The sequence below is a fragment of the Chitinophaga sp. 22620 genome (genome assembly GCF_052044405.1).
Classification (GTDB): domain Bacteria; phylum Bacteroidota; class Bacteroidia; order Chitinophagales; family Chitinophagaceae; genus Chitinophaga.
Map to the genome: position 1 here is coordinate 1,556,356 of NZ_JBQEMV010000001.1, position 57,671 is coordinate 1,614,026.

32 protein-coding genes (2 of these 32 only partly in view) are annotated in these 57,671 nt (G+C 52.8%); 14 read left to right on the forward strand and 18 right to left on the reverse strand.

Annotation, left to right across the window (positions count from 1 at the left end; genetic code table 11):
- From ACTJIK_RS06610 to ACTJIK_RS06630, 5 genes are all read left to right on the forward strand, one after another.
- On the forward strand, positions 1-1,228 hold the 3' portion of the coding sequence (locus ACTJIK_RS06610) for a gluconokinase (RefSeq protein WP_440645566.1). It extends 281 nt beyond the left edge of the window; only the last 1,228 of its 1,509 coding nucleotides appear in the window; the start codon falls outside the window, past its left edge; the stop codon is at positions 1,226-1,228.
- A gap of 412 nt (positions 1,229-1,640) precedes the next feature.
- The gene (locus ACTJIK_RS06615) at positions 1,641-4,811 is read left to right on the forward strand and encodes a SusC/RagA family TonB-linked outer membrane protein (protein WP_440645567.1); all 3,171 of its coding nucleotides are present in this window, start codon (positions 1,641-1,643) and stop codon (positions 4,809-4,811) included.
- Between the two features lie 19 nt (positions 4,812-4,830).
- A complete protein-coding gene (locus ACTJIK_RS06620) occupies positions 4,831-6,615 on the forward strand; it encodes a RagB/SusD family nutrient uptake outer membrane protein (RefSeq protein WP_440645568.1) in 1,785 nt (594 codons plus the stop codon).
- Positions 6,616-6,633: 18 nt separating this feature from the next.
- Positions 6,634-8,355 (forward strand): IlvD/Edd family dehydratase, encoded by a 1,722-nt coding sequence (locus tag ACTJIK_RS06625; RefSeq protein ID WP_440645569.1) that lies wholly within the window; start codon positions 6,634-6,636, stop codon positions 8,353-8,355.
- 95 nt (positions 8,356-8,450) lie between these two features.
- Entirely contained in the window at positions 8,451-9,371 is a 921-nt protein-coding gene (locus ACTJIK_RS06630; RefSeq protein ID WP_440645570.1) for an alpha/beta hydrolase, read from the forward strand.
- Positions 9,372-9,455: 84 nt separating this feature from the next.
- Here the strand turns inward: ACTJIK_RS06630 and ACTJIK_RS06635 are convergent, their stop codons facing one another.
- The 5 genes from ACTJIK_RS06635 to ACTJIK_RS06655 all read right to left on the reverse strand — a co-directional run bounded on the left by ACTJIK_RS06635 (position 9,456) and on the right by ACTJIK_RS06655 (position 18,961).
- Positions 9,456-10,694, reverse strand: coding sequence for a sialidase family protein (locus ACTJIK_RS06635; protein ID WP_440645571.1), 1,239 nt, complete (start codon positions 10,692-10,694; stop codon positions 9,456-9,458).
- Between the two features lie 123 nt (positions 10,695-10,817).
- Positions 10,818-12,896, reverse strand: coding sequence for an FG-GAP repeat domain-containing protein (locus ACTJIK_RS06640; RefSeq protein ID WP_440645572.1), 2,079 nt, complete (start codon positions 12,894-12,896; stop codon positions 10,818-10,820).
- The gene (locus ACTJIK_RS06645) at positions 12,875-13,807 is read right to left on the reverse strand and encodes a DUF5017 domain-containing protein (protein WP_440645573.1); all 933 of its coding nucleotides are present in this window, start codon (positions 13,805-13,807) and stop codon (positions 12,875-12,877) included. The genes ACTJIK_RS06640 and ACTJIK_RS06645 overlap by 22 nt, the downstream gene beginning before the upstream one ends.
- A 35-nt stretch (positions 13,808-13,842) precedes the next feature.
- Positions 13,843-15,771 (reverse strand): RagB/SusD family nutrient uptake outer membrane protein, encoded by a 1,929-nt coding sequence (locus ACTJIK_RS06650; protein ID WP_440645574.1) that lies wholly within the window; start codon positions 15,769-15,771, stop codon positions 13,843-13,845.
- Positions 15,772-15,793: 22 nt separating this feature from the next.
- A complete protein-coding gene (locus ACTJIK_RS06655; protein ID WP_440645575.1) occupies positions 15,794-18,961 on the reverse strand; it encodes a SusC/RagA family TonB-linked outer membrane protein in 3,168 nt (1,055 codons plus the stop codon).
- Between the two features lie 700 nt (positions 18,962-19,661).
- Here ACTJIK_RS06655 and ACTJIK_RS06660 point away from each other — a divergent pair.
- The 4 genes from ACTJIK_RS06660 to ACTJIK_RS06675 all read left to right on the forward strand — a co-directional run bounded on the left by ACTJIK_RS06660 (position 19,662) and on the right by ACTJIK_RS06675 (position 28,512).
- The gene (locus ACTJIK_RS06660) at positions 19,662-22,238 is read left to right on the forward strand and encodes a GH116 family glycosyl hydrolase (RefSeq protein WP_440645576.1); all 2,577 of its coding nucleotides are present in this window, start codon (positions 19,662-19,664) and stop codon (positions 22,236-22,238) included.
- Between the two features lie 140 nt (positions 22,239-22,378).
- A complete protein-coding gene (locus ACTJIK_RS06665) occupies positions 22,379-25,519 on the forward strand; it encodes a SusC/RagA family TonB-linked outer membrane protein (protein WP_440645577.1) in 3,141 nt (1,046 codons plus the stop codon).
- Between the two features lie 38 nt (positions 25,520-25,557).
- Positions 25,558-27,426 (forward strand): RagB/SusD family nutrient uptake outer membrane protein, encoded by a 1,869-nt coding sequence (locus ACTJIK_RS06670; protein WP_440645578.1) that lies wholly within the window; start codon positions 25,558-25,560, stop codon positions 27,424-27,426.
- Between the two features lie 60 nt (positions 27,427-27,486).
- A complete protein-coding gene (locus ACTJIK_RS06675; protein WP_440645579.1) occupies positions 27,487-28,512 on the forward strand; it encodes a hypothetical protein in 1,026 nt (341 codons plus the stop codon).
- Here ACTJIK_RS06675 and fucP read toward each other — a convergent pair.
- From fucP to ACTJIK_RS06715, 8 genes are all read right to left on the reverse strand, one after another.
- Entirely contained in the window at positions 28,509-29,804 is a 1,296-nt protein-coding gene (gene fucP, locus ACTJIK_RS06680; protein WP_440645580.1) for an L-fucose:H+ symporter permease, read from the reverse strand. The two genes, ACTJIK_RS06675 and fucP, sit on opposite strands and share 4 nt — an antisense overlap.
- A gap of 9 nt (positions 29,805-29,813) precedes the next feature.
- Entirely contained in the window at positions 29,814-30,671 is an 858-nt protein-coding gene (locus ACTJIK_RS06685; RefSeq protein WP_440645581.1) for a fumarylacetoacetate hydrolase family protein, read from the reverse strand.
- 7 nt (positions 30,672-30,678) lie between these two features.
- Positions 30,679-31,902, reverse strand: a complete 1,224-nt coding sequence (locus ACTJIK_RS06690) for a DUF6786 family protein (RefSeq protein ID WP_440645582.1) — start codon at positions 31,900-31,902, stop codon at positions 30,679-30,681.
- Between the two features lie 36 nt (positions 31,903-31,938).
- On the reverse strand, positions 31,939-33,543 hold the full coding sequence (locus ACTJIK_RS06695) for a UxaA family hydrolase (RefSeq protein WP_440645583.1): 1,605 nt from the start codon (positions 33,541-33,543) through the stop codon (positions 31,939-31,941).
- A 19-nt stretch (positions 33,544-33,562) separates the two neighbouring features.
- Positions 33,563-34,345, reverse strand: a complete 783-nt coding sequence (locus tag ACTJIK_RS06700) for an SDR family oxidoreductase (RefSeq protein WP_440645584.1) — start codon at positions 34,343-34,345, stop codon at positions 33,563-33,565.
- 42 nt (positions 34,346-34,387) lie between these two features.
- Entirely contained in the window at positions 34,388-35,938 is a 1,551-nt protein-coding gene (locus ACTJIK_RS06705; protein ID WP_440645585.1) for an aldehyde dehydrogenase (NADP(+)), read from the reverse strand.
- Between the two features lie 36 nt (positions 35,939-35,974).
- Positions 35,975-37,111, reverse strand: a complete 1,137-nt coding sequence (locus ACTJIK_RS06710; RefSeq protein WP_440645586.1) for a glycoside hydrolase family 172 protein — start codon at positions 37,109-37,111, stop codon at positions 35,975-35,977.
- A gap of 129 nt (positions 37,112-37,240) precedes the next feature.
- A complete protein-coding gene (locus ACTJIK_RS06715; protein WP_440645587.1) occupies positions 37,241-38,254 on the reverse strand; it encodes a LacI family DNA-binding transcriptional regulator in 1,014 nt (337 codons plus the stop codon).
- Between the two features lie 223 nt (positions 38,255-38,477).
- Here ACTJIK_RS06715 and ACTJIK_RS06720 point away from each other — a divergent pair, with 223 nt between their 5' ends.
- On the forward strand, positions 38,478-40,082 hold the full coding sequence (locus tag ACTJIK_RS06720) for an alpha-amylase family glycosyl hydrolase (protein ID WP_440645588.1): 1,605 nt from the start codon (positions 38,478-38,480) through the stop codon (positions 40,080-40,082).
- Positions 40,083-40,155: 73 nt separating this feature from the next.
- Here the strand turns inward: ACTJIK_RS06720 and ACTJIK_RS06725 are convergent, their stop codons facing one another.
- The 5 genes from ACTJIK_RS06725 to ACTJIK_RS06745 all read right to left on the reverse strand — a co-directional run bounded on the left by ACTJIK_RS06725 (position 40,156) and on the right by ACTJIK_RS06745 (position 53,679).
- Entirely contained in the window at positions 40,156-41,745 is a 1,590-nt protein-coding gene (locus ACTJIK_RS06725; protein ID WP_440645589.1) for a RagB/SusD family nutrient uptake outer membrane protein, read from the reverse strand.
- A gap of 19 nt (positions 41,746-41,764) precedes the next feature.
- A complete protein-coding gene (locus ACTJIK_RS06730) occupies positions 41,765-44,911 on the reverse strand; it encodes a SusC/RagA family TonB-linked outer membrane protein (RefSeq protein WP_440645590.1) in 3,147 nt (1,048 codons plus the stop codon).
- A 145-nt stretch (positions 44,912-45,056) separates the two neighbouring features.
- Complete coding sequence (locus ACTJIK_RS06735) at positions 45,057-50,522, reverse strand: Ig-like domain-containing protein (RefSeq protein WP_440645591.1); 5,466 nt, start codon at positions 50,520-50,522, stop codon at positions 45,057-45,059.
- A gap of 106 nt (positions 50,523-50,628) precedes the next feature.
- Positions 50,629-51,825, reverse strand: coding sequence for a glycoside hydrolase family 130 protein (locus ACTJIK_RS06740; protein ID WP_440645592.1), 1,197 nt, complete (start codon positions 51,823-51,825; stop codon positions 50,629-50,631).
- A gap of 24 nt (positions 51,826-51,849) precedes the next feature.
- The gene (locus ACTJIK_RS06745) at positions 51,850-53,679 is read right to left on the reverse strand and encodes a sodium:solute symporter family protein (protein ID WP_440645593.1); all 1,830 of its coding nucleotides are present in this window, start codon (positions 53,677-53,679) and stop codon (positions 51,850-51,852) included.
- Positions 53,680-53,836: 157 nt separating this feature from the next.
- Here ACTJIK_RS06745 and ACTJIK_RS06750 point away from each other — a divergent pair, with 157 nt between their 5' ends.
- The 4 genes from ACTJIK_RS06750 to ACTJIK_RS06765 form a co-directional block, all read left to right on the forward strand.
- On the forward strand, positions 53,837-54,724 hold the full coding sequence (locus ACTJIK_RS06750) for a helix-turn-helix domain-containing protein (protein WP_440645594.1): 888 nt from the start codon (positions 53,837-53,839) through the stop codon (positions 54,722-54,724).
- A 106-nt stretch (positions 54,725-54,830) separates the two neighbouring features.
- Entirely contained in the window at positions 54,831-55,454 is a 624-nt protein-coding gene (locus tag ACTJIK_RS06755) for an RNA polymerase sigma factor (RefSeq protein WP_440645595.1), read from the forward strand.
- Between the two features lie 127 nt (positions 55,455-55,581).
- A complete protein-coding gene (locus tag ACTJIK_RS06760; protein ID WP_440645596.1) occupies positions 55,582-56,571 on the forward strand; it encodes a FecR family protein in 990 nt (329 codons plus the stop codon).
- A gap of 84 nt (positions 56,572-56,655) precedes the next feature.
- Positions 56,656-57,671: the 5' portion of a TonB-dependent receptor domain-containing protein gene (locus ACTJIK_RS06765; protein ID WP_440645597.1), read on the forward strand. Its footprint extends 2,296 nt past the window's final position; 1,016 of the gene's 3,312 nt are visible here — the first part of the coding sequence; its start codon is at positions 56,656-56,658; its stop codon lies beyond the right edge, outside the window.

Sequence of the window (57,671 nt, forward strand, 5' to 3'; positions counted from 1 at the left end):
CCTGAGCAATGTCATTACCTGGGCGGATAACCGGAGCAAAGAAGAAGCCCGTCAGCTGCGCGGCTCGGAGGTTGCCGGTGCTGTTTACGAAACGACGGGCACTCCCATCCATCCGATGTCGCCGCTGGTAAAGATCGCCTGGTTCAGGAATAATGAGCCGGAGATATTTAAAAAAGCCGCTAAATTCCTTTCTATCAAAAGCTATATTATTCATCAGCTGACCGGCGAGCTTATCACCGATCTGAGCCTTGCTTCCGCAACCGGCCTGCTGAATATTCATTCCCGGCAATGGGAACCGGTGGCGCTGGACTATGCGGGAATCTCCCAGGAGCAGCTTCCCGGGCTGGTGCCTATTTTCTATTCGGAATGTAAGCTGAAGAGCCAGTATCAGATATCTCTCGGCCTCGGGGCGGATACTAAAATTATTGCAGGCTCCAGCGATGGATGCTTTGCAACGCTCGGAGCCGGGGTAATGAACGGGAATATGGCTACCATCACTATCGAAGACAGCAGCGCCATGCGTGTGATCGGAACCCAGGTGTTGAAAGACGACTCCGGGCGGCTGTTCAATTATATCCTGGACGATCAGTATTATGTATCAGGCGGCCCTTCCAATAACGGCGGCATCGCTTTCGAGTGGTTCGCCAGCCAGTTCGGTGAATTGGAGAACGGGTATGATACGGAATCGTCTGTAAGAAACCTGTTCCTGCAGGCCGAAAGGGTCACAGCCGGCGCCGAAGGCCTGATCTTCCTTCCATATCTGCTTGGCGAACGTGCGCCCATCTGGAATGCGAACGCCCGTGGGGTCTATTTTGGCGTAAATATCAACCACGAACGCAAACACTTTATCCGGGCTACCGCGGAAGGCATCTTATATGAAATGTACAGCATCGCCCGGATGCTGATGGAACACCGTACTATAAAAATGGTGTCTGTAAATGGCAGTTTCGGAACAATTCCCCTGGTCACACAAATGCTTGCGGACGTGTTTAACAAACCGATGAGCGTTTCACCCAATGCAAGTGCGGTGAGCACAGGAGCCTTTTTACTGAGTGCCACGAAGCTGGGCATTTATAAAAACCTTGAAGAGGCTGCATTGTCTGTACATCTTCCCGACCCTTTTGTGCCCGACAGTAATAACCACGATCTATACCGGAAATATTTTCCCTTATTCGAACACCTGACGTCTACACTCGGCGGCGCATTCGATATCCTTTCGAATATCTGAGGCTTTTTACAAAAACGAACACCGTTGATATTTGTACTTTTTATCGGACGGAATTCCATTTCTTTACAATATTAAAGGAACTCAGCCATGCGGCGTCAGAGCGCATATGGCATTTCCGGCATGACAGGTACCAATATCTGATTCGTTGACCGTTTAACAGGCGAATGCCGTTAAACGGATGTTTTGTCGCCCGTTAATTAAGTGTCATGCTGACATTATATGTCATTGGAGAAGCCTGAAGCTGCATTGTAAACCACGTTATTGCCATGAAGAAACTACAACAGTGAACCTTGATCCACCGGGATTTTCCTGTGGAATAGCGCGATAGTATGGATGCCTTCTTATGAAATTCAATGCATGTAAAACGTGCATTGCAGCCCCCGTATTCCATAAACTGATATAAACCACGATTATGAAATTTTCAGGTACGCATAATTTGCAAAAAGCGTCAACCTTCTTCACGTCCCCGTTGGCGAGAATGATGCTTACTTTTCTGTTTATCCTGTTTACGGTCTCATTTGCCCGGGCTCAAAACATAACGGTCAGCGGGCGTATTACCGGCGACGACGGAAAGGGGATACCCGGCGTCAGCGTACAGGTAAAAGGGACCACGACGGGTGTGCTCACGAACAATGAAGGATTCTTCCGGCTTGCTGCTCCCGCCACGGGCACGCTGCAGGTTTCTTCTGTGGGATTTGTATCCCGGGAAATACCCATTAACCGGCAAACCACTGTTAATGTCACCTTGCAGTATTCAGTCAGCGACCTGGAGCAGGTGGTGGTGATAGGATACGGCACGGCAAAAAAGAAGGATGTGACGGGGGCAACGGTTTCTGTTAAAGGAGAAACGCTGAGGGAAATAGGGGCGCCGAATGTATATAATCAATTGCAGGGGAGAGCTGCCGGAATTGATATTGTAAACAATGGCTCCAGCATAGGCACCGGCGGGGAGATCAGGATCAGGGGCAACCGTTCCCTTGCATCGGGCTCATCTGCCAATAACGCCCAGAACGGCCCGTTGCTGGTAGTGGATGGCATACCGCTTTCAGGCGGCAGCATCAACGATATCAATCCCAATGATATCGCAAATATCGATGTGCTGAAAGATGCATCTGCTACCGCGATATACGGCTCGCGCGGGGCGGGCGGCGTTATCATCATTACCACAAAAAGGGGCAGGCTGGGTAAGCCCGTTACGAGCTACGACGGGTATATAGGAATGTCGCAGGCAATGGATACCTACGACCTTTTTAACGGGCAGGAATATGCCGCATTCAAGGACGCTGCCAAACAGGGACAACCGAATCCCGGCAACCCTCATCCCAATGCGCTTACACCGGTTGAACAGGAAAACCTGGCCAATGGCGTCAGTACAGACTGGCAGAAGCTTTTATTGAGAACAGCGATGCGGACCGACCATAACCTGAGTGTTTCCGGCGGTAATGAAGCAACTTTGTACAGCTTTGGATTCGGCGTTTTCCGTGAAACGGGCATCATACCGGACCAGCGCTTCGACCGCGCTTCCATTCATATCGCCCTCGACCACAAAGTAAGCGAACGTATAAAGGTCGGGCTCACCACCACGAATATAATGAGCTGGGCCAACCGGGTGAATACAAACGCCTTCGGCTCGGCCACCAGGCTAAGCCCGCTGTATCTTCCCTATAATGAAGACGGCAGCATCAACTTCCAGCCCGCCAGCCAGCAATCCAATGACGCCAACCAGATCAGCCCGCTTACTTCCATCGGCAATGATGATAAGATCAAAGCACGTACCCGCAGGTTCAGAACGTTAACGAACGTGTATGGCGAGATTGAGATCACGAAGGGGCTGAAATTAAGGACCAGCCTGGCGCTTGACTGGATACAAACGATGAACAATAACTATACCGGCCCGGGAACCGTTTTTAACACCAATCTTACCACGGCAGGCGCCACGCTCAGCCAGTCCAACGATGAAACATGGAGCTATACTATAAACAACTCGCTTACTTATGAGAAGACATTCGCGGAAAAACATAAGGTACAGGCGACCGCTTTGCATGAAGTGGTGAAAAATTTCAACCAGAGCCAGCAGTTCAACGGGCAGGGGGTACCGGCGGACTATATCCAGGATTACAATTTCCAGTTGGCGAATTCGTTGACGGCCAATCCGTCAGGCTACAGCGAGCGGGGGCTGCTATCTTATATGGGACGCGTGTTTTATGCTTATGACGACCGGTATATGCTGACGGCGACCATCAGGACAGACGGCGCTTCCGTGCTGGCTCCCGGCAACCAGTGGTTTACCTACCCGGCGCTCTCCGCAGGATGGAACCTGAGCGAAGAAAAATTTATGCGTAATATCAAATGGGTAGACAACCTGAAGCTGAGGATCGGCTGGGGGGTAAGCTCCAACCAGACCATTGCGCCCTATACAACTATCGGAAGCCTTTCTTCCAATTTCTATAACTATGGTTCCGGCACCTCTCCCAATGTGAATTATATGTCTGGCTACCTGATCAACACTTTACCAAATCCCGGGCTTACCTGGGAATCTACGAGGGGGTATAACATCGGGGTAGACTTTGGATTCTTTGGTAACCGTTTGAGCGGAGCCATTGAGTATTATAATGTCAATACCAGGGACATCCTGCTTAGCAAGGAGCTGCCGCGAAGCAGGGGAGCTAACTCCGTACTCGTCAACCAGGGCAAAACCGCCGGTCATGGCATCGAAGTAACGCTCAGCAGCCTGAACATAAAAAGCCCCGGCGGATTTGCCTGGAACACGGACCTGAATTTTTCCATGGCCAGGGAAAAGATCGTTGCCCTCCAGCCCGGGCTGACGCAAGACATCGGCAACGGCTGGTATGTAGGGCAGCCGCTGACGGTAATTTATGATGTGAAAAAGACCGGTATATGGCAGCTGGGTGAAAAGGGAGAAGCCAACAGGTACGGGGCCGAACCGGGAGATATCAAAATAGAGGATGTTGACGGCAACGGAACCATAGGCGCTGAAGACCGCCAGGTGATCGGCAATTTCCAGCCGGACTTTGTATTTGGGTTCAACAACCGTTTTGCCTATAAGAATTTTGATCTGAATATCGTGACGTTCGGACGTATCGGGCAAACGGTGGTGGTAACCTACCTGACCGCCGACGGCGGCGCGGCCGGTCATCCTTTCTTTATGAACAGCCGCGTGAATCAATATAAAGTGGATTACTGGACACCGGATAATCCCACGAATGAATTCCCGCAGCCTGATGCAAGCCGGGATGCTTTGCAGTATACATCCACCTTGTCGTACCGCGACGGTTCTTTTATCAAGATAAGGTCCATTAACCTGGGATATAACTTTCCTTCGAAGATCACGAACAGGATAGGCATCAGCTCGCTGCGGGTATACCTGTCCGCCCAGAACCCGTTCATTCTTTGGGCGCCTCTTGTGCGAGACGGGCTTGGCATTGACCCGGAAGGAAACGGCAACGGCAATGCCGTTGGATCTACGGCAGGAGGAACGCCTGTTGTGGCCAGGGCCATTACCGTGGGAATGGGCGTGCCTCCCACCCGCCAGTATATGTTCGGCGTTAACGTTAAATTTTAATCCTCAAACTTTACCCGATATGAAACTACATATAAAGATGGTACAGCTGCTGGCAGTTGTATTACTGACAGCCGGAGCGGGTTGCATGAAAGTGCTGGAAGAGCAGCCCCGCGCAACGATTGATCCTGAATATTTCAAAACGGCAGAGGGGTTAGAGGGAGGAATTGCCGGCATATACTCGTCCTTCCGCGGTCACTGGGGCACACAGATCTTTACGCAGCTTTTCAATGGCGGTACAGACGAGATGATCAGGGGCGGCGCGGCCGATGTGCAGCATAATTTCACCTACTCATCCCTGATGAAAAGCAACACCAATGACTACGCCGGCTTTTGGAATTCCATGTACATCAACATCAACACAGCAAACGGCATTCTTCAATTTGGCCCCGGCGCCCAAATGGATGAGGGTAAAAAAGCGCAACTGCTGGCCCAGGCCAAATTTCTCCGGGCGTTTTGTTATTTCTACCTGGTAACAACCTATGGCGACGTTCCTTTGCATCTTACTTTCAGTACCGCCGTTGAGGCTTCAGACGCCCGGGCGCCGATCGCCGAAGTATACGATGCGATCATAAAGGACCTCCAGGATGTTGCTGCTGTGCTGCCCGACCAGCCTGCAGCCGGGTTAGGCAAACCTGCGTATAAGGCCACGGCCCTTTACCTGCTGGCAAAGACCTATTTGTGGCGTGGATGGTCTGCCGCGGCCACCGCAAGCGACTTCACCAACGCCTTTAATACAGCCAAAAACATTATTGACAATAAAGGTACTTACGGCCTCGGCCTTTGGCCCATTTTTGCCCAGGGTTTCCTGGAAGGCAATGAATATGGAATCGAGACCATCATGGTTGTAGACCACACGAAAGACCTGAAGTTCGGGGAAAATTCCCAAACCGGTACAGGCGCTTCCAACCTGAAGGAAAACAAATCCAACTTCTTTTTCCGTCCGAATTATCCTACCGTAAACGCCAATTATCCCGCCGCAGGGGGGGCTTATGTTTGTGTGAGGGATGTTCAGAATGGCCGCCCCTGGCAAAGAGTAAGACCGAATATGCGGTACCTGCTGGATGTGGCTTTTGCCAACAGGGCTACTGATTCCCGGTACGACGGCACCTTCCAGACGATCTGGCTGTCCAACAGCGTGCCCGGTTCTGTAAAGGGCACCACGGGCGCGGCTACGCCGAGGGGCACCCTTATCAATGGAGTGGATACGGCTATCAGGATGGCGGACAGGGTGGTGACGCCGGCCGAAAGGGCTGCTTTCAAGGGAATTATCTTTGAGCCGGAACACCTCGCCGGCGCCACCGTGCCTTATACCAGCCTGCTTTATCCCTCTTTGCGTAAATGGGACGATTCCACAAGAGCCGATATGAACGATTATTCCGACAGGCCGTATATCCTGTTCCGGTTTTCGGAAGTGTACCTGATAGCCGCCGAAGCGGCGCTGAAAGGAGGCGGAACGCTGCAACAGGCCGCCGATATGTTGAATGCACTAAGAATAAGGGCCGCGATGAAACCCGGGCAAACGCCCGGTGAATATGCCGCCGCAGTGGCCGCACAGACCATTACGCCCGCGCAGGTGACGCTGGACTTTATTCTCGACGAGCGTACCAGGGAACTATATGGCGAATCCTGCAGGTGGTACGATCTCTCCCGTACGAAGACGCTTGTGGACAGGGTTAAGAAGTACAACACGGAGGCTGCCGCCGGCGTCGCGCCGGGGCATATGCTGAGGCCCATTCCCCAGCAACAGATAGACCTGGTGACCGAAGGTCCCGCATTTCCACAGAATCCCTGGTATGGCAACTGATCAGAAATAAATTATCTTATGGTGGAGAATGGAAAAACGAGAAGTTTTGACTGGTTTGGGAAAAATGATAAGATGGGGTTTGTTCACCGGTCATGGTTGCGAAACCAGGGTTACCCGGATGATTACTTCAGGGGGAAACCTGTGATCGGTATTTGCAACACCTGGAGCGAGCTGACGCCCTGTAACGGGCACCTGCGTGATTTCGCGGAGATTGTCAAGCGCGGGGTGATCGAAGCGGGAGGTTTTCCCCTTGAATTCCCGGTAACATCGCTGGGTGAAACGATCATGCGCCCGACTACCATGCTTTTCCGGAACCTGGCCAGCATGGACACGGAAGAAAGCATACGGGCAAATCCCCTGGACGGTGTTGTGCTGTTGACGGGCTGCGACAAAACCACGCCTTCAACCATAATGGGAGCATGCAGCGTAGACCTTCCTACCCTGGTAGTTCCCGGTGGCCCGATGCTCAACGGGCGGTTCAGGGGCGAATGCATCGGAAGCGGCTCCTTCAACTGGATGGTAAAGGAGAAAATACTGTCTGAAAATTATACCGAAGCTGATATATTAGAGGCTGAGATAGGCGCAGCCCGCAGCCAGGGGCATTGTATGACGATGGGCACGGCCTCAACGATGGCCTGCATGGCGGAAGCGCTGGGGCTGACGCTTCCCGGCGCCGCAGCTATACCCGCCGTTGACTCCCGCAAGAAAGTACTTGCACAGCTTTCCGGGAGGCGGATCGTAGAGATGGTCAGAGAGGATCTCAAATTATCGGCGATCCTCACCAGGGAAGCCTTTGAAAATGCCATCGTTGTGAACTCCGCTATCGGCGGCTCTACCAACTTCGTCATTCATCTGATAGCGATCGCCGGGCGTATTGGCATCAACCTTACGCTGGACGATTTTGACCGGATCGGCAGCAACATACCGATGTTGGTCAATCTTAAACCATCCGGCGACTATTTAATGGAGGATTTTTATTATGCGGGCGGACTGCCTGTAGTGATCCGGGAATTGAAGCAGTTTCTCCACAACGATGCAATTACGGTTAACGGGAAAAAGATCGGCGAGAACAATAGCCAGTCCGTTTGTTACAACCAGGATGTTATCAGTGCGGTTGATAAGCCGTTTAAAGAAAATGCGGGAATCGCCGTGCTGAGAGGGAACCTGTGTGTGGACGGAGCAATTATAAAGCCTTCAGCGGCAACGGAGCCCCTGATGAAACACCGCGGGCGGGCGGTAGTGTTCGAAACGATCGAAGACTATCATGCCCGCATTGATGACGAACAATTGGATATCGATGAACGTAGTATAATTGTGCTGAAAGGAGCCGGTCCTGTCGGCTATCCCGGCATGCCGGAGGTGGGGAATGTAGACCTGCCGGAAAAGCTTTTGAAAAAAGGAGTAAGAGATATGATCCGGATATCGGATGGCAGGATGAGCGGCACGGCGGGAGGAACGGTGATCCTGCATGTATCGCCGGAATCGTCGGTGGGCGGGCTGCTTGCATTGGTGCAAGACGGGGATATGATCGAGCTGGACGTTGGAAACCGCAGGCTGCACCTGGATATATCAGCTGAAGAAGAGGCCAGGCGGCGCGCTCTCTGGAAAGCGCCCGAACCAATGGCGGACAGGGGTTATGTAAAATTTTACATCGATTATGTACAGCAGGCGCATCTGGGTGCTGACCTTAGCATTCTCCGTGGAGGATCCGGCAGCAAGGTCACCAGGGATCTGCACTGATGCCATGGAAAATTTTCCCGGCATTTGAAATGCGGAACATTCACCGGGCCCATTAACGGAACAAATTTGAACGAAGTAAAAATCAATTATTACGGATGAAACAATTACTGTTTGCCTCATTTTTTCTCTGGTCATTTACCGCTCCCGCTTTTTCGCAAAACGTTGTAAAGCAGGCGCCGGATGGTTTTGATATCCTGCGTGCGGACATCCCTCACGGTAAGATCGATACGGTCAGCTATGCATCTGCAACAGTTGGCACGCAAAGAAAAGCGTTGATCTATACACCCCCGGGATTTTCCGGAAAGAAGAAATACCCGGTTCTATACCTTCTTCATGGAATTGGGGGCGATGAAAAGGAATGGCTGAACGGGGGCCGGCCGCAGCTGATCCTGGACAACCTGTACGCGGAAGGTAAAATAACGCCCATGATCGTCGTATTGCCCAATGGAAGGGCGATGAAAGATGACCGGGCCGGCGGCGATATCATGGCCCCGGATAAGGTACAGGCATTCGCAACGTTCGAGAAAGACCTTTTGAACGATCTGATACCTTTCATTGAGAAGAAATATCCTGTGCTGACAGACAGGGAGCACAGGGCAATAGCCGGACTGTCCATGGGAGGCGGGCAGGCCCTGAATTTCGGATTAGGTAACCTGGATAAATTTTCCTGGGTGGGAGGCTTTTCTTCCGCGCCCAACACCAAAAGACCGGAAGAGCTGCTGCCCGATCCGGAGGCCGCAAAAAATAAGCTCAAATTGCTCTGGATATCCTGCGGGGAAAGCGACCGGTTGATAACTTTCAGCAAGCGCACGCATGATTACCTGGCGGAAAAGAATGTTCCGCATATTTATTACATCGAACCAGGAGGGCATGATTTTAAGGTCTGGAAGAACGGTTTGTATATGTTTTCACAGTTGCTCTTCAAACCCGTCGATATTTCAAGTTTCCAAAAATATGTTTATACGGAAAATGGAACGCCGGCTGCCACTGATACTGGCAGTTCGAAGCAGCCGTAATAATGCCTGGTATAGGGTAACATGGAACAGGCGTGAAGATCTTCACGCCTGTTCCTTTTAAGTATGAATTCTTTCACCGGCAGATCATTCGTTGATCCAGGCCAGGTTAAATTTATGGAAATAGATGCTGCGGTGGCTATTGTCGCTGTCTGATGTGTTTTCATTGAATTCGATCAGTGCGCCGATCAGGTTATCCGCCGTTTTTACCAGGCTGCTATAGCCTCCCAGCTTTGCATTTCCCGTACCATTCTGGGGAATGGCCTTGCTGGTTGGCCAGGTAACACCTTCATCATTGGATATCCTTATTCTCATCGCGGTTCTCGTGGTTTGGCTTGCTGAATTCATGAAAAGTATCCTGCTGGGGGAATCAGTATACCTTAAGATAGAACCCTGGCAATGCGGGTCCGGCAAAGCGGTAACTTTTTCAAAGTCATCCCAGCCGGTGCCGATCCCGCCAACGGATTTGTAGCGGTATAATTCAGTGGAGCCAACGCCACGGTCGTTCCTCATCAGCACGCCACTCAGCCGTTCTACTATGGTGCCTTCGGATGTGCCGCCCGACAGGGAGCTATATTGCCATGTGTTTCCATCGTCGTCGCTATATATATTCCGGTTGATGGCCGGGATGATCAGCCGGCCTGCCGTGCTCCCGAACCTTTTCTGGATGCCAATTCCCGGGCCAACCGCATCCCATACCATGTTTGCGGGTTTAACGATGCTGGTAATGTCAACAGGATTGGACCATGCGGTTCCATCCTGGTTATAGGTGCTGTAACAAACGAAAGTCTTTCGCTGACCAGGCTGGGTGATCTTCGTTGTTCCATTTTCACCGGTCTGGCTCAAACCGGCGTCGTTATAGGACATGAACAACCATATCTTCCCGTCGCTTTGATTGACAACCGCGGTAGGATTGCCCCAGGTACCGCCGCTGCTTTTTACCAGGATCTCCGGACCCCAGCCACTGCCATTGGTTTCCGATCTTCTGCAGATCAGGTTGATGTTTCCATAGTCCCGGTTGTTGTTCACCCGACCTTCGCAAAACGCGATCAAAGTACCTTTTTTTGTCCTGATGATCGATGGGATGCGATAGGAGTGATAAACGCCGCTGCCTCCGTCAAATAATTTTATCGGCTCATTGAAGGCCATTATGGAAAAGTCGCCTGTAGCGGATGCCAGGGATTCCGCCCTTTCCTTCGACGTAGACGCGTCTTGCGGCAGGCTTGTTTTTTTGCAGGCTGCCGCAGTTAACAAGATGAATGAAAACACCAGTGCAACCTTATTGCGCAGAGATGTTTCCATGCTGAGAAAATTGGTTTTTTTCATATCGGGGAGGTTTATAAATGATTATCCTTGATTTTGTTCTTACTGTTTTCAAGGCCGCACTTTTATCCGGGATGTCTTGTAAACGTTTTCTTCTTCAGTCTTCCTGCCTGCATTACCCTTAGATCACCGCGATATCTTCACCGTCATAGTTCCTGATCGGCGAACGGCGGGTGGCACAGGCAGCTCTTTCCCGGAAAGCAGGAAGAGCTTGCCCCTTGGTACAGCGGATTTGCCGAGGTGGCCGCCGTCACCACCGGTGAATATATCCAGGTATCCGTCGCCATCCCAATCAGACAGGGCGATACCGCCATTATGGAAAGAGAGCAGTTTTGATAGTTTCACAGGCTTTTCAAATTGCATCGGTTTGTCTGATGCCCTGTAATAGAAGATCCCGCCGCGTTTGCGGTCAAAGGCATAATATACCAGGAGATCGGGCTTGCCATCCAGGTCCCAGTCGGCCATTGTAAAAGAACTGCGGCCATGACCGATATCAAGAATGCGGGTTTTGATCTGAAGAGGTTTTCCGTCATGTCCGAGAAATGCCTGTGGCTGGCCCAGTTCATCTGTTCCTTTACCCGGCCAGCTTTTAAGTATATTTTGATCATCCAGCGCGATCAGGTCAGGGTGTCCGTCTGCATTGAGGTCCAGCACCGCCGGTTGCACCCGCTGACCGGCGGCCAGCGGCTTTCCTTCCACTTTAAATGCTGCCGGCTTTTCAAAACGAAGCTCTCCTTTGATCATCCGCCCTTTCAGGAACAATTGCCTTAAGCCCATAGAGCCCGTCAGCATATCCCGGATACCGTCTCCGTCCCAGTCTGCCAACCGGGGGAGCACGCGCTCCATATACCATTCCATTGGGCCCCATACTGAACCAAGCCCGTAGTCGATACTATAATATTCCAGCTTGCTGCCGTCTGTAAATTTCAAAGGTTCTGGCACTTCCCAAACCGGCTTTGCATTGCTCCCTTTATTGATGATCACTTTTGGCGCAGCCGGTTCGGAACCAACCACCAGGTCTGTGTCGCCATCTCCATCCCAGTCGATAGGTTCTATCGTTCCAATGCCTTGCGGCATCAGCGGGGTATTGCTGTCGCTGGCCATCATCAATGGTCCCTGCTCTGCCCAGCCGCCATTCTTTGGTTTAAACTGAAGTATATTATCCACGCAGCCGAAATAGGTGCTTGCAAACAGCTCCTGGCGGCCGTCTCCATCGAGGTCCGCAAAGCGCGGGTGGATCGCCAGGATGCTTGATACAGGTTTTTTATGCTCATCAGCAATCAGCCCGGCATAGGTGAACCTGGGCTGTGTTTTTGTTCCCGCATTCCGGAAATACATCAGGCCAGGTTTATGCTGGCCTACCACCAGGTCCGTCAACCCGTCTTTATCCTTATCAAATGCAATGGGGTAGGGGAAGCCCAATGCTGAAACCGGCGAGCCGTCAGCCTCTATCAGAAGCGGGCTGCCGAAGATGAGACTGTCTGGGGTGGACCTGTTGTACATGATATAGAGACGGCTGGCATAAGGGTTCCACGATTCCTGCGGGTTGTTATAACCGGCGGCAAATTTTAATGAAGGCTGGGCTGCCCGGGGATGTGAGCTGCCAACAATGAGATCTTCCTTACCGTCGCCGTTCAGATCGGCTATATCTATCGTCGGGCTCACCCAGCAATCCAGGAAGTCCTGGACAGGCTTGCCATTTTGGTCATATGCCTGCATCACCTTCCATATTGTTTTGCCTTGTTGCCGTACAGGAATAAACATATGAAGCGTGAGCTGTTTTTTTCCTGAATCGCTCACCTGGTTATGGCGTTCGAATGCAATAAAAGACGGCCAGCCTTGCTGAGCCTTTACGCCTGAATACCTGATCAGGGAAAAGAACCTGCCTACGCGCGCATCCTTAAGCACGGCCTGGTTATGTATAAATACGTTGTTGAACCTCGGTTTCTTTTTGCTGCCGATATTTTCAATAAGCTTGATGGAGCCGCCGCTTGTGGTCATCATATCGTTGTCGCCGTCGCCATCCCAATCCATAAAAAGAAAATCGGAGGCGCCTATTACGGAGGCCGCCAGAGGAACATCCCTGTTGTGCCCGAACACAAATGGTTTGGGAGCTGCATTCTGGGCCTGGATATTCACAGCAGCAGCCAATGCTATGGTGAAAATAAGATGCGCCCTGGCGATCATTGTTCTACTGTAACCCATACTTCTTTAATTACTTCTTTTTGTACGTCTTTATCTGCATTTAGTGCTATAAAGGTTGCTTTATAAGTGCCGGGAGTTGAATATAGCCAGGAGAAAGTTGAAGGTGTGCCGCCTGTGATGGATTTCACATTCACCGCGTTCTTTTTATGCCCGAAGGTTTGAAACACCTGGAATCCCCGGCTGATAACCCAATCGTCGTCAGCCTCCGTATTGATGGCGTTGGCTGTATGGATCAGCCTGTGAGAGGAAGCCGTTCCTGTGTTGATGGTCCATTTATTGTCCGCGCCCTGGAATTCAACCACCTGGAATAATCCCTTTTCGATGGTGGAGGTAATTTCAAAATCACCATTACCGGGGACTTTATTGACCAGGAACATCCGGCCCATATTCCAATACCGTTGTGCGGTACCCGCAGCGTCTTCTGAAACATACCTGAAAGCCACGTACATCGGCCTGTCCTTCACTTTCAGATCATCCAGGTTGATCTCTCCCGACACTACATCGGCGTTGGATGCGGTATTGGCAGGCATTACCGCCCTGCCGGTGATGTCCGTCCATTTGGCGGCCTTTACATCCTGTTCGTTGTATTCACCGTTGAAATCAGTGGAGATCAATACAGAGATATTCCTGGGTAATGTTGCGCCCGCGCGGGTCTGACTGTTAAATTGCAAGGTCAGCGTGCCTTCGTCAGACGAGAAGAAATCCCGTTTATCATACTCATGCCCCGGCTCACCGGAATAGAAGGTAATGTTGTCCGGCGCTCCCGATAAGTTAAACTGAACGCTGTCTCCCAGTTTGTATTTTGTTGTTGTTACAGCCACCTCGAAATCATCTGGCGCCTGTATCTCTTTCTCCGAACAAGCTGCGAGAAATAAGCCTGAAACGGATAATACAAATATTATTTTTTTCATAACGTCGTCATTAAATTTCATCAATGAATATCCGGTTAATAACCTGAGTTCTGTTTAGCCTGGTCGTTATACAACAGTTCCTTTTGCGGGATGGCCAGCCTGTAATCTTTGTCTGAAATATTGTTTGCGGGATTGGTATAGTGGGTTACGGTTACATTTGAAGGTGCGAATGGCGTTTTGGCCGCAGGCACAACCGGCGTGCCGTCCGGCTTCAGGTCGCTGCTGCCGGCTGCCACCTCGGTGCCCATTTGTTTGATGGTCGATTGCAGGATTCCCCAGCGCTTCAGATCCTGCTTCCGTAAAAATTCACCATTCAGTTCCATCAGGCGCTCATCCTGGATGGCCTTTAAGAATGCTTCCTTACTGGCGGTTTGTTCAGCGCCCAGCGCTCCGTCTCCATTTAAAATTACCCTTGCTGATGCCCCGCCTGCGCCGGCAATGGTTACCGTTGTACTGGCGGGGTATCCCTTGCCGGGATTCGTTACCCTGATACCGGTCACGCTCCCGCCTGAAATTACAGCAAGGGCCGTTGCTCCCGTGCCGCCTTCGCCTGTAATGGTCACCGCTGGCGCTGTGGCATACCCCGTTCCCTGGTTGGTCACTTCTATACCGGTAATTATCCTGCTTCCGTTAAGCTTTCCGTAAGTCCTGCCCCTTACCTGGTTAACCAGGTCGATGGCTTCAGGCGTGGGGTGACCGTTCAGTTCATTTTCTGCTTCGGCCAGCATCAGCAATACGTCTGCATAACGGACGATAGGGTAGTTGGTCGGACTTTGGGTTGCAATGCGCGGCTCGTTTTCTTCACTTCTTCTCCATTTTCCGGGATAGCGCGTGTAATACAGGTTATAAGCAACAGCGTTCTCTGCAGGCGGTGTCGTTGCGTCTCCCCCGGAATATTTGAAAGGGGCAACACACCAGTCACGCCGCTGGTCGGGCGAGGCATCTGAGGCCGCATTGGTGGCCGTGGTAAAGGCAAAAGATTCGTAGGTACGGTACAGGCGCGGGTAAACAAAGAGCCTGCCGTCATTTTTGCCGGCAACATCGCTGGACGTGGGTATGCCAACGCGTACCTGGCCGGGAGAGCTTTGTTCAGGCGTGGCCGAATTCACATTGAACCCCACTTCCCATATACTTTCTTTATAGGCGGCGTCATACAGGTCTTTACATTGCAGCTTGAACACCTGCGCATAATCCGGGTTCAGTTGATGCAACCCTGAATTGATGACCTCACGGGCCCATTTTGCGGCATCCGCGTATCGCCTGCTGTCGTTTACCGGCTCGCCGGCGGCATACAGGCATACCCGCGCCAACACTGCCTGAACGGCTGTCTGCGTCACTCTTTCTGTATAATCGAATGCAGTCGCTTTCTGATCATGGAGCAAACCCTCGGCAGTGATCATTTCATCGATCACCCAATCGTACACCGCTTTTGAAGCGGTAAAAGGCGTATTGGTCTCGCCGGGTGACTGGGTGGCCTGGATCCTCAAAGGCACGTCTCCATACCATTGCGTAAGCATGAAGTAATAATAAGCTCTCAGGAATATAGCTTCTCCTTCGATATGTCTTTTTTCCGCCTCTGTAATGCCTGCCGGTGAATTCAGATGAGCCAGTACCACGTTCGCCCGGTCGATGCCGGTGTAGAGCGTGGCCCATACACTTGCCACCTGCGCATCGGCCGAGGTGGCATTATACCAGGGTATTTTTGGCACATTGCCGGAAGTGGCATAGACCAGTTCGTCGGTGGTAGCCGTTATCAGGTGCTGGTAGTTGTCTCCATACAGCGCGTTGTTTTTAAGTATGCTGTATACCCCGTTCAGGGCAGCTTTTAAATTTTCCTTGCTGGAAAAGAATTTATCCGGGCTTATAAAATCTGTTGGTTCCGTTTCCAGGAGATTTTTACAGGAAGGGAGCGATGAAACCGATGCAGCGGCAACTATTGTCAGGATCAGGAATTTTTTAATCATAGCAGTATGCTTTTGTTCACCATTAAAAGGAGAGATTTAAACCAAAAACAATCGTTTGGGCGATGGGATACGCCGAGAAATCAAGACCGGGCGACAAGCCGAACCCTTTGGTGGACACCTCGGGATCCGGGCCTGAATAATTGGTCCAGGTATGCAGATTTTGCGCGGAAACATAGACCCTGGCGGATCCCAGCCCCCTGATGAGGTCTTTTCTGAAGTTATATCCCAGCGATATGGTTTTTAGCCGGAGGAACGAAGCATCTTCAATATAACGGGTGGATAGAACGCCGGAAATACCGCTGGACCCGCTTCGGGGAATAGTGGTGTTCTGATTTTCGGGAGTCCACCGGTTTACATAGGTTGCTTTGACGTTCCTGCCTAGTATGGCCCCGTTCAATCCTTCCAGGAAAATATTATTGGCATTCAATACTTCATTGCCGTAAGACCATTGAAAGAACACGTTCAGGTCGAAATTCTTATAGGTAAAATTATTATTGAACCCGCCTGTATGTTTAGGATAAGGATTCCCGATCAGCGTTTGATCGGCATCATCCACGATGCCGTCATTGTTCAGGTCTTTATACTTCGCATCTCCGGGCTGCCTTGCGTTCGTGCCCAGCAGGCCCGCTGTTGCAGGCAGTTCGTTTTTTAATTCATACCCCCCGGGTATCTTGTTAAAATCGTCATACTGATATACACCGTCGTACACAAAGCCATAATAATGCACCAGCTGGTTGCCTACACGGCTGATCCAGGCCGGGCTTGGGAAGTTGGTGGAGAAATCAGGGATGGAGGTCATCCTCAGGTCTTCGCCCGCGCTCAATGCAACTAACCTGTTTTGGTTAAAGGAAATATTGATATTGGAGTTCCAGCTAAAGTTCCTGGTGGTGATGTTCCTGGAATTTAAAGTGAATTCAAATCCCCTGTTCCGGGTTTCGCCGATATTTACGGTGGCTGAGCCATAACCGGTGCTGGAGGCGATCTGGGAGCTTAGTAACAGATCATAGGTATGCTTATAGTAATAATCCATTTCCAGTTCCAGCCTGTTCCTTAAAAAGCCCAGCTCTATACCGGCGTCAAACTGCCTCGTGCTCTCCCATTTTAGTTTTTCATTCCCCAGGCGGCCCTGGTAATAGGCGGGCGACGATGCAGATCCAAAAGGATAATAAGTACCTAATATAATATCCGGCAGATAACCAAAGTCAGATACCCTGTTGTTGCCGGTTACGCCGAAACTGGTCCTTAGCTTGGCATTGGATATAAATGAGATGCCTTTCATAAACGGCTCGTCGCTCAGCCGCCATGCAAAGGCCCCGGAAGGAAAGTAGCCCCATTTGCTGTCTGCGGGGAACTTCGACGATCCGTCTGCCCTGAACGTTGCAGTAAACAGGTATTTCTGAAACAGGTTGTAGTTGACCCTGCTGGTAAAAGAAACCAGTCCCCATTTGGTGCTGGTAGACTCTTTATCAAATATAACACCCTCATCCAGGCCGTTTATACCCAGCGCTTCGTTAGGTACCAGGTTGGCCCTGTAGCCGAATCTGTTGGCTTCCCTGGTTTGCACGGAAAATACGCCCACAGCAGTCAGCTGGTGATTTTTGTTGAATTTCCTGGTATAGGTAAGGCTGTTCTCATTCGACAGATTCACCACATCGTCCTGCCACAAACCCCCGTTAACGCCGTTCGTTCTGCCCACGCCGGTCAGCGGGCTGCCACTCCGCGTATTCGAGTTATTAAACAGCTCCGATCTTGTTGCGGAGAGGTCTGCGCTGCCTGTAAACCGCAGCTTAAGGCTTTTGGACAGGTCATATTCCAGGTAACCGTTTATCGTGGTGTTCCGGATCTTATCAACATCATATTCATTCTGTGCGGATTTCAACGGGTTGAACAGGAATGTTTCCGCCGCGGGGTCTACACCTTCATCCTCGAGGTCCGTTTCACGGCCGGAAATGGGCCGGTAGGTCCAGAGGTTATAAAACAAATTCTGCACATTGGAATTGCCGGAGCCCACCGCTTTCGAGGTTTGTTCCCTCGGTTTTATGCCGCTCACCTTTGAAGTTGCAAAGTTTACATTAAGGCCGATCTTGAATTTGCTGCCAACCGCCTGATCGATGTTGAACCGGCCCTGTAAACGGTCGAAACCACTTCGCATCACCACTCCATCCTGGTTCAGGTAGGATAGGGACAAAGCGTATTTCGTTTTGACCGTGCCTCCGCTTACGCCTACGCTGTGGTTTTGAAAAGCGCCGGTGCCAACGATCCGGTCGAACCAGTCGATGCCTTTTGCATCCCTGTAATCTTCCAGCGCCAGATCGGGGGTAGCGGGGTCGCTGTCCCTGAAATATAATGCTGCCGTCCTCTGCGGATCGATCTCCTGTTGCAGCTTAATAAAGTCATAAGGGCCTAATACATCGAGGTTGGCCTTGCCCACATTGGAATAACCGGCACTACCGGTGTAGGTTACGCGGGCATCGCCTGTTTTGCCTTTTTTAGTGGTGATCATCACCACGCCATTGGCGCCCCTGGCTCCATAAATGGCCGTTGCCGATGCGTCTTTCAGGATATCGATAGATTCAATTTCTGCTATATTCAGTGAATTGCTATTAAAGTCCTCCATGGGGAAGCCATCTATCACATAAAGCGGAGCGTTGCTGCCTGTTAAAGAGTTGTTGCCCCGGATGACGATATTCAAACCCTCTCCCGGCTGCCCGTCGATAGACGACACCTGCACGCCCGCAACGCGCCCTGCAAGGGCTTGCTGGAAGGAGGCAACCGGCGCTTTGCTAAGGTCAGAGAGGTTTACCGACGCAACCGAACCCGTCAGGTCTTTTTTCGCGACAGCTCCATAGCCTACGATGATTACCTCATTCATGGATGAGGACTCCTGTTCCAGCACAACATCGATCCTGGTGCGTCCGTTAAGATTGATCTCCCTGGTCCTGTACCCGATATAAGAGATAACCAGTATGGCGTCGGGGGAGGAAACTGCGATCTGGAAATTGCCGCTGGTATCGGATTTGACGGCGTTGCCCTTGCCTTTTTCGAGTATGCTTGCATAGGGCAGCTTTTCCGCGTTTGCTGAAGTACTTATACTGCCGGAAACAATCGTTTTTTTCTCTTGCGCATGCAGAAACAGGTTGAGGGATAGGACAAGAAATCCTGTAAGCAAATAGCAATGCTTATTTTTCATACGGTGGAGTTTGTTTTAATAGTGGTTGAGTTATGCTGGAAAATCCTATTTGTCCATTATGTACTACATATTAAGCAAATTGAATTATAATTTTCCTATTTTCCTAATTTTTCGGGAAAAAAAATTTCGGTATATTATAAGTAATCGACGAGCCCAAAAGAGCTATTAGATGATTATTATATAGGCCAGTATTGGATTGGCCATGTGTTGGCCATGCAGATCGGAATGGAAATCGGAACGACGGGAATGGATATTGAATCGTATCAGATCTATTGATTGTTGTTATGTGCTACAAAACGCATAAATCCTTTAATATTTCGTATCCGGATCAATATTGAAAGTAGAGCCCAGGTACATAACTGCAACGACATCATCATCTGCTGAACAGACTGGGAAATCAAAAGATAAGCAGGGCATTCCCTGCACCGGGCAAATTCCATCAACCCGCCTGCGGCAAAAAAAATTTGGAGTTTATTTTTTTATATTCTACTTTCAATCCCGAAGCGAAAGCTCCTTTTTTTATATCCACTTGCTTAAACGATTAAGCGTTATGAAAAGAGCCGGACCCGCCAAGGGCCGGAAGGAGGGTATTTTTGCCGCAGCGCAAAGACAACAGGACATTCCACGGGCGATATAACTATGAAAAGACAGGAGGATAATGCCCGCTCCGCATTCACCAAATACGAACTATTGGTACTTTATGATGAAGTCAAGTAAAAACCGCCGTCATTTTCTGAAGAATTTCGCATTGGGCTGTATTGGCGCCACAGCGCTGCCCGCCGTTGTTACCGCAAAAAGCACGGAAGCCGGAAGCGAGGCGGATGGAACAGCCGCTGCCGGCAAAGCCCCCGGTGGCCGTGGTTTTAACGAGAGTTACAAGGGCAGATATATCGACCGTGTGGCTTTCCCGATCGGCGGCATCGGCGCGGGAATGTTCTGTATCGAAGGTACCGGCGCCATTTCCCACATGTCTGTCCGCCATAACCCCGAGATGTTCTTTGAACCGGCCATGTTTGCGGCCATCAGTATAAAAGGGATGCCTGACGGTGCAAGGGTGCTGGAGCAGCAGATCCCCGGATGGAAGAAGTTCGGGCAGCGCGATGCGGGCCTGGGCGGCACAGGCGGCGCTACCTGGGGACTGCCGCGGTTTGCGGAAGCAGCGTTCAAAGCGCGTTTCCCATTCGCGGATATTTCACTCAAAGACCCGGCCATGCCGCTGGCCGTGAACATAAAAGGATGGAGCCCGTTTGTGCCAACGGATGAAGATAATTCCAGCCTGCCCGTGGGCGCGCTGGAGTACCAGTTCACCAACACCGGTAAATCCCCGCAGGAATTCGTGTTCTCCTACAATACCCGCAACTTTATGCGGCAGGGAGACGCAGGCAACCATATCAGCTCATTGAAAAACGGTTTTATCTTATCGCAGGAAACTATCGCCACCGCCCCTGAAAAACAAGGCCACTTTGCGATCTTCACCACGGACGATGCCACGGTGACGGACCATTGCTGGTTCAGGGGCGGTTGGTTTGATTCTTTGTCCATGATATGGAACACCGTTAAAGCAGCGGAAGTAAAAAACAACCCGCCTGTTGAAAAGGATGCGCCGGGCGCATCGCTCTTTGTGCCCTTCCGCCTAAAGCCGGGGGAGAAAAAAACGATCCGTTTGCTGATGGCCTGGTATGTGCCGGATTCAAAACTGCGCATCGGCGACGATGCGAGCGGCGATCACCCCGGGCAGCCGCGGTTTCACCGTCCCTGGTACAGCAGCCGGTTTAAGGACATTAACGAAGTGGCGGATTATTGGAAAACCAATTACGATACCCTTCAGCAAAAAACATCGCTCTTTACCAACGCGTTCTACAAAAGCACCTTACCCCCGGAAGTAACGGAGGCCGTTGCCGCCAATCTTACCATCCTCAAATCCGCCACCGTGATGCGCCAGTACGACGGCCGCTTCTGGTGCTGGGAAGGCAGCGGCGACAACTGGGGCAGCTGCCACGGTTCCTGCACGCATGTATGGAATTATGCGCAGGCGGTACCGCACTTGTTCCCCGCGCTGGAAAGAAGCCTGCGCAATACAGAGTTCCGCGAAAACCAGAATGCGGACGGGCACCAGGGTTTCCGCGCCAATATTCCTATTTCCCCGCTGGTGCACAACTTCCATGCGGCGGCAGACGGGCAGCTGGGCGGTATCATGAAAGTATACCGCGACTGGCGCATCAGCGGCGATAACGACTGGTTAAAAACCATCTACCCCGCCGTCAAAACCAGCATGGACTATTGCATCCGCACCTGGGACCCGCGCCGGAAAGGAGTGGTGGAAGAGCCGCACCATAACACGTACGACATTGAGTTCTGGGGCCCCACCGGCATGTGTACCAGCTTCTATCTCGGCGCGCTGAAAGCCTTCACGCTCATGGGTAAGCACCTTGGCAACGATGTGGCAGACTACGCAGCCTTGTATGAAAACGGGAAAAAATTCCTCGAAACAACACTCTTCAACGGTGAATATTTCATTCAAAAAATACAATGGACGGGATTGAACGCTCCCGATCCGGCCAAAGCACAATCGTTCCACACCCACTATTCAGAAGAAGCGCAACGCCTGCTCCAGGCCGAAGGCCCCAAGTACCAGTATGGCGAGGGTTGTTTGTCTGACGGGATACTCGGCTCCTGGATTGCCCGCGTTTGCGGTATGGATGAACCGGTGGATGCCGCCAAAACAAAAAGCCACCTGCTCGCGGTGCATAAATACAATCTTAAAAAAGACCTGAGCGCGCACGCCAACCCGCAACGCCCCACCTTTGCGCTGGGCAATGAAGGCGGGCTGCTGCTTTGCTCATGGCCGAAAGGCGGCATGCTGTCGCTGCCGTTTGTGTACAGCAACGAAGTGTGGACGGGCATCGAATACCAGGTTGCTTCCCACCTGATGTTCATGGGCGAAGTGGAAAAGGGCCTTGAGATCGTACGCGCCTGCCGCAGCCGCTACGACGGCTCCGTGCGCAACCCGTTCAACGAATACGAATGCGGCCACTGGTATGCCAGGGCCATGAGCAGCTATGGAATGCTGCAGGGCCTTACCGGCGTACGTTATGATGCGGTGGACGGCACTCTTTTTATTGACTCTAAAGTGGGTGACTTCACCAGCTTTATTTCCACGGACAAAGGTTTTGGCACTGTCAGCCTGCGCAACGGCAAACCCTCGCTGCAGGTGGCATACGGCGCCATTCCCGTAAAGCAGGCCGTAGTAGCCGGAAAAACAATGCAACTAGGATAATCAGCCAGGATCACAAGACAATAGCAAGCCACGTTTTTTTAAGTTCAGTTAGCTTAAACGATTAAGCTATTGTGCCTATACATTTGATAAACATTCACTTCAACTCCATTTTTCTTTTTACCAAACCTAAAACCAATATCATGATCAAACGATGCTTACCAAAAACAGGAAAATTCCGGTTGGTTTTTTTCCTGTTGCTGTTCTGTTTGGTAGCCGCCGAATCAGGAGCACAGGTGGCAGATACCAGGAACAACGGCGCACAGGCACGCCAGTCGGGAATCAAGATCGTGGGAGTAATATCGAGCCAGCGGGGAGAACGGCTTCCGGGCGTTACCGTAAATGAAACGGGCACAAAAAATTTCGCACTGTCCGGCGAAACCGGCGAATTTGCCATACATGTGCTGAACCGCAACGCCCAGCTGACCTTCACTTTCATAGGATATAAATCCATCACCGTCCCTGTTGGAAAAAAAGATATTGTGGACGCCGTTTTGCAGGACAGCGTTACAGCCATGAATGAAGTGATCGTAGTGGGCTTTGGCACGCAAAAGAAAGCGTCCGTTGTAGGTGCGATCAGCACAGTGAAACCTTCGCAGCTCCAGCTAACGCCCAACCGGTCCATCAGCAACAACCTCGCGGGCATGGTGCCAGGTATTATCGCGGTACAGCGCAGCGGCGACCCCTGGTCCAGCAACTCCGATTTCTGGATCCGCGGCATCAGCACATTCGGAGGGAACTCCAGGCCGCTGGTGCTGGTAGATGGTGTGGAACGGAGCCTGAACGATATCGACCCGGAAGAAATAGAATCCTTTTCCGTACTGAAAGATGCGGCTGCCAGCGCCGTTTATGGCGTGCGCGGCGCCAACGGGGTGATCATGATCAACACCAAGCGCGGCAAAATGGGACCGCCGCAGGTCAGCGTGCGCTTTGAAAGGGCCACCACCTCGCTGACGCAGATCCCGGAGTATATCGGGGCGGTGAAGTACATAGAACTGATGAATGAGATCTACCAGGATGCGGGCAGGCCGGCTTTTAAACCGGATGATATCCTGCAGAAATACCGGGATCAGTCGGATCCCGAGCTGTACCCTGATGTGAACTGGTGGAAAACAGTGGCGAAAGAGAATGCCAGTAATATGCGGGCTAACCTGAACCTGAACGGCGGCAATAATTTTTTGCGGTACGCGCTGGAAATGGGCTACTTTAAGGAAGACGGCCTCATTCGCAGGGATACCAAACAGGCATGGGATTCTGAACTGAAAGTAGATCGTTACAACGTACGCTCCAACGTGGACCTGAACGTAACGCCCACCACAGTATTAAGGGTGAACCTGGGCGGTTACCTGCAAACCCGCAACGGCCCCCCCGGCGATGCCAATGAAACCAATTTCGGCATCTTCTACCAGGCCTCGCGCATTCCGCCATACGTGCACCCCGCCCAATACTCCAACGGGGCTTTGCCTCGTGTGGACTTCCGGGAAAACCCCTGGGCATGGGCCACACAAAGAGGGTATGAGCGCTGGAACATCTACCAGCTGCAATCCACCACAGCCATAGAACAGGATCTGAAAGGAATCACGCCCGGGTTAAAAGCCAAGCTGACCTTCGCCTTCGATAAGTTTTCCGGGAATTCGGTGAGAAGAAGCAAGGATCCGGATTATTACAAGCCCGCTACCGGGAGGAACCCCGATGGCAGCCTCGCTCTTGAAATACAGAGCCATGGCCAGCAGTACCTGGGTTTTGAAAGGAACAGCCAGTGGGGCGATCAGGCGGTTTACCTGGAAGGAATGGTGTCTTACGCCAAAGTGCTGAACGAGAAACATGATATCAATACCATGATGTTGTACAACCAAAGGAATTACGACCGGGGAGATAACCTGCCGTACAGGAACCAGGGCATTGCCGCGCGTTTTTCCTACACATACGGCAGGCGGTATATTGCCGAGTTTAATTTCGGTTACAACGGGTCTGAAAATTTTGAGCGCGGAAAACGGTTCGGGTTCTTCCCGGCGGCGGCTGTTGGCTGGGTGGTGTCTCAGGAAAAATTCATGCAGCCCATCAGGGATATCGTATCCAATTTAAAATTCAGGGGCTCCTGGGGTAAAGCGGGGAACAGTGTTTTAGGTCAGAATATGTGGGACAGGAGGTTTGCCTACATTTCTACCATTGCGGATTTTGGTTATTACCGCTGGGGGGTAGACAATGATATTTACCGCCTGGGAAGGGCGGAAGGCGACGTAGGCGTGCCGGGCTTAACCTGGGAAACGGTGACCAAACGGGACCTGGGGATGGAGCTTGGGCTTTTTAAAGGGGCCGTTAATTTGAATGTGGACCTCTTCTGGGAGAGCCGTAAGGACATCTTCATGCAGCGGAATAATATCCCCGGGTCCGCGGGCTTCCTGAGGCCGGTTTGGGCAAATTTTGGAAAGGTGGAAAACCAGGGCGTGGAACTCTCGCTGAACGTGGAGAAGAACTTTTCAAAAGACTGGTCGGTAACGGCGATGGCGAACTATACTTACGCACATAACAAAAGAACGGAGATCGACGAACCGCTGGCTGTGTTGGGCACCTACCGGTCCGCAACAGGCACGCCGGTTGGGCAGCTCTTCGGCCTGGTATCCCAGGGCCTGTTTTCCGAAGGAGATTTTGACGCAAACGGCCAGTTAAAACCGGGAATACCCAACCAGACGTTCAGCCAGGTGTTAAGGCCGGGCGACATCAGGTACCGCGACCTGAATGGAGACGGTGTCATCAATGAGCTGGACAAGACCGCCATAGGCGGCACGCGCATGCCGCAGGTCATTTACGGCTTCGGGGCAACCATCCGTTACAAACTCCTGGATATCGGGTTCTTTTTCCAGGGGGCGGGCAAAACCTGGCAGCTGCTGGGCGGAGAAAACTGGATGCCCGGAACGGCACTGGGCGCCACCGGCAATATTTACAGCAACATCGACGACCGCTGGACACCGAAAAACCCCAGCCAGGACGTGTTCTGGCCCAGGCTTACTTACGGGGTAAATTCCAATAACGAACAGGCTTCCACTTGGTGGCTGAAAGACATGAGCTTCCTGCGGCTGAAGAACCTGGAGGCGGGCTTTACAGTTCCGGAGAATTGGAGCAGGCGGATATCGATCAGCAACTTCAGGGTTTTCGCAAGGGCCACCAATATCCTGACGCTGGCGGACTTCAAATTATGGGATCCGGAACTGGAAACAACAGACGGGCTAAAATACCCGCTCACGAAATCTGTTTCCTTCGGTATCAATGTCAATTTTAAATGAGCCCTTCAATGCTGCGAAAATCTTCAATTAAATCATTCATGATGAAAAAGAATAAGATAGTGATCATGATAACAGCGCTGTTGCTGGTAACAACAGCCGGCTGTAAAAAATTCCTCGATAAAATGCCGGATGATCAGTTGACCATGGATGCGATCTTTAACGACAAGATCCGTACGGAAGACTGGCTGGCCGGCGTATATTCCGGCGTGCCCAGCCCGATATGGGGTTATTTCAAAGACCAGGGATTTAATATCATGGGCGATGATATGACCATTCCCGCCGAGTGGGCCCCTTTCGGTTGGAGGAATGTATATGCTTTTACCGTGGGCGACTGGAATCCCAGCTCAGCCTGGAACCCGTATTATTGGGTGGAGCTGCCCAAACGTATCCGTTCCGCGCTCATTTTCCAGCAGCAGGTGAAAGTACTTCCGGGAACGAGCGAAGCAGACGTGGAAAACATGAAGGCGCAAGCCCGCTTCCTGATCGCATATTATTATGCTTTGATGATCGAGCTGTACGGCCCAATTCCTTTTAAACCGGGTGTTATAGAGAGCGTGGATGCGCCGGCTTCTGAACTGATGATCACCCAGTCGCCTTACAGTGAGGTAGTGGATTGGGTTGACAAAGAACTAAAGGAGGTGGCGGGAAAATTACCTGCGGAATATGCCCCTGCTATCTACGGAAGCGCACACGACTGGGGAAAGGCCACTTCTATTATGTGCCTTGCCATCAGGGCAAGAACGCTGCTGTTTGCGGCAAGCCCGTTATTCAACGGCAACCCTGACCTGAAAGACTGGAAGAATAAAAACGGGGAAAGCATGTTTAACCCCACATACGACGCCAGTAAATGGAAACGCGCGGCAGATGCATGTAAAGAACTGATCGATGCCGCTGAGGCCGCGGGCTACAGGCTATATACAGAAAATAACGGTGATGGAACAATAGATCCTTTCATGTCGTATTACAATATGTCACTCAAAAAGTTTTCCGAAGGGAACAGGGAAATTATTTTCGGAAGGCCCGATAACCCGGATATGAATGGCTGGGAAGCGCATCACCTGCCCATCGGCATAGGCGGGAATGGCGGCCTCGGCGTTACCCAGGAACTTGTGGACGCATTTTATATGAAAAACGGCCTGCCGATAACAGATCCGGCCTCGGGTTATACGGAAAAGGGATTTGCGGCAACGGAAGAAAAAAGAAATACAAGATGGCCGGGTGGCGGTCCGGAAATAGGAACGGTCACACTGCCGGGCACTTTCAACATGTACTGCAACCGAGAGCCGCGGTTTTATGTATCGGTGATCTTTGACGGGGCATGGCTGGGTGTGGACAGGCGCAAAGCAGAGTTCGTCCAGGGCGGAAGGGATACAAGATTTTCGTTTGACGCACCACAAAACGGGTATAATGTACGGAAAAGGATCAGCCTCGATGTATTTCCCAGGGAGGGGAGGTTCAATTATCAACCCGGCATCCTGTACCGGCTGGCAGAGGCCTATCTCAGCTATGCCGAAGCGCTCAATGAATCAACGCCGGGCGATCCGGATGTGCTGAAATACCTGAATAAGGTCCGGGAAAGAGCCGGCATTCCGCCGGTCGCAGCCGGCCTGTCGCAGGATGAGATGCGTAAAATCATCAGGACAGAACGGAGGATCGAGTTTAATTGTGAAGGGCTGCGCTTTCATGACATCCGCCGCTGGAAAGCAGGAGAAGAATTTTTAAACAGAGGGCTTTATGGCATGAATTTCAGCGGCAACGAAAGAAGCGATGACCCCGCTAACGCCAAAGCTTTTTTTAAACGGACGTTCTATAAGAATAAGATATTTGTTAAGAAGATGTACCTGTGGCCGGTGCCCCAGGCGCAAATGGACATCAATCCCAACCTGGTGCAGGCGCCGGGGTATTGATGCCGGCTGCGGGCCAATGCGGGGAATCGTTGACCTGGGAAAAAGTATAAACCGGAAATTATGAACAACAACAAACGCGCACGGATGGCAACATCCGTGCGCAGGTATTTTCTGACAGCCGCACTGGCCGTCATGCAACTAAGCACCTTTGCGCAGACCAACGGCTGGATCCGCCGCGACAGTACGGTATGGGGCGCACGCAACGGCATGGTGGTAGGCTTATGGCCGGCCGCTATCGAAAACCTGAAAACAGGCGCCAATGGCGGGCCACGGGGATTGTTCCGGATCGGTTACGAATATATGGGCCTCGTTTACCACATCAACTACATAGCAGTAGAGCCGGTGGTGAACGGGAAGATCGAGTTCAGTGAAATTTCGCCTTCCGCCTCAGACGGGAAGTGGGGAAAGCTGATGTGGGTCAGCGATACGTTCAACACCGCCGATGCGGTGGGCATGTACGTGCAGATCGAAAAATTCGCCAACGGCGCGCATCCATACCTGAAGCTGAGCATTTTCAGGGACAGGCCGGAGGAGCTGTGCATCGAGGTGTTCCATCACCCGGACAGCGCGCCGATGGAACGCTGCGGCATTACGGCCACCATGGGCAATTATTCCCGGCTCAGGAAACTATACCTGAAAGATTCCGTCATTAACTCAAGGGTATTGTACGCGGGGTACGACGGAATAGATTTTATCGAAAAAGCGCCTTATGCCGCCGGCAGCATGCGCACCGGCAGGAGCGGCGATTTCATCGTAGCCGCCACGCCGGACGAATCATTTGCTGAGCTGGCTGCATGGCCGCAGCAGCCGGCGTACCTGTCGCGATGGAACTGGCGGTACCGGCCTTTTTATATGCTCACGCAATATTGGCGGAAAGAAAAGAGCGGCGCGGACGCCTCGTTGCAGGTGCGGGTGAATGGGCGGGCGAGGTATTGGAACGGTGGAGGCAGAGACCCTCAGCAGTATATCGCGATACCGGGCGGCCCTTCGTTCGAGAATTTTGAACTGCGCGAAAAGTATGTGCCTGGCCAGCGTTTTTATTTCGGACTAACCCGCAAAACAGCCGGAGAGCTGCTTTCCCTTTAGCGGGAAGGCAGCTCTGCTGCCGGCGCCGGCAGCGAATGCCGCCAGGCGTAATATAATACGACCGCAAAACATACCAGCGGCACCGCATAGGCCAGCTGCACATCGTAATAATATGCCATGGCGCCCAATCCCAGCGGCACCAGCGCGCCGCCTACAATAGACATGACGAGGAATGCCGAGGCGGTCTTTGTTTCGTTGCCCAGGTCCTTTATCGCCATCGAAAAGATAGTAGGGAACATGATAGACATAAAGAACTCCACCGCCAGCAGGAAATATACACCCGTTTTACCGCCCTGCAGTACGCAATATGCCAGTAACAGCACACAGGCGCCGCTGTAGATCATCAGCAGCAGGCGGGGAGATATTTTCCGCATCAGCAGCGTGCCCGCATAACGGCCCACCATAAAACAAAGCAGCAACATACCCAGGAAGGTAGTAGCCTCCGTTTCTGGCATGCCGGCGCTGAACCCCGCATACCGGATAAAAAAGCTTGAAATACATACCTGCGCCCCTACGTAAGCAAACTGCGCAATTACGCCCCAGCGGAAATGTATGTGGCGGAATACACGCAGGTTCAGGCTGAGGCTGCTGCCATGCTCTTCCTGCACTTTCGGGAAATGGGCCAGCCGGAAAATGAGGGCCACCACCAGCAGCGTGCCGGCGATCACGAGGTACGGCGCCTGCACAGACCTCGCTTCGCTCAGCAGGTAGTTATTCAGTGCTTCCGGGCTCATGGCGTTCAATTGGTCCGCGCTGTATTCTTTGCCGGAGAGGATCACTTTGCTCAGGAAAAACGCCGCCACAAAGGCGCCCAGCCCGTTGAAGGCCTGCGCAAAGTTGAGGCGCTGCACGGAAGTTTCTTTCGGCCCGATCACTGTAATGTAGGGATTGGCAGCTGTTTCAAGAAAGGTCATACCTGCCGCCACCAGGAATAACGCGAACAGGAACAGCCCGAAAGAGCGCAGCTCCGCAGCGGGAAAGAACAGCACGGCGCCGGCCGCCGCTATCAGCAGCCCCGTGATGATCCCCGTTTTGTAACTCCATTTCCGCATCACCCATGCCGCGGGCAGGGCAAAAAAGAAATAGCTCACCCAATACGCGGAATCAATGAAAGCGGATTGAAAATCATTCAGCTGGCAGGCTTTCCGCAGGTGCGGGATCAGCACGGGTATGAGGTTGCCGGTGAGCGCCCATAAAAAGAACAGGCTCACCACCAGCACAAAGGTCAGCTGCATGGCGCTGTTGCGCGGAGGCGTCAGCGTTTCGTTTTTCGTGAGAGGTGTGGAATTCATAACGGCGGTTTAATGCATGGTCTGTACGTTGTTGATCAGCGTGCCAATATGGTCGATGCTGATCTCTACCCGGTCATCGTCCTGCAGCGTAAAACTGTTTTCAGGTACCAGGCAGGTGCCCGTCATCAGGTAACAGCCGTCCGGGAAAGCGCATCCTCTGAAAAGATAGTCCACTAATTCCTGGTGGCTGCGCTTCATTTGGCTGATGGTCACACTGTCTGCATACTGCTGCGTTTCACCGCGGTAAATGGCCATGCGGATGAGGGTGTCCGGCGGAATGGGCGCATCCGTTACCAGCAGGCAGGGGCCCAGCCCGGCGCATTTTTCATATACTTTCGCCTGCGGCAGGTAGAGCGGGTTTTCGCCTTCAATGCTGCGCGAGCTCATATCGTTGCCCACGGTATATCCTTCAATGGTGCCATGGCTGCTTACAAAAAGCGTGAGCTCGGGTTCGGGTACATCCCAGGATGAATCTTCGCGGATGTACACCGTTTGCTGGTGGCCGGATACACGGTGCGGGGTGGCTTTGAAAAACAGCTCGGGCCTTTCCGCCACGTACACTTTGTCGTAGAACGTAGCGCCACCGGCATCTTCCGATTCTTCCATCCGCGCGGTGCGGCTGCGGAAGTAGGTGACGCCCGCCGCCCACACTTCCTGCGAAGCTATCGGCGCTTCAAGGCCACTGGCGATGATCTTTTCCGCGGCCGTTTTGTCCATGGGTGTTTTGCCGGCCAGGTCTGTCACAATCGACTGAAAAAGCCCTTTCCTGTTTACGAAACTGTTCCAGTCGGTCAGGAATGAATAGTATTGCTCCTGGTAAAAGGCAAGGAGCGCGCCCGGTGTTTTATAAATGCGGATGGTATTCATGCGGGGATCATTTTGTTTGGAGGAATTGTTGAACATCATTGATGGGCAATTGCCATAGCTGCGTTGCGAGCTTTTGCAGGGCTTCGCGGCTGCCTTCGAAATGCATGGTTACCTGCCGGTAGGTGAGGGATTCTCCGGGTTTCAGCGCCCGCGCCTCCGACGAAGATTCTACTTCATAGAACGGCCCCATCTGTGAGCCGTCTGCCAGCGGACCGTCGTTGTAGCAGTTTACCGCATCGCCTTTGAAAGGCTCTTTCTGCAATTCCCATTTGGAGTTCACATAACGGCCATCCGGCACTACGTCGTAGAACAGCACAGTGAGGGTATTGTTGTCCAGGTCTATGCTGCCCGCGCCGGATTTGGCTACCTGCGGCGAGAGGCCCAGTTTTCCGCGGGCCTTGCCGTCTGCGCGGAACAGCAACAGGCTGTCTTTTACCAGCAGGTTACCGGGAGGGATCTTGCCGAAATAATCGTCCGTAATATGTTTGCGCGCTTCAGGGATATTTTTGAACGGGGCTATCACGGCCGTCTGTGGTGATGGTTTGAACATACCGAGCAGCCAGATGCTGAGCAGGCCGTGCTCTTCCTGCCATGCACTGTCGCCGGTATTGGTCAGTACGTTTTCCGTTTCGTACGCCACGCTTTTAATGCCTTCCGGCAGCGTAGTGTTGATGCGGGATGCAATTGCCGCGTTGTTCAGCAGGCGGATGGTGCGGGTAATGCCGAGCCTGAAGGTGGTGCCGGAATAGTTCTGTACGCTGCCGGCGTAGCGGTAAGTGACTTCGCCTGCGGATTGGGAATGCACGGCGTAATGTGCCGTGTCTATCAGCCCCGGCGTCTGCCAGTTGTCAAAATCGAAAGGTTTGCCGGGAGGGAAGAAAAGAGAATATTGTCCGCCTTCCGGGCCGAGCCAGAACCGTTCTTCGCCGCCGAATGCATTGATATGAGGGCCGAGCTTGCCCGATGCGATGAGGTTGTAGTTGAGCCAGCCAAAGCTTTTACCGGCGTTGCCACCGGCGGTGCTGGTCATTACGCGCGCCTGGTAATCGCCGGTCACCACCACACGGCTGCTGTCCTGGCTGCTTTGCAACACCACCACGTTCTGCAGGTGTTGTTGCAGGAAGGCCACGTCTTCGCCGAAATTGCCCGGCGGCGTGTCCTTTTTTTCCGCCGCTTCATTACAACCGATGGTGACGGCCAGGAGGCAGCCTGCAAGGATGTTCAATTTCATAACTAAGGAATTAATGTGGTATAAATTATTGATGTTTTAAAGGGATACGCCTCTTTTCCACGGAATGAAATCATCCTGCTCTAGCAACTGCGCTTTGGCCGTGTACCCGCCGCCTGCCGTGTCTATCACCAGTTCCATAATGCGGGCGGCTACTTCGTCGATGGATTCTTCTCCGCTGATAATGCTGCCGGTGTCCAGGTCGATGATGTCGCTCATTTTGCCGGCGAGCTTGCTGTTGGTGGATAGTTTGAGCACAGGCGTTACAGGATTGCCGGTAGGGGTGCCGAGCCCGGTGGTGAACAGCACGATGTTGGCGCCCGCGCCTACTTCGGCGGTGGTGGACTCTACATCGCTGCCGGGGGTGCACAGCAGCGCCAGGCCGGGTCGTGTTACGCGGCCGGGATAATCGATCACATCCGTTACCGGCGATGAGCCGCCTTTTTTTGCGGCGCCCGCTGATTTGATGGCGTCTGTGATAAGCCCGTCCCGGATGTTGCCTGCGGAAGGATTAGAATCAAACCCTGAACCGACGGCTTCGGCGCGGGCCGCGTATTCGCGCATCAGCTGCGTATAACGGCCGGCCAGCGTTGTATCCACGCAGCGGTCGCTCAGTTCCTGCTCCACGCCGCACAGCTCGGGGAATTCGGAGAGGATAACAGACCCGCCGAGTGCCACTACTATATCCGCCACCCGGCCCACGGCGGGGTTGGCGGATATACCGGAGAAACCGTCGGATCCGCCACATTCCATGCCGATGATCAGTTTGCTCAGCGGCGCGGGCGCGCGCTGTTGTTCGTTGGCTTTGGCGAGGCCGTCGAAGGTGCGTTGCAATGCCTGTTCCATCAGGTCTTTTTCAGTGCCGACCTGTTGCTGTTCAAGGCAGATCACGGGCCTGTCGAAGCCGGGCACTCTTTTTTCTATTTCTTCCTGCAGCATGGCCAGCTGTGCATTCTGGCAACCGAGGCTGAGCACGGTGGCGCCCGCCACATTGGGATGGGTGATGTACCCCGCCAGCAAGCCGCAGAGCGTGCGCGCGTCGTCTTTGGTGCCGCCGCAGCCCAGGGTGTGGCTCAGCAGTTTTATGCCGTCGATATTGGGGAAAGTACGCCCCTTTTCAGGTGGCGCCTGTTGCCGGGCGGCGGTTTGATGCAGCAGCCCGCGCAAAATGGTTTCGTAAGGGTTGGGTTTGGCGTAGCCCAGTTCTTTTACCAGCACGTTGTGCAGCGTTTGTACGTTACGGTTTTCGCAGAACACCATGGGGATGATCACCCAGTAATTACCGGTGCCCACGCGCCCGTCCGCCCGGTGATAACCCATGAACGTGCGGCTGGCCCACTCCGAAACATCGGGTCGCTCCCATTGGGTATGCCGTTCTTCTTTCACGGCAAAACTGCCGGAGGCATGGCGGATGTTTTTGGTGGTGACCAGTTCGCCCGCCGGCAGGTCTTCGTTGGCAAGCCCCACCAGCACGCCGTACATGATAACGGGGCCGTTTTTGGGAATGAATTCACTGGTCAGCTTATGTTTGGCCGCTACGTCGCGAACGGCGGTGATACCGGCTATCGTGGTGCCAGCCGGCAGGTCTTGCAAGGCTGCCCACACATTGTCTTTAGGATGTATCTGAAGTATCTGTTGACGCATATGCATGGAGTTGGAATAGTTATTTCAGTGCCCGGTCCAGGTGCACATACCCGCCGTCTACATGTATCAGCTGGCCGGTGGTGTGGCTGGATTTGGACGATAGCAGGAAAGCGGCGGTTTGCGCGATCTCTTCGGGCGTCGTCATCCGTTTTTCCAGCGGTATACCGGCGAGTATGCCGGCCAGCTTGCTTTCCTTATCTTCAAAGGTATTGATCCAGCTTTCATAAAGCGGTGTCCAGGATTCGGCTACCACAATGGCGTTCACGCGGATGCTGTACGGCAGCAGTTCCACGGCCCATTCCCGGGTAAGGGCGTTACGGCCCCCATTGGCCGCGGCATATGCGGAGGTATTGCCCTGCCCGGTTTCCGCGGTTTTGGAGCTGATGTTGACAATAGCGCCTTTGCTTTTTTTCAGAAAGGGCACCGCATGGTGTGCGATGAGGTAATAATGCACAAGGTTCCGGTGCAGCGACAGCATAAATTTTTCATACCCGCCGCTTTCCAGTCCCACACCATCGTTGATGCCGGCATTGTTGACCAGCCCGTCTATCCTGCCAAACCGCTCCGCAATGGCCTTTACCGCGTCGCTGCATGCATCGGGCTCCGTAAGCTCGGCAGTTACCTGCCACCCTTTGCCGCCGCTTTGTTCGATATGGGCCAGGTGCCGGAGGTTGTCGCTTTCACTCCTGCCAATAATAACGGGGAAGGCGCCTTCCCCGGCCAATACTGCCGAAATAGCCGCCCCAATGCCTTTGGCGCCTCCTGTCACGATGATGATCTTGTCTTTTAAACCCAGGTCCATATGTTATGTTGTGTTTGAGGATATAGCGGTGAACAGAATGTGTTATGACAGTGCATCTTTCGAGAACTGCCCGTTTATCAGCCGCCAGATGTTCAGCGGGTTGCTGTTTTGCAGCTCAGGAGGAAGCAGGTATGCGGGGAAGTCCTGGTAACATACCGGCCTGCAGAAGCGGTAAATGGCGGCGGTGCCCACCGAGGTGCCGGCCGCGGGTGTAGTGGCCGGCCAGGGGCCGCCGTGAACCATGGCATGATTAACGGCCACGCCTGTGGGAAAGCCGTTGATCACGATCCTGCCGGCTTTTTCGCGGAGGATGTCCACCAGTTCTGCGTGTTGCCGGAGATCTTCTTCCGTACCGTGGATGGTAGCCGTGAGCTGCCCTTCCAGCGCCGCGGCGAGACGGTATAGTTCTTCCGGACTGTCTGCCCGGATGTGCAGGGAAGACGGGCCGAACACTTCATGGCAAAGCGCCGGATCGGCGAGCGCCTGTTGCACGCTCACCTGCAAAAGGGCAGGGGCTGCCTGGTGGCTGGCTGCCTGCGCTTTGCCCAATACCCGGGCGCCGGCATGTTGCAGTTGGCCCAGGCCTTTGTTGTAAGCTTCGAGTATGCCCGGCGTCAGCATGCAGCCTGCGGGCAGCGCTGCAATGTTCTTTTGCAGCGTTTCCATAAAAGCGTCGTTTCCCGCCTGCGTTACGAACAACCCTGGATTCGTGCAGAACTGTCCTGTGCCCATGGTGAGCGATTGCAGGAATTGGGTGGCCAGTGTTTCTCCTTTTTCCTGTAAAATGCCCGGCAGGAAAAATACGGGATTGACGCTGCCCATTTCCGCAAACACGGGGATCGGAACAGTTCTTCGTGTAGCCGTGTCGTATAGTGCCTTACCGCCCCTGAAAGAGCCGGTGAACGCGATGGCGGAAAGTAATGGATGAACGGCCAGCTGCTGGCCTGTTGCAATGGTGGCGCCATGCAACAGGGAAAATACACCATCGGGCATGCCGGTTTTTTGTGCGGCGGTGCGGATGGCGCCGGCCACGAGATGCGATGTATGGGGGTGTGCGGGATGTGCTTTGCATACAACGGTGCAGCCTGCCGCCAATGCGGCGGCGGTGTCGCCACCGGCCACAGAGAAAGCCAGGGGAAAATTACTGGCGCCGAAAACGCCGATAACACCCAATGGCAGCTGCATCTGGCGTACGTCCGGGGTGCCGTTGTCTATCCGTGCGTTTACCCAGGAGCCTTCCGTGATGAGTTCCGCAAAAAGCCGGAGCTGCCCGGTGGTGCGGTCGCGCTCGCCCTGCAGGCGTGTGAGGGGCAGCCCGCTTTCAGCGGAAGCGGTGTTGATCAGTTCGTCGCCGAGCGCAACAATGCCATCCGCAATGGCGCGCAGGAAAGCGGCGCGTTGTGAGGCGGCTGTTTTTTTATAGGTGCTGAAGGCTGTTGCCGCCAGCGTTACCGCGCGGTCAATTTCTTCCGCCGTTGCTTCCCGGAATGGTTGCGGGATCCATTCCTGTTGTTGTGGATTGAACGCCTGGAAGGTTTGTGTTCCTTCGGCGCTGTCCGTATTGCCTATGAGTTGAGATCCTGGCCCGTGCATGATTTGTTTTTTTGATGGTATGGTACCGTTGGAGGTTTAGTTGACTTCCAGATCGTTCTTGGACGGGAGTTGCGGGAACGGTGCGTGCGGCTCGCGCTGGTACCAGAATACCACGCTGCTGATGTCCGACTGTTGGGGCAGGTAACGCCCGCCGCTGCGCCAGCCAAGGTCCTGGATCGTGATCTTCAGCTCTTTTTCAAAACGCACGGGGTCTGTGATGTGCCAGCGGTAAAGGCCGAACCGTTGCTGGGATTTATACAGACCGTCAGGCCGTATCACCTGGTGCAGGCCGGTATAAGGCGTGGAAAATTCCTGGTACTTGCCTTTGGTGTCGAAGTTGTAAGAACCGCAGAAATAGTCTTCCGTACCGGTGCCGCAGATGGTCGGGAATTTCGTATCGCCGTCCATAAAGAACTTGATCTCGCCTTCGCCCCACCAGCCGTTGTTGTTCACGCCCCAGGCCATGTAAGTGCCTACGTACTGGCCTTTGCCCTTGATGCCGTCTACCATGGTAAATTCGGCGCCTTTCACCGGGTTGTTGCGGCGGAACTGTGCGTGGAAGTAGGCGGCGTCATCCGGAACTTCCGTCAGCGTATAATCCACCTGGTAGTACAGCGTCATGCGTTCGGTATTGATGTTTTCCATCGTGATCCTGCATTTTTTCCGGAAGGGCATCGTCCAGTAGCAGTTGAAAGCACTGCCGGGGTTGACGGTGATGGCGAGCGAGTTCATTTGTGCGTATTCGCCCCAGGCCATGCCGAAAAAGTCGCCCACCGGCACTTCTACCGAAGGCGTGGTTTCATCGTCCCAGTAAAAACGGAGAATGGAATAACGCCAGTTGCCGGTAGGGGTCATCCAGATGTGCTGAATGGCGCCGGAGCCGTTTATTTCCGCGAGGGTGAATGTTTTTCCGGGTTCAATGTGGATGTAGGGATTTACTTTCCAGCCCTGGCCGAGGTCTCTTGCAGCGTTTTTGGCGTTGCCCTGTTCGAGGGTGGCCATGCCGCCTTTGCCGGGCTCGCCGGTGAAATTTTCCGGGCTGATGGAGCGGGTCTTGGCGTCGGACAGGCGGTAAAGATTACCCATGTTCATGTCCAGCCCGTTGAAGCTTTTCTGGGCGAGCGCGGCCCCGCTGATACAGGCGGCCAGTGAGATCAGGAGCAGTTTTTTCATACGTTGATAATTTATGGTATAATGTTGCTTTATCGTTTAAGCATATTGTGATTTCGGTGGTTGTTATGGCACGTGGTCTTTTTAATTCTTTTTCTATTTATGATGATGTGGGTGTTGGTACCTGCGCTTTTAGCGGCGGCGGCTAGACTGCCTGATCACCAGCTCCGCGTCTATACAAACGTTCTCCGGTTTTTTCTCCCCGTTCCCGATATGTTCCAGCAACACGCGCACGGCGGCATTCCCCATTTCCAGTATAGGCTGGCGGATGAAGGTGATGGGGGAATGATAGAGGTCAAACGCCTCACTTTCGTCAAAGCTCACCACGGCCAGTTCTTCCGGTACCTTTATGCCCAGCTCGTTGATATATTTTAATCCTTCAATGGCAAGACTGTTGGTGGCAAAAAAAACGGCGTCCGCCGGTTTGCGGCCCCGCAGCAGCTGGTCCAGCGCCTGCCTTGTTTCCTCCCTGATATGGGAGTACCGCGCCAGCTTCATCATGCTGCTCTGCCCGTTATCCGCCAGGGCCTCTGTGTAGCCGCGTTTGCGTTCATTAATATGGTACAGCGCCGTTTTATACGCGATCATGCCGATGCGCTGATGCCCTGTTTTGACCAGGTGGCTGATGGCGCTATACGAAGCCTGGAAATTATTGATGCCGATCTGGCTCACGGGGATCTGCGGAAAATACCGGTCGATCAGCACAAATGGCACGGGCTGTTTTCTGAGTTGTTTGATCTGCTGCTCCGATCCCTCGGTGGGAATAAGGATGAGCCCGTCCACCTGGCGGTTCAGCAGCACGTTGATGAGGTCGCCGGACTTGTCCAGGTTCTCATCCGAGCTGCCAAAGATCACGGTATAGTTATTCCGTTTGGCTTCATCTTCAATGGTACGGGCAATATTGCCGAAAAAGGGGTTGGAAATGTCCGCCACGATCAGCCCTATGGTATACGAGCGGCCGCTTTTCAGGCTGCGCGCAATATGATTGGGCTGATAATTCAGTTTCTGCGCTATTTTCCGGATCTTTTTTGCCATTTCCTGGCCCACCCTCGCTTTCTCTTCCTTGTTGGTGAGTACGTAAGATACAAGCGCCGTAGACACACCGGCCTCCTGTGCTATATCTTTCAGCGAGGTCTTTTTCTTCATAAGGATAAAAATATGCTTAAACGTTTAAGTAAACAAGTTTTTGCCGAAAAAAAATTTGCGGACGGGGCGGGGTGAATGCCGTTTATTGGTGATCGAAGATGTCCCGTTTGAGAAATTGCAGACAGCCATATTCAGGATCGGCGGATAATAGTCCCCCAAGCTGGCACAAATTATGAGTGTTGAAGCCTGTCAATAAGCTTCCCCATCATCAAACAGCAGAAAGATGAACGCAAATCAATCACCATGGTGGCAAACAGGCATCATTTACCAGATATACCCGAGGTCGTTCCAGGACAGCAACGGCGACGGCATCGGCGATCTCAAGGGCATCCTGCAACGGCTGGACCATCTACAGTGGCTGGGGATCGACGCCATCTGGCTTTCTCCCGTTTTCCCTTCTCCCATGGCGGACTTTGGTTACGACGTCAGCGATTACATTAATATACATCCGCTCTTCGGCAGCCTGGAAGATCTTGAAGAGTTGCTGCATGCGGTGCATGCGCGGGGAATGAAGCTGCTGCTGGACCTTGTGCCCAACCACACTTCGCACCTGCATCCCTGGTTCCTCGAATCCCGCTCCGGCAGGGATAATCCTAAACGCAACTGGTACATCTGGCGCGATGCGGGGCCGGACGGGCAGCCGCCTAACAACTGGCTGAGCGTGTTCGATGGCAGCGCCTGGGAATGGGATGAGCAAACGCAGCAATTTTATTACCACGCCTTCCTGAAAGAACAACCGGACCTCAACTGGCGGAACCCGGAAGTGCAGGAAGCGATGTTCAATGTTATGCGGTTCTGGCTGAATAAAGGTGTGGACGGGTTCAGGGTGGATGTGCTCTGGTTCATTTTTAAAGATGAACAATTAAGGAATAATCCGCCCAATCCAGATTACGCGCAGCACATGCCTACCTACGACCAGCTATTGCCGGTGTATTCCACAGACCAGCCTGAGGTGCAGGAAATAACCCGCAGGATGCGTGGCGTGATGGAAGAATACACGGGAGACCGGGTGCTGATCGCGGAAGTGTATCTTCCTATCAAGGAACTGATGGTGTATTACGGCGCAGATAACAAGGGGGCTCACCTGCCTTTCAATTTCCTGCTGCTTTCGCTGCCCTGGGATGCATTGCAGATCGCTACTACTATTGATCACTACGAAGGCGCGCTGCCTGCGCAAAGCTGGCCCAACTGGGTGCTCAGCAACCACGACCGGCCGCGCATAGCCAGCCGCGTGGGAGCCCAGCAGGCCGGGGTAGCCGCCATGCTGCTGCTTACTTTGCGGGGCACGCCCACCATTTATTATGGCGATGAGATCGGTATGCGGGATGTGGCCATTCCTTTCGAAGAAATACAGGACCCGCAGGGCCTCAACATGCCGGACAAAAACCTGAGCCGCGATCCGGCGCGCACGCCCATGCAATGGGACGGCAGCCACAACGCAGGTTTCAGCGCCAGCCGGCCATGGTTAAGGGTTGATGCTGGCTATCCCCGCAGGAACGTTCAGCTGCAGAAAGAATACCCCTGGTCCATGCTGAACCTTTACCAGCGCCTGATAGCCCTGCGGAGGCAGGAGCCCTCGCTGCATGAGGGGCACTATAAATCTGTGTACGCGGATAACCAGCTGCTGGCGTTTACCCGGCACCGGGAAGGCAGCCCTTCTTTCCTGGTGGTGCTTAACCTGACGCACCGGCCGGCGTATTTCAGGCCGGAGCATTTCCCTTTCAGCGGAACGGTGGAAATTTCCGTGTCGCGGGAAGGGGAAGGCAGCAAAGTGTCCGGCATCATCAGCCTGAATGGGGATGAAGGGCTGCTGATCCGGCTTGACTGATATCTGGCCTGTAAATAAAAAAGGCCGGGCGAATGCCGGCCTTTTTTATTTACAATGGGATAACATACTACGGTTAATTCCAATCGTCTTTCACCCCATTTTTCAAATTAGCATTGTAGTCTTTTTCTGAAGAAGGGATAGGAAGCAGCACATGCCTGGGCAATATCGTTTCCTGCATTCCTTCCGCTTTTCTTTCGCTGTTAACTGTTTGAACGTATTTGCCCCACCTGATCAGGTCGAAATACCTGGATTGCTCCCCGGTGAGTTCCAGCTTTCTTTCCAGCTCTATTTTCGCCATGGCTGCGTTCTTATCACCGAGCGCAGTATACAGCGGGGCGCCGGCCCTCGTTCTTACCCTGTTGATAAGACCGAGCGGAACGTCGCCGGTATTCCCTTGCTGGATATAGGCTTCAGCCAGCATCAGCAGTACATCGGCGTAACGGATGACCTGCCCGTTCACCCCGGTCATAAAAGGCACTGGTCCTGCAAAGGCGAAATTCAAACCATATTTCCGCAGTTGATACCCTTTGGCGGCGAACGGGAAAGCGATGGGAGTGGCCGTTTTCTCTGCATAATGCGTAGCGCCGGCGCTCGTTGCATCACCGTAGAACGTAACTTTTCCCCTCGGGTCTTTGTATAAAGTATCCATTCCCGGCCAGCTATATTTAAAAGTATTCGCGGCGGCTGTGGTGAGTGCTGTATTATTCCAGCCAAGGAAATCATATTCTTCCGCACGAATGCTCATACTCACTTTCCCCGCCGATTCCGCGCCGCCGAAAACATGCGACCAGCCGTTGCCGGCTGCGTAATCGTTCGGGTTCCACGTCCGGTTCATTACCTGGAATATGGTTTCTTTATTGGCTGAATGAGCGGCCACGTCATCAAAAAGGAAATCCCATTCTGCCATAGGCAGCAAGTCATAGGTATAGGGGGCTTTTGTAAGCAGGTCTAAAGTGCTTTGTGCATCGGACCATTTTTTCTGGTACAGATATACCTTGCCGAGCAAGGCCACAGCCGCGCCTTTGGTGGCGCGCCCGAGGTCTTTGTCGCCATACGTTACCGGCAATATGGCGATGGCGTCCTTAAGGTCGCTTTCCGCTGCGGCCCATAATGTTGCAACGGGGGCGCGGCCGGGGAATTCATCCTGGTAGCTTGCCATACCCTGCCGCAACGGAGCGTCTCCCCAAAGCATGGCGATATGGTAGCGTGCGTACGACCGGAGGAATTTAGCTTCGGCGATATTCCTTGCCAACACTGCCCTGGTGGCCGAATCGCTTGCTGCGGCCAATACTACGGCTCCCCTGTCTTCAACGAGGTTAGCCCGCGCTATCATGCGGTATAGCGCCGCCCACAGCAGCGACACCTCGGTATGGGTTGAATTATGCGCCCAGTTGGCCAGCTGCAGGTAGCTGCCCAGTAAGTTGGGGCCCTGTTTTACATCAAACCCGAGAAAGTCAAAATTGTAGTAGTATTCGCGCGGCCACATGCCCGTATTGTTTAACACTACGTATGTTGCATTGGTGGCCTGCTGTATGGAAGAAGGCGTGGTAAAGTATTCGGTGTAATTATACTGGGATTCGTTCTCTACGATCAGCAGGTCCTTGTTGCAGGAAAGGGCAGACATGCCGATGATGGCCAGTAATATTGTGTTTATCTTTTTCATCGTCTCTCTTTTTTTAAGATCAGTTAAAACCTATTTGAACACCCAATAAGAACGTACGCGGCTGTGGCATGGCAACACCCGCATCTAATCCTCTGCCCAGGATATCCGCCGGGTTACCGTCCGGGTTGGAAACTTCGGGATCGTATCCTTTGTATTTAGTGATGGTGAGCAGGTTTTGCGCGGCTACATACGCCCTGATGTTGCTGAATGTCTTACCGATAATATTGTCCGATTTTCCCAATGGCACGGTGTAACCGATCGTGAAGTTCCTGAGCCTCAGGTAATCGCCGTTCTCGATGTACCAGTCGGAAGGTACGAGATTAAGATTGCCGTTTTGCCCTGCCCTGGGGTTCACGCTCATGTCGCCTTCCTGCCGCCACCTGTCCTGCAGGTCTGTGGAAGCATTGTGCATGGTGGATTGTAAAGCGGAAAGGAAGATCTTGCTGGAACGGAACAGTTTCACGCCGCTGGTGCCGCTCCACACCATGTTCATGTCGAAGCCGGCATAGTTCATACCCATGTTGAAGCCATAGATGAATTTGGGAATGGGAGAGCCGATTATCACTTTATCCAGCTCGGATATAAAACCATCGCCGTTGACATCCCTGAATTTAAAATCCCCCGGTTTGGTGATCTTGTCGTAATACACGCCTCCGGGCGCTTTGGAATTTAAAGCTGTCAGTTCCTCCGCAGTTGAAATAACGCCTTCTACCTGGTAGCCGTAGAAAGATGCGATCGGGTCTCCCACGCGGGTGAGGGTAGTGGTGCTCAAAGGGGCATATTCAGTAGGCCAGTAGGAACCTGCTTTGATGATCTGGTCCGGCAATCCTTCACCGAGGCGGATCTTCTCAACCCTGTTCTTGTTGTAGCTGCCGTTGGCGCTGATGTTGAATTCAATGCCTTTGCCGATCGTGCCGTTGTAGCTGATCATGGCTTCAAAACCTGTATTGGTCACGTCTCCTGCATTATAATACATTTTGGCCTGCTCGTTATTGCCTGTCCAGCCGCTGTTCGGGAACATCACCTGGGTGAGCAGGTTCTTGCTGTGTTTTTTATACCAGTCGAAGCTCATGGTCAGTTTGTTATCCAGGAAGCCCAGGTCCAGGCCGATGTCCGTTTGATCGGTGGTTTCCCATACCAGCGGCAGAACGGAGTTCCGGATGGTTGCCGCGGCGCCGTTGGCATGGTCTTCCGTAATGCCGAAAGGATAGCTCAGGCTTCCGGTGGGGTTCGCTCCGTTCCATATGCTCACGATCGAGGCGGTTTGCGGCACCGCGTTGTTGCCGGTGCGGCCCCAGCTGGCCTTGAGCATACCGTTCGATAACCCAGGTACCGTTTTCAGGAAAGACTCCTCCGAAAAGCGCCATCCAAGCTGCGCAGCGGGGAATGTGGCCCAGTTCCTTTCAGGGTCGAGGTTGGAAGCGCCGTCCCTTCTTAAGCTTCCGGTTATAATATACCGTTCGTCGTACACGTAGCTGATCCTTCCGAAATAAGACAGCAGCGCCGGCCCGATGGGATAGGTTGACGCATCGATGGTTTTGTTCGGCGCCACGTATACGTTGGGAATGGAGTCGTGCAGGTAACCCGAACCCCTGACGGTTTCGGAAGTGCCGCGGCCTTCGTTGATATATGAATTACCCGCGGTAACGGACAGGCTGTGTACTGTATTGAATATTTTGTTGTAGCTGAAATAGTTTTCTATGGTATATTTCCCGCCTTCTGAAACGGATGCGTATCCTTCACGGCTTATATCTATGTTGTTGCCCGATTTATAGGCCTTCTGGTAATATTCACTCCGGCTGTTGCCTAATTGCGCGTTGAACTGGGAACGGAATTTCAATCCCGGCAATATTGTGATCTCTCCGTATAGCTGGGGGATGAACAGGAGGTTCTTTGATTTTGCCGCACGGGTTTCCCAAGCGGCTATGGGGTTGCCGATGCCGGAAAAGTCCGTGCCGTTGTTCAGTGTGGAATAACCGCCGAATACGCTGGGATCATATATGTTGTGATAATTGGGCATGTACAGGTAATCACGGATGGGGATCGTGTAACCTGAAGACCAGTCTGCCTTTACCAGGAAACTTTGGCCGAACGAGAACCGGCCCAGCGTTTGGGTCAGGGACAGGCGGTTGGTCCACCTTTTCAGTTCCACGCTGCCGGTAATGGCTTCCTGGTCTGTGAGCCCGGAAAAAAAGTGATAGGTGGACCTGTCGGAACCGCCGCTGATCGTAATATTCATATCGTAGCTGTTCGCGGTGTTGAATACCAGGTCGTTCCACACGGTGTTGTCCACTTTGTATTTGTCCGCATCAGGGCCGGTGAATTTAGAGGGTAATGCGCCGTTTTTCTGCACGGCGGCCCAATCTTTTAACAGGTCGAAATACTGGGAGGCGTTCATCATATCCATCGTTCTCCAGGCATTGGATATGCCGTATTGTGCATTGACCGTAACGCGCGGCTGGCCGGCCTTGCCTTTTTTGGTGGTAATGATCACCACGCCGTTGGCGCCGTTGGAGCCGTAGATGGCGGTGCTGCCGGCGTCTTTCAGGATGGTGATGTCTTCAATGTCCTGGGGCGGTATGGTGGCAAACATATCTCTCGTGGATTGTATGCCGTCTATCACATACAAAGGGTCTACCCGCGTGAATGAGCCGGTGCCGCGGATGATGATCTGCGGGGTGGCCCCGGGGGAACCGCTGCCTTGCAGCACCTGCACGCCGGCTGCTTTCCCGATCACCAGGGAAGCGGCATTCATCGCCGTATTGGCTCCTGCGCTCCGGGGATTGATGGAGACCACCGCGCCGGCAAGCTCTTTTCTTTTGGCCGTTCCGTAACCGATCACTACCACGTCATTCAGGTTGGTGGCTGAAAGCGATAGCTGTACATTGATCACAGGCTGGTTTCCGACGATTATTTCACGGGTGGTGAAGCCGGTATACGAAAATACCAGCACCTGGTTATTGTCGATGGTAATGGAATAGCTCCCGGAGGCATTGGTGGTAGTGCCTTTGTTCTGGCCTTTTATGCCTACACTGGCGTTTACCAGCGGTTCGCCGTCCGCGGTGGTGACTTTCCCCGTCACCGTTTTTGTTTGTGCAAAAAGGTGTAACGGCAGGCTGGTCAGGAAAAGGAAAAACATCCACCTGGTAATTCTGAAATTCTTCATGACTTGATGTTTAGTTGTTAGCATGTATGAGTGCGGTATCTGGTGAAATTGGCTGATGCGTTGCGGTATAGTTTCCGTTTCAAAAAAAGAAAAAAGTAAAAGAGAACGCCCGCTGTAAAGGGCGTTCTCTTTGTAAAAAAAGGCGTTATTGTTTCACGACTTTCATCGTTTTGTGTTGAGCGCCCTGCCTGATATTGATGTAATAGACCCCTGCTTTCAGCTGCTGGCCGACCTGGTATCTTACCCCGCTGTTTATTCTTCCGGAGTAGAGAACACCGCCGGCATTATCAACAATGATAAGTGTGGCAGGCATCTTCGATGAAGAGGTCATTTTTACGTTGAAGCCGGCAGCGGAAGGATTGGGATATACTTCCGTGGTAAAGTCGAGGTCATCGCTTTCGCCGCCTTTGATGATACCGGGCGCAGCGATCCTGCTTTGACCTCCAACCAGGCTTTCCTGGGATTCAGCCGGCGGAATGGTCCTCACTTCGACCGCAGCGATGGAACCGCTGTAAGGATCATACATTCCTGTTTTCGGATAGAAAGTCACCGTTATCAAACCTGCGCTGTTGGCCCTTGCCCTGATGGTGCGTATCACGGCTGTGTTCAGCTTATTGCCCGCAGCCTGATAGATATTGAAGTCTATAAGGCTGTCGAGCCCGTTGGTGGCTTTTACGGTGAATATCCTTTTATTCTTTTCCGCATCCTGCGGCTCAACAAAATGCAGGCGGATGGCATACACTGAATCGGCAGCGAGCCCGCGCAGGTAATAGCGCATCTGGGTGATATTGCTTTTGAATACGCGGATATACTCGTATACCTGCCGGGGAGCGGGATCGGTTACGTAAGACAGGTCTACGGGAGCATTCACCTGTTGCACCCATGTATAGCCAGCATGCCACAGCTTATCAGTGCCGGTCGGTCCTTCGGGAACATATTGCGCGAAGGTGGTGTTGGCGTACGGGCCGGGAGGATTGAGCGTGGTGCCTGCGTTGATCCCGTATACAGCCGATTTATTCGTCTTCAGGACCTCTATGCAGTAGTCGTCCAGCCATACAGTTCCAGGCCCTTCTTTAGCCACCCAGTAAGTGAGCCCGGTTGCGCCGTCAGGCACGATGATGGTATCCCTTACCTGCGCCCAGTTGTCCCGGTAAGCGGGCACCGTAGACAACACTTTTTGATAGCTGGCGTTACCTGTGGCAGCGCCCAGGCTGTCTATAAACCCGACGCCATACCCTGCCCACCAGGGATAGCCGTTGGCGGCATCTTTTTCCACCTTCACCCATTTGGTAAATACAATGATGCTGCCACCTCTTACGGGTATGGAACCCTGGATGTTCATGCCGGTCTTTGAGGTAGTGAAGCCCATTGTTACGGCTTTGTCGCCGGAGTGGCCTTTGCCGCTGACGGTGTACACAGCGCCGACGTACAGCGAGTCGCCCCGGTAAGTGACCCAGTTGATCAGATCGCTTTCGAAACCGTAGTTGGGTATGCCGCCGCAGGAGTCAAAGGGTACCACCGTTACGGGCAGCGTGGTGGAAACGCCTGATCCGTCCTGGGTAGCGGCGGTGATGGTAGCATTACCCTGTTTGATCGCAGTAATGATCCCCGCAGTGTCTACGGTGGCCACTGTTGCGTCGGAGGTGCTCCAGGAGAGCGTTTTAATGGAGGTGTTTGCCGGGGAGAAAGTGGATCTCATCAGCAATGTATCTCCCTTCCCGATGATGGCGGTGGATGGCTGCAACGTGAGCCCGGTGGCCAGTACATTGGCCACATGAACATTGGCCTGTGCAAAAATAGCCGGGTTTTCAGCGGATGCGGCTTTGATGATCACATCGCCCTGTTTGATGCCGGTGATGGTGCCGTTGGCGCTTACTTTAGCAAGCAGGGTGTCTGAAGACGTCCAAACCACCAGCTTGTTGCTGGCTTTCGCCGGTGCGATGGTGGCAGTCAGCTGGTTGGTCGATCCCACAAATACATCGGCCGAGGAAGCGCTCAGCGTTAAGGACTGAACGGGCACATAGATCACGTTGTAGGTCTTGGTCGCTGTAAAGCCGCTTTCCGCGGACGTTGCGGTGATCGTAACGGTTCCGGCGGATTTGCCGGTTACCACGCCGTTCAGGTCCACGGTAGCAACAGCCGGGTTGGAGGAAAGGTATGAAACGTTCCGGTTGGTGGCGTTCAGCGGCGTGGTGGTCAGCTTCAGGGTGTCTGTATGGCTTACATAAAGATTGCTGCTGTCTGACTGGATGCTGATCCCCTGCAGCGAAATGATACGCGCCTCGAGGGCGGATATGGAAGCGCTGTGGGGATCGTTTGCGGCGGTTTTGGGGTAGAACCAGACTTCGATAATGCCTGAGCTGTTCGTTTTCGCCTGAAGGGTGCGTGTTACAACGGTGTTCAGCTTATTGCCGGCGGCCTGGTAAACATTGAAGTTGATCAGGCTGTCGCCGTTGCTGGCCTTCATGCTAAAAATGCGGTTGTTTTTTTCTGCATCGCTGGGTTCTATGAAATGCAGGCGTACCGAGTAGGTAGCGTTGGGGATCAGGTTGCGCAAATAGTAACGCATCTGCGTAACGTTATTCCTGGAAACGCGCATGTATTCATACACCTGGCGGGGCGCAGGGTCCGTTACCTGGCTCAGGTCCACCGTGGCAGTGATGCGGGCATTCCCGGTGTATCCCGCATGCCAGGACCCGCCGGTACCGCCCGCTCCTTCAGGAACATACTGGGCGATGGTGGTATTCTGGTAAGGTGTTGGCGGGTTCGCTGTAGTTCCCGCATTGATCGCTGTTACGATGGTGGTGACGATCAGCTGCACGGTTCTGCTCGCGCCCCCATCTGCCGTTGTAACTGTAAGCGTGGTAGTGCCCAGCTTTAAACCCTTTACCACGCCGTTGGCGTCCACGCTTGCCACAGTGCCGTCAGCCACAGACCAGGTAAGGGTTTTATCAGTGGTGTTGGCGGGCACAACAGTGGCAACGATCTGCTTGGGCGTGTTCATGGTGCCATATACCGTACTGTCTATTGTAATGCCGGTTGAGATGGTCGGGGGAATGATGACCATCTGGTGCATATCCGTTTTTCCCCCATCGACGGATGTAACGGTGATCGTGACGGCACCTGTGTTGATGCCGCTCACTTTCCCGAACTGGTCCACTTTAGCTATAGTGGTGTCGGAAGAGCTCCAGGTAACGGCCGGGTTGGTGGGATAGGTGGGCGTCAGCTTCACGTTCAGCTTGGTGGTGTATCCTTTCACCAGTGTGTCTGAGGCGGGATTGAGAATTTCCACTGACTGAACGGGGCCGGCTACCGGGGTGCCGAAAAAGATGCCGTTCCCGTGGGCGGAAATAAACATTCTCCCTTTGTTGTCTGCCGTTATATTCGGCGCCACGCCCGGCAGCCTGTCTAAAATGGTAGTCCAGGTGCGTGCGGTATCGTCTGAACGGAAGGCGCCGTAGCTGATGCCATTGATAGGAAGGGCCTGGCTGGTCACGTACAGGACCAGGTGCGCATTGGCCGTCGTGTCAGACATGGCGGCCGCTACCCATTTGGGTTTAAAGTTTTCACCGCCTGCCTTGACGAATGTTCTGCCTGTATCCGTGGTATGGTAGAGGCCGCTGAATTGAGGAGATCCTTCATTGTGAAAGGCGATCCACACATCACCCGTTTTCCCGGGCGTTACCTCGATGTTGGAGGCAGTGGCATAAGACGAGCCGGTACTGGGATTGTTGCCTGCGTTGGCTTCAAGGCCTTCGGCATCTGTTTTATGGAATGATTTCCCGCCATCGGAACTTACGTAGAATGAGCCACGGTCCCAGATATAGAAATAATCGCCGTTCACTTTATCCGCTGCCAGGTGGTTTTGCCCGGGATACAGCATCCATTGCGGGCCTGCCGGTAAGATGCCGGAGGAAACGCCGGTGGATTTTGTCCAGTTAGCGCCCAGGTCTTCCGAATAGTACACGTTGCCGGGACTGTTACCATCCATTTGCGTCAGCCAGAGGATATTCCTGCGGTTAGCAGACACGGCTACACGCCCGCGTACGCCGGGCGATTTGGGGAAAAGGGTATAGGTATCGCCGCCATTGGTGGAATAACCCGCGCGCGACGCGCTGATCTCCGTGGTCGCCGGACCGTCGCAGCCAACGCGTACAACAAACTCGGGGTCAGTATACTGGAAAGCAACTCCCGTCATGTTAAATGCCGAGAAGATGTTGGTGAACAGCGCCGTGCTGGAAACTGCACCCTGGTTCAACGGCTCTGTAAGGGAACGGTGGTGGGCTCCGCCAACATCCGCGGTAGCGGAGAACAGCTGGTTCTTTCCGCTGGGAGGAGCCACCAGCGGACCTGTTACCATGATCTCTTCCAGGCCCACCACGCGGATCTTCCAGTCGGAAACGTCAGCGAAGATATTATCCGTGGAAAGGATATCCAGCAGGTCGTTGATCCACACTTTGTCCGGGTGGAAAGGATCCCAGGTATATGCGATAGGGTTGTGGCCGGGGGCGTTAAACGGTAAGCCGTCATTTTTCGAATGCGGCGCTTCCGTATTATCACGGGAGATCTTCCCCTGTGTGTAAGAGCCTGGTGCGCCGCCGTCCGTTGAAATAAAATAGGGGTCCTTTTGCCAGGTGCCACGGGTGCCTACAACGATGTAATTTGAATTGAAGGGGCTCACGGCAACTTTGGAGAAGAACCTGTCGGACTTATTCGGATCGGGGTCCGGCTCTAAAGTTACAGGAGAAACATTCTGCCAGCCGCCGTTCTTATACTTGTAGACGCCTTTTGGTAAATTCTCGGCCCCGGCAGATACGTACAGGGTACCATCCGCGTGGATCGTGGCCCGGTAAGGATACACAGGGCTGTTGCTCATCAGCGTGAAAGAAATCCCGCCATCTTCCGATACCAATACTCCTGTGCTCCTGCCGATATAGATCCGCCTGGTAACAGTCTGACTGTTTACGGAAACAGTGCCGGAGCTTTTGTCGAAAAGAATAAAAGAACAGGAGCCAGGCGTGGTGATGTCGCTTACCTGCGACCAGCTGCTGCCGGCATTTTGCGTTTTCAAGGCTCCATTCTGGTCTGTTACGACCCATACATGGTTGCTGTTGGCGGGGTCTACCTGTATGCGGTCGCCATACACCTGCGTGTTGTTCGGATGCACAACGATGGGAACATGCAGATCGGTCCAGGAGTCGCCCCTGTCGGTACTTTTCAGGATGGTGCCCACCTGGCTTGAACCTTTGCCGGGCCCGGGCCCGGCACTATTCTCTACCGTGGCATAGAGAATGTTGCCGGTGGCGTCGTTAGGATCTACGCCAATGCTGCCGCAACGCTGGTTAAATTCCCAGGTCCAGTAGTTGACCGGTATTTTTCCGAATAACATTAAATGCTCCCATTTTTGCAGGTCCTTGTTCCATCGGTAAGGAGTGCCTACGTCGGTGGTAATGAAATAAAGATCGGGGACCTTGGGATGCGCCACAAACGAAGGAAGGGCGCCGGATCCGCCTATCCTGACCTGGTTCCAGGTATACGTTTGCGCACGTACGCCCGGCGGGGCGGTAAGGTAGAGGATCATAATTAGTACGGAGTAGCAGATCTTTTTCATGGTGGAATTTTTTTGAGGGTTGCAAATTGTTGATAACCAAAAATATCCCCATGTACAGTGATATGACAGTATTTTTTTAGCTAAATCGCGTAATTTTTGTCCCGGGTCATTTGTCCTGGGGCGCAGGCTGCATCACGGTTTTGTTTTTCCTGATGATCCGCTTCAGCCTTTCCACGGATGCAACAGACCGGTACTTATCCGGAGGCGTATGCATGCAATAATCCAGCAAACGTTCTTCCGTGGTGGTAGCTACCCTCAACAGGGTATCCGAACATCCGTAGTAAATAAATATTGTTCCGTCGTCATCTTTGATCCAGCCATTCGAGAAAAGCACATTCGATACATCGCCCGTCCTTTCATCGCCTTCCGGCGCCATCACATATCCCGCCGGTTTGTAGATGATCCTTTGAGGATCACAGAGGTCCGTCATAAAACAATACAGCACATAACGGAGCCCCGCGGCGGTATCGCGCACCCCATGGGCCAGGTGCAGCCAGCCATAGGCCGTTTTGACCGGGGCGGGGCCCAGGCCGTTCTTCGCTTCGCTGATGGTGTGGTAAACACGTTTATCGATGATCTCTTCTTTATCCACACATGCATCCGTGATATCGTCGCAGCAGGCGAAGGCAATGCCGCCACCGTCCCCGGCTTCTATGAAACCATCCTGCGGCCGCGTATAAAATGCGTATTTCCCGTTCACGAACTCGGGATGGATCACTACGTTCCGCTGTTGGGATGAAGCGGTTACCAGGTTAGGCAACCGTTCCCATGTTTGAAGATCTTTTGTCCGGATGATGCCGCAGGCCGCGATCGCCGCGCTTTGATCGGCTTCGCAGGCAGCCTCGTCCCTCCGTTCGGAACAGAAAGTGCCGTAGATCCATCCGTCTTCGTGGCGGGTGAGCCGGATGTCATACACATTCGTTTCGGCGGGGTCAATGTCCGGTATATCGACCGGGTAGTCCCAGAATGTAAAATTATCGATGCCGTTGTCGCTTTCGGCAATGGCGAAGAACGATTTCCGGTCTGTGCCCTCTACTCTTGCCGCAACGAGATATTTATCCTCATACCTGATCGCGCCGGCATTGAACACGCTGTTGATCCCGAAGCGCTCCAGTAATAACGGGTTTTCTTTTATGTCCAGGTCGTATCGCCAGAAAACCGGTGTATGCGCCGGCGTGAGCACCGGGTTCTTATACCGCTGGATAACGCCGTTTGTAATTTCCACCGCCTCGTTCGGCTTCTGGATCAGCGCCCTGTATTGGCGCTCCAGCAGTTCTTTCCTTTCTGTAAAGTGGCCTTGCATTGATTGTTCGATTTTTGTATCAGTTTAATTTTCCAGTTTATCCCACCATGTTTTTTTAAGGATGAAGCCCAGCACGAGCAGCAGCGCCAATGCGGCAAACAATTCCATATTCATGCCCAGTACCAGGTACATCGGGAGAATGGTAAGGCATGTTTGCGCAACCGTGCCAATGGCTACATTGAACATATCCCTTTTAAATTCCCTGTTGGGCCTGAAAGAGGGGTTGTCTTCCAGGGCCTGTTCTTTCACCGGCCCCCACCATCCCCATGGCCTTACGCTGCAATAAAACTTTACCAGCGTATGCATATCCGTTGGCGGCGCGGAATAAGTACCGATCAGGCAGCCGGCCAGCGAAATGAGAAAAAGCACCGGGAACCAGTACAGGTATTCAACACCGGTGAACAACCTGGACATGACCAGCGCGCCGCATATGCCCGCTGCCATTCCATAATAAAAACCTTTTGCATTGAACCGCCACCAGTACCATTTTAAAATATTGGCCGCCGTATAACCTCCCCACAGGCCGGATACGATCCATTGCAGCAGGCTGTTCACGTCCCTGGCGAAAAAACCAATGAGGACGCCGATGGTTACCACCAGCAATCCGGCGAGGTAATTTACATAGGCCAGTTTTTTGGAGGCAGGCGCGGGATTGATATATTTCAGGTAAATATCGTTTACGATATAGGCCTGTGCCGCGTTCAATGTGCCCGAGAACGTTCCCATGAAGGCGCCCAGCAATGCAGTCAGCACTATGCCTAACAGGCCCGCGGGCACAAAATGGTTGATGACGCCGGGCAGTACTCTTTCAAAATCCACATTCCCGGAACCGTCAGTTAAAGGCAGGACGTTGAAGGCCGTCAGGCCCAGCACGGCTACACCCATTACCATCAGGTATCTCACGGGGAATAATACCACCGATACAAACCCGGCCATCTTGGCGGCTTCCACCGGGTTTTTGGCGGACAACGTTTTTTGCATGTCGTAATTCGGGGCGAAGCCGGCCAGGGAATTCAATACGCCTTTAAACAACATCATCGTGAAAAAGAGACCAAAAAGGGAGAACCCGTCTTCAGCTATTTTTTTGTTGGCGGCCGGCAAAATAGTTTGCCAATCAAGCCCCAGGTTCCAGCCAAAAAAAGGATCTTTCCACCCTTCCGGCACTAGCAGCGGGTGGTGTGCCAGGTGCTGCATGGCAATGACGCCGATCCCGATACACCCGATCACCATAAAGACATACTTGATAACATCGCCGAGCACGATGCTGTGCATCCCGCCGATCACGGTATAGAACACGGCGAACAATGTGAAGATGATGCCGTAAAAGTGACCGACATATTGCGCCGGCACAGTAAAGGGAAGCCAGGGCTGCACCAGCTGCCAGGGAACAAATATTTCAACGAACTTTCCCAGCCCGATGAAACCATAAGCCATGAATCCAAGACAGCTGATAATGGCAAAGACCACGATGATAGCATGTGAGCTTTTTGTGCCGGGGCCCGTGCTTCCAAACCTTGAAGCCAGCCATTCCGCTCCCGTGGTGGCATTGGAGCGGCGCAGCCACTTTGAAAGATATACGGCGTTGAATACCTGGTTAAAAACAGGCCAGAGCCAGGGTATCCAGATACTTTTCAGGCCATAGGTCATACATAAAGCCACCAGCCACATGGTGCCGCTGATATCGAACATATCGGAAGCATTGCTTAACCCCAGCATATACCATGGAATGGTCTTACCGCCTAACAGGTAGTTTTCCTTGCTTTGGCGGGCTTTTTTTCGCAGGAACCAGCCGATTAATATGATACTTATCAAGTAACATACAACGATGGAAACATCTAAGATGCTTAATTTCATAAGGTTAGCAATAAACGGGTACTGACAAAAATAATTTTATGCGCTCCGGCTTTCTAATACTTTTTTAGCTACACTCAATATTTTTTATATTGTGTTACGGGCCATGCAGCGGATTTTTTTTAACTTGTACATAACCCTCCCTATAATACATTCCACGATGAAAAAGCAAATAACCAAGGAAATCGTCCCGCTTACGCCTTATGATTGTTACACCGTGTTCAGAAGGGTGAAATCCGATTTTGATTTCCCGCTTCATTTTCATGAAGAATATGAGCTTAATTTTATTTACAACGCGGCCGGCGCGCAAAGGGTGATAGGAGACCATATGGAAGAGATCGGGGAGTGGGAACTGGTCCTGGTGGGCTCAAACCTGCAGCACGCCTGGTTTATGCACAATTGTTCAAGCAAACGTATCCAGGAGATCACGGTACAGTTCCATAAGGACTTGTTTGATGATAACTTTATGCGGCGGAACCAGTTTTCGATGATTAAAAACCTGCTGGACAGGTCTGCGCGGGGCATTTTGTTTTCACAGGAAACTGCTATGAATTTAAACAAAAGAATTGAAAGCCTGATATCGCTGACGGGTTTTGATTCGATGCTGGAGCTTTTATCCATTTTGAACGACCTGTCGCTTTCGCGGAATATGCGCGTACTTTCCGCCTCGGGAGGCAGCAATACGCTGCAGCCGTATACTTTCCACAGCCGGCGGATCGAAAAGGCGATCAATTATATGAAGGAGAACTTTCGTAACCCCATAAGGCTGTCGGATGTATCAAAAGCGGCGAGCATGTCTGAAGTGGCCTTCAGCCGTTTTTTCAAACAAAAGACCGGTTCCAATTTTATCGACAGCCTGACGGACATCCGGATAGGCCATGCATGCCGCATGCTGATCGATACCACGCATTCCGTCACTGAAATAGCCTACGGTTGCGGGTTCAATAACATATCCAATTTCAACAGGATCTTCCGGAAAAAGAAAGGATATACGCCGAAGCAATTCCGCTCACAGTACCTGGAGAACGGCGTGAGCGCGTTTTTTTAGGTGCAGCCGGTTGATTTATTTCATCAGCCTGTTTTCCTTATTCACGATCCCTTAACCTTTTGATAATATTCCCCGAATACCTTTGCGGGTACACGCAAAAGGGCTCATGACAGCAGGCATTCAAAACGACATCCTATTATGGCAGCAGGTGAAACAGGGCGACCGTCCCGCTTTTGACCAGCTGTACCACCGTTATGCCGGTCCCATTTTTGCGATGGTGTACAAGCATATCCGCAACCGTGCAGATGCGGAGGATATTATCCAGGAAGTCTTTTTGAGCATGTGGGAGAAGCGGATGGCGATCGATATTCAGCATTCCCTTTTTAATTACCTGTACAGCACGGCGCGTAACAGGACGCTGCGGCATATCAAGCTAAATGGCTCCCGTCCTGAAAGCCTGGACCTCTTCCGGGAACTGCTTGACGAACACGGCCTGGCGGAGACTTCCCACGAAACGCATTCCCGCGCCAGGATGCGGGAGATAGAATCGTCCATAGCCGGGGAGATAGCGGGGCTACCTGAGCAGATGAAAAAAGTATACCTGATGAACAGCGACGGTGGTATGAGCATCCCGGAAATAGCCGGGCTGCTGCAGATCTCCCCTCATACCGTCAGGAACCATATCGCCAAAGTCCGCAAACGCCTGCGCCGGATCGTATCGCGGCTGGCTTCTTTGTTTTCTGTTTTCCCTGCCTTGCTGCTCTTTCTCGTCACGGTCCTCCTGCCCTGAACGCCCCGTCAATATTACCAAATCGTTAAGCCCGGTTTTTGAAGTAGTCGGCTCCCGGCTTTTTTGCTCTATCTCCTGGAGGGGCTGCTTACCTTTTATTGACAGGCCCCGCTCACAAAGAGACAATATGCAAACAGAACAACGTTTCAGGGAACTGCTGGACCGGTACCTGGCCGGTACCTGCACACCCGTTGAAAAAGCCGTTATCGAAGAATGGTTTGAAAGAGGGGGCGACATGGGCAAAGCGGACCTTCATCTTGACGCAGCCGAATTATCCCGCCTGCTGGCCAATATTCACCAACTGCAGGATGCGGAAGATATCCGGTCCGTTAAGCCTTCAGGGCGGAGGCTGTGGCCTGGCGGCTGGCGTGCTGCTGCATTATGGACAGGCCTGTTGATCACGGCGGGTATCGGCATATGGAAGTCCGGCCAGATAAAAAAGATATTCAATACAAAACAGTCCCCAGTTGCTTTTACAACCATCAGCACGGGTAAAGGAGAAATAAAGCAGGTGGTGCTGCCGGACAGTTCCGTGGTGCTGCTCAATGCCGGTTCAGTATTGCGTTATCATCCTGATTTCATCTCCCGCCGCGAGTTGCACCTTTCGGGAGAAGCATTGTTTACAGTGACCCGCGACGAGGCGCATCCTTTTACGGTGCTGGCCGCGGACAGCCTGTCTACCACGGTGCTGGGCACACAATTCAATATCAATAGCTACGATAAAGGTGAAGAGGTACGGATCACGGTAGTATCCGGGAAAGTATCGGTAGCGAGGCCGGGCAATTCATTGAGTACCCTCACCCGGGCGCAGGCCATCAGCTACCACAGGGCCGGCGGTAAATTCACCATTTTCAGCGATATAGCCACCGAAAGCCTGACCAGCTGGGCGAAGGGGGAATGGGAATATGAAAATGCAAGGTTCAGCGACATGGCTCTCCTGCTGCAGAACCAGTATGGCATCACGCTGGTCTCCCGGCGCGACCGGAAGGAGCTGCAAACGCAGGTGAGCGTCAATTTTAACAGGAAACAGTCCGCCCGCGAGATCATGGACGTGTTCTGCAGCCTGGCCGGATGCAGGTTCCGGGAAGTATCGCCCGTGGAAATAGAGATCTACTGACCGCTATAAAAGCAAAAGCCCTGCTAGGAACAGGGCCGATGCCATTTTTTCATTGTAAAAAACAAAAAAAGTAAAACCAAAGTTATGCTACTAAAATGGTTGAAGCAACTATTTGTCCTTCCCTTCCTTGTCCTACTACTCTTAAGGCCTTCAGCCACATTTGCGCAGGAAACAAGGTATTCGGTAAAGTTTGAGCAGGGCAGCCTGGAGCAGGCGCTGGGCGTACTGCGGAAGGCAACCGGCCAGAGTATTGCCTTCAGTAAGGAAGAAGTAAAAGGTGTGGAGGTAAGATCCGCGGAATACAGTAACAGCACGGTGGAGCAGATACTGAACGGGCTGCTGGCCAATACGCCGCTTACCGTGGAGAAAAAAGGCCCGGCCTGGCTGATCAAAAAAGGAGCGGCTAAAACGACCGCCGCTCCGAAGCCCGGCGAACAGACCGGCAAAGTTACGGGCAGGATCATCGATTACGAAAACGGCCAACCCGTTCCGGGCGCTACCATCCGCTTCGGCAGCAATGGCGTTGCCACTGGTGTGGACGGTTCTTTTACTATCGTGCTTCCTCCCGGATCCTATACAGCAGCCATCAGCAATATTGGTTACGGCGCCAAGGAGGTGAGCGGCATAGAAGTAGCCGGCAGTAAAGTATTTGAGCTGAATGTTACGCTGAAAAGGGAAAAAGGCCAGTTGTCGACCGTCGTGGTAAAAGCTTCAGCCAAAAAGGAAAGCATCTATTCCCTGTTCGTAAGGCAAAAAAATGCCGCCGGCCTCTCAGACGGGATCTCCGCGGAGCAGATCAGCGCTACGCCGGACAAGCATATCGGCGAGACATTAAAACGTATTACCGGCGTGAGCACGGTAGACAACCGGAAGGTAGTGGTGCGCGGTATTGCCGAACGCTACAACGTCGCCCTGCTCAATGGCAGCACGCTGCCCAGCACCGATATCCAGGAAAGGGATTTCGAATTCAACCTGATACCTACCAACCTGGTGGAGAATATCGTGGTGGCCAAATCCATCACGCCAGACATGCCCTACAGTTTTGCGGGCGGCCTGGTGCAGATCACCACCAAGTCCGTGCCCACTTCGAACTTCACCTC

Excerpts from the sequence above, each read along its gene's own strand:
- ACTJIK_RS06615 (WP_440645567.1), top strand. The coding sequence starts at position 1,641 with ATGAAATTTTCAGGTACGCATAATTTGCAAAAAGCGTCAACCTTCTTC.
- ACTJIK_RS06620 (WP_440645568.1), top strand. The coding sequence starts at position 4,831 with ATGAAACTACATATAAAGATGGTACAGCTGCTGGCAGTTGTATTACTG.
- ACTJIK_RS06625 (WP_440645569.1), top strand. The coding sequence starts at position 6,634 with ATGGTGGAGAATGGAAAAACGAGAAGTTTTGACTGGTTTGGGAAAAAT.
- ACTJIK_RS06630 (WP_440645570.1), top strand. The coding sequence starts at position 8,451 with ATGAAACAATTACTGTTTGCCTCATTTTTTCTCTGGTCATTTACCGCT.
- ACTJIK_RS06635 (WP_440645571.1), bottom strand. The coding sequence starts at position 10,694 with ATGAAAAAAACCAATTTTCTCAGCATGGAAACATCTCTGCGCAATAAG.
- ACTJIK_RS06640 (WP_440645572.1), bottom strand. The coding sequence starts at position 12,896 with ATGGGTTACAGTAGAACAATGATCGCCAGGGCGCATCTTATTTTCACC.
- ACTJIK_RS06645 (WP_440645573.1), bottom strand. The coding sequence starts at position 13,807 with ATGAAAAAAATAATATTTGTATTATCCGTTTCAGGCTTATTTCTCGCA.
- ACTJIK_RS06650 (WP_440645574.1), bottom strand. The coding sequence starts at position 15,771 with ATGATTAAAAAATTCCTGATCCTGACAATAGTTGCCGCTGCATCGGTT.
- ACTJIK_RS06655 (WP_440645575.1), bottom strand. The coding sequence starts at position 18,961 with ATGAAAAATAAGCATTGCTATTTGCTTACAGGATTTCTTGTCCTATCC.
- ACTJIK_RS06660 (WP_440645576.1), top strand. The coding sequence starts at position 19,662 with ATGATGAAGTCAAGTAAAAACCGCCGTCATTTTCTGAAGAATTTCGCA.
- ACTJIK_RS06665 (WP_440645577.1), top strand. The coding sequence starts at position 22,379 with ATGATCAAACGATGCTTACCAAAAACAGGAAAATTCCGGTTGGTTTTT.
- ACTJIK_RS06670 (WP_440645578.1), top strand. The coding sequence starts at position 25,558 with ATGATGAAAAAGAATAAGATAGTGATCATGATAACAGCGCTGTTGCTG.
- ACTJIK_RS06675 (WP_440645579.1), top strand. The coding sequence starts at position 27,487 with ATGAACAACAACAAACGCGCACGGATGGCAACATCCGTGCGCAGGTAT.
- fucP (WP_440645580.1), bottom strand. The coding sequence starts at position 29,804 with ATGAATTCCACACCTCTCACGAAAAACGAAACGCTGACGCCTCCGCGC.
- ACTJIK_RS06685 (WP_440645581.1), bottom strand. The coding sequence starts at position 30,671 with ATGAATACCATCCGCATTTATAAAACACCGGGCGCGCTCCTTGCCTTT.
- ACTJIK_RS06690 (WP_440645582.1), bottom strand. The coding sequence starts at position 31,902 with ATGAAATTGAACATCCTTGCAGGCTGCCTCCTGGCCGTCACCATCGGT.
- ACTJIK_RS06695 (WP_440645583.1), bottom strand. The coding sequence starts at position 33,543 with ATGCGTCAACAGATACTTCAGATACATCCTAAAGACAATGTGTGGGCA.
- ACTJIK_RS06700 (WP_440645584.1), bottom strand. The coding sequence starts at position 34,345 with ATGGACCTGGGTTTAAAAGACAAGATCATCATCGTGACAGGAGGCGCC.
- ACTJIK_RS06705 (WP_440645585.1), bottom strand. The coding sequence starts at position 35,938 with ATGCACGGGCCAGGATCTCAACTCATAGGCAATACGGACAGCGCCGAA.
- ACTJIK_RS06710 (WP_440645586.1), bottom strand. The coding sequence starts at position 37,111 with ATGAAAAAACTGCTCCTGATCTCACTGGCCGCCTGTATCAGCGGGGCC.
- ACTJIK_RS06715 (WP_440645587.1), bottom strand. The coding sequence starts at position 38,254 with ATGAAGAAAAAGACCTCGCTGAAAGATATAGCACAGGAGGCCGGTGTG.
- ACTJIK_RS06720 (WP_440645588.1), top strand. The coding sequence starts at position 38,478 with ATGAACGCAAATCAATCACCATGGTGGCAAACAGGCATCATTTACCAG.
- ACTJIK_RS06725 (WP_440645589.1), bottom strand. The coding sequence starts at position 41,745 with ATGAAAAAGATAAACACAATATTACTGGCCATCATCGGCATGTCTGCC.
- ACTJIK_RS06730 (WP_440645590.1), bottom strand. The coding sequence starts at position 44,911 with ATGAAGAATTTCAGAATTACCAGGTGGATGTTTTTCCTTTTCCTGACC.
- ACTJIK_RS06735 (WP_440645591.1), bottom strand. The coding sequence starts at position 50,522 with ATGAAAAAGATCTGCTACTCCGTACTAATTATGATCCTCTACCTTACC.
- ACTJIK_RS06740 (WP_440645592.1), bottom strand. The coding sequence starts at position 51,825 with ATGCAAGGCCACTTTACAGAAAGGAAAGAACTGCTGGAGCGCCAATAC.
- ACTJIK_RS06745 (WP_440645593.1), bottom strand. The coding sequence starts at position 53,679 with ATGAAATTAAGCATCTTAGATGTTTCCATCGTTGTATGTTACTTGATA.
- ACTJIK_RS06750 (WP_440645594.1), top strand. The coding sequence starts at position 53,837 with ATGAAAAAGCAAATAACCAAGGAAATCGTCCCGCTTACGCCTTATGAT.
- ACTJIK_RS06755 (WP_440645595.1), top strand. The coding sequence starts at position 54,831 with ATGACAGCAGGCATTCAAAACGACATCCTATTATGGCAGCAGGTGAAA.
- ACTJIK_RS06760 (WP_440645596.1), top strand. The coding sequence starts at position 55,582 with ATGCAAACAGAACAACGTTTCAGGGAACTGCTGGACCGGTACCTGGCC.